The sequence below is a fragment of the Microbacterium sp. 71-23 genome, from assembly GCF_001897265.1.
Taxonomy (GTDB): Bacteria; Actinomycetota; Actinomycetes; order Actinomycetales; family Microbacteriaceae; genus Microbacterium; species Microbacterium ginsengisoli.
This window is the reverse complement of the sequence record NZ_MKSL01000017.1, coordinates 114560-171347: the sequence shown is the minus strand read 5'-3', so window position 1 is coordinate 171347 and position 56788 is coordinate 114560. Positions and strand designations below refer to the sequence as shown.

General features: G+C 69.1%; 56 protein-coding genes and 1 tRNA gene (2 of these 57 cut by a window edge). 12 read left to right on the top strand and 45 right to left on the bottom strand.

Annotated elements, in window-relative coordinates; translation table 11 throughout:
• From BGO15_RS07425 to BGO15_RS07375, 11 genes are all read right to left on the bottom strand, one after another.
• Positions 1–572 carry the 5' portion of a zinc-binding dehydrogenase gene (locus BGO15_RS07425; RefSeq protein WP_056206903.1) on the bottom strand. 487 nt of this gene lie to the left of the window's left edge, so 572 of the gene's 1059 nt are visible here — the first part of the coding sequence; its start codon is at positions 570–572; the stop codon falls past the left edge of the window.
• 62 nt (positions 573–634) lie between these two features.
• Positions 635–1303: a hypothetical protein gene (locus tag BGO15_RS07420; RefSeq protein WP_156454812.1), complete on the bottom strand. Its 669-nt coding sequence runs from the start codon at positions 1301–1303 to the stop codon at positions 635–637.
• Positions 1300–3351, bottom strand: coding sequence for a hydantoinase B/oxoprolinase family protein (locus BGO15_RS07415; protein ID WP_056519847.1), 2052 nt, complete (start codon positions 3349–3351; stop codon positions 1300–1302). The genes BGO15_RS07420 and BGO15_RS07415 overlap by 4 nt, the downstream gene beginning before the upstream one ends.
• Positions 3348–5519 (bottom strand): hydantoinase/oxoprolinase family protein, encoded by a 2172-nt coding sequence (locus BGO15_RS07410; protein WP_273188214.1) that lies wholly within the window; start codon positions 5517–5519, stop codon positions 3348–3350. Before BGO15_RS07410 ends, BGO15_RS07415 begins: the two co-directional genes overlap by 4 nt.
• Positions 5516–5890, bottom strand: a complete 375-nt coding sequence (locus tag BGO15_RS07405; RefSeq protein WP_056206908.1) for an acetone carboxylase subunit gamma — start codon at positions 5888–5890, stop codon at positions 5516–5518. Before BGO15_RS07405 ends, BGO15_RS07410 begins: the two co-directional genes overlap by 4 nt.
• A 1-nt stretch (position 5891) precedes the next feature.
• Positions 5892–7811, bottom strand: coding sequence for a hydantoinase/oxoprolinase family protein (locus BGO15_RS07400; protein ID WP_162237867.1), 1920 nt, complete (start codon positions 7809–7811; stop codon positions 5892–5894).
• Between the two features lie 138 nt (positions 7812–7949).
• Positions 7950–8897, bottom strand: a complete 948-nt coding sequence (locus tag BGO15_RS07395) for an AraC-like ligand-binding domain-containing protein (protein ID WP_156454813.1) — start codon at positions 8895–8897, stop codon at positions 7950–7952.
• A gap of 161 nt (positions 8898–9058) precedes the next feature.
• Positions 9059–10054, bottom strand: a complete 996-nt coding sequence (locus BGO15_RS07390) for a VOC family protein (RefSeq protein WP_056206914.1) — start codon at positions 10052–10054, stop codon at positions 9059–9061.
• A gap of 18 nt (positions 10055–10072) precedes the next feature.
• Entirely contained in the window at positions 10073–11704 is a 1632-nt protein-coding gene (locus BGO15_RS07385; protein WP_056519850.1) for an AMP-binding protein, read from the bottom strand.
• Between the two features lie 152 nt (positions 11705–11856).
• Positions 11857–13311, bottom strand: coding sequence for an aldehyde dehydrogenase (locus BGO15_RS07380; RefSeq protein ID WP_056206916.1), 1455 nt, complete (start codon positions 13309–13311; stop codon positions 11857–11859).
• 105 nt (positions 13312–13416) lie between these two features.
• Positions 13417–15018 carry a sigma-54-dependent Fis family transcriptional regulator gene (locus BGO15_RS07375; protein WP_502685867.1) on the bottom strand — a complete coding sequence of 534 codons (1602 nt, stop codon included), beginning with the start codon at positions 15016–15018 and terminating at the stop codon, positions 13417–13419.
• Between the two features lie 881 nt (positions 15019–15899).
• On the opposite strand from BGO15_RS07375, the gene BGO15_RS07370 reads away from it, so the two are divergent.
• A complete protein-coding gene (locus BGO15_RS07370; protein ID WP_056206920.1) occupies positions 15900–16694 on the top strand; it encodes a metallophosphoesterase in 795 nt (264 codons plus the stop codon).
• A gap of 232 nt (positions 16695–16926) precedes the next feature.
• Here BGO15_RS07370 and BGO15_RS07365 read toward each other — a convergent pair whose 3' ends face one another.
• The 7 genes from BGO15_RS07365 to BGO15_RS07335 form a co-directional block, all read right to left on the bottom strand.
• Entirely contained in the window at positions 16927–18000 is a 1074-nt protein-coding gene (locus BGO15_RS07365) for an ATP-binding protein (protein WP_056206921.1), read from the bottom strand.
• A complete protein-coding gene (locus tag BGO15_RS07360; RefSeq protein ID WP_056206923.1) occupies positions 17997–18359 on the bottom strand; it encodes a YraN family protein in 363 nt (120 codons plus the stop codon). Before BGO15_RS07360 ends, BGO15_RS07365 begins: the two co-directional genes overlap by 4 nt.
• Positions 18360–18458: 99 nt before the next feature.
• Complete coding sequence (locus BGO15_RS07355) at positions 18459–18782, bottom strand: DUF2469 family protein (protein ID WP_045248430.1); 324 nt, start codon at positions 18780–18782, stop codon at positions 18459–18461.
• 54 nt (positions 18783–18836) lie between these two features.
• Complete coding sequence (gene rnhB, locus BGO15_RS07350; RefSeq protein ID WP_056206924.1) at positions 18837–19496, bottom strand: ribonuclease HII; 660 nt, start codon at positions 19494–19496, stop codon at positions 18837–18839.
• A complete protein-coding gene (gene lepB, locus BGO15_RS07345) occupies positions 19493–20293 on the bottom strand; it encodes a signal peptidase I (protein WP_056206925.1) in 801 nt (266 codons plus the stop codon). The genes rnhB and lepB overlap by 4 nt, the downstream gene beginning before the upstream one ends.
• 138 nt (positions 20294–20431) lie before the next feature.
• Positions 20432–20779 carry a 50S ribosomal protein L19 gene (gene rplS / locus BGO15_RS07340; protein ID WP_045248433.1) on the bottom strand — a complete coding sequence of 116 codons (348 nt, stop codon included), beginning with the start codon at positions 20777–20779 and terminating at the stop codon, positions 20432–20434.
• Between the two features lie 190 nt (positions 20780–20969).
• Complete coding sequence (locus BGO15_RS07335) at positions 20970–21467, bottom strand: hypothetical protein (RefSeq protein ID WP_056206927.1); 498 nt, start codon at positions 21465–21467, stop codon at positions 20970–20972.
• A gap of 119 nt (positions 21468–21586) precedes the next feature.
• Here BGO15_RS07335 and map point away from each other — a divergent pair, with 119 nt between their 5' ends.
• The gene (gene map / locus BGO15_RS07330) at positions 21587–22369 is read left to right on the top strand and encodes a type I methionyl aminopeptidase (protein ID WP_056206929.1); all 783 of its coding nucleotides are present in this window, start codon (positions 21587–21589) and stop codon (positions 22367–22369) included.
• Here the strand turns inward: map and trmD are convergent.
• From trmD to rpsP, 4 genes are read right to left on the bottom strand one after another with little or no spacing between them, the layout of a single operon-like run.
• Positions 22349–23059 carry a tRNA (guanosine(37)-N1)-methyltransferase TrmD gene (gene trmD / locus BGO15_RS07325; protein ID WP_056206931.1) on the bottom strand — a complete coding sequence of 237 codons (711 nt, stop codon included), beginning with the start codon at positions 23057–23059 and terminating at the stop codon, positions 22349–22351. The genes map and trmD overlap by 21 nt on opposite strands.
• A 1-nt stretch (position 23060) precedes the next feature.
• Entirely contained in the window at positions 23061–23723 is a 663-nt protein-coding gene (rimM, locus tag BGO15_RS07320) for a ribosome maturation factor RimM (protein WP_045248437.1), read from the bottom strand.
• Positions 23723–23953: an RNA-binding protein gene (locus BGO15_RS07315; protein ID WP_045248438.1), complete on the bottom strand. Its 231-nt coding sequence runs from the start codon at positions 23951–23953 to the stop codon at positions 23723–23725. Before BGO15_RS07315 ends, rimM begins: the two co-directional genes overlap by 1 nt.
• A gap of 4 nt (positions 23954–23957) precedes the next feature.
• Positions 23958–24398: a 30S ribosomal protein S16 gene (gene rpsP, locus BGO15_RS07310; RefSeq protein WP_045248439.1), complete on the bottom strand. Its 441-nt coding sequence runs from the start codon at positions 24396–24398 to the stop codon at positions 23958–23960.
• A gap of 181 nt (positions 24399–24579) precedes the next feature.
• On the opposite strand from rpsP, the gene BGO15_RS07305 reads away from it, so the two are divergent.
• Positions 24580–25740: a glutamate--cysteine ligase gene (locus tag BGO15_RS07305; RefSeq protein ID WP_156454815.1), complete on the top strand. Its 1161-nt coding sequence runs from the start codon at positions 24580–24582 to the stop codon at positions 25738–25740.
• 14 nt (positions 25741–25754) lie between these two features.
• Here the strand turns inward: BGO15_RS07305 and ffh are convergent, their stop codons facing one another.
• Positions 25755–27302, bottom strand: coding sequence for a signal recognition particle protein (ffh, locus tag BGO15_RS07300; protein WP_056206934.1), 1548 nt, complete (start codon positions 27300–27302; stop codon positions 25755–25757).
• 12 nt (positions 27303–27314) lie between these two features.
• Positions 27315–27884: a TetR/AcrR family transcriptional regulator gene (locus BGO15_RS07295; RefSeq protein ID WP_056206935.1), complete on the bottom strand. Its 570-nt coding sequence runs from the start codon at positions 27882–27884 to the stop codon at positions 27315–27317.
• A gap of 77 nt (positions 27885–27961) precedes the next feature.
• Here BGO15_RS07295 and lipB point away from each other — a divergent pair, with 77 nt between their 5' ends.
• Together lipB and lipA are read left to right on the top strand one after the other, a co-directional pair.
• A complete protein-coding gene (gene lipB, locus BGO15_RS07290) occupies positions 27962–28600 on the top strand; it encodes a lipoyl(octanoyl) transferase LipB (protein ID WP_056206938.1) in 639 nt (212 codons plus the stop codon).
• Entirely contained in the window at positions 28597–29595 is a 999-nt protein-coding gene (gene lipA / locus BGO15_RS07285; RefSeq protein ID WP_045248443.1) for a lipoyl synthase, read from the top strand. The genes lipB and lipA overlap by 4 nt, the downstream gene beginning before the upstream one ends.
• A gap of 6 nt (positions 29596–29601) precedes the next feature.
• Here lipA and BGO15_RS07280 read toward each other — a convergent pair whose 3' ends face one another.
• The 3 genes from BGO15_RS07280 to smc are packed head-to-tail and all read right to left on the bottom strand — an operon-like array spanning position 29602 to position 34570.
• Positions 29602–30102 (bottom strand): DUF2004 domain-containing protein, encoded by a 501-nt coding sequence (locus BGO15_RS07280; protein ID WP_056206939.1) that lies wholly within the window; start codon positions 30100–30102, stop codon positions 29602–29604.
• 46 nt (positions 30103–30148) lie between these two features.
• Positions 30149–31021 (bottom strand): signal recognition particle-docking protein FtsY, encoded by an 873-nt coding sequence (gene ftsY, locus BGO15_RS07275; protein ID WP_045248445.1) that lies wholly within the window; start codon positions 31019–31021, stop codon positions 30149–30151.
• Positions 31022–31030: 9 nt separating this feature from the next.
• On the bottom strand, positions 31031–34570 hold the full coding sequence (gene smc, locus BGO15_RS07270; RefSeq protein WP_056206942.1) for a chromosome segregation protein SMC: 3540 nt from the start codon (positions 34568–34570) through the stop codon (positions 31031–31033).
• A 487-nt stretch (positions 34571–35057) separates the two neighbouring features.
• On the opposite strand from smc, the gene BGO15_RS07265 reads away from it, so the two are divergent.
• The gene (locus BGO15_RS07265) at positions 35058–35318 is read left to right on the top strand and encodes a hypothetical protein (protein ID WP_056519855.1); all 261 of its coding nucleotides are present in this window, start codon (positions 35058–35060) and stop codon (positions 35316–35318) included.
• A gap of 62 nt (positions 35319–35380) precedes the next feature.
• Positions 35381–36457, top strand: a complete 1077-nt coding sequence (locus tag BGO15_RS07260; RefSeq protein ID WP_056519859.1) for a GNAT family N-acetyltransferase — start codon at positions 35381–35383, stop codon at positions 36455–36457.
• A gap of 12 nt (positions 36458–36469) precedes the next feature.
• Here the strand turns inward: BGO15_RS07260 and mutM are convergent, their stop codons facing one another.
• The 6 genes from mutM to BGO15_RS07230 form a co-directional block, all read right to left on the bottom strand.
• Positions 36470–37378 (bottom strand): bifunctional DNA-formamidopyrimidine glycosylase/DNA-(apurinic or apyrimidinic site) lyase, encoded by a 909-nt coding sequence (gene mutM, locus BGO15_RS07255; RefSeq protein WP_056206944.1) that lies wholly within the window; start codon positions 37376–37378, stop codon positions 36470–36472.
• The gene (gene rnc, locus BGO15_RS07250) at positions 37371–38063 is read right to left on the bottom strand and encodes a ribonuclease III (RefSeq protein ID WP_045248450.1); all 693 of its coding nucleotides are present in this window, start codon (positions 38061–38063) and stop codon (positions 37371–37373) included. Before rnc ends, mutM begins: the two co-directional genes overlap by 8 nt.
• Before the next feature lie 10 nt (positions 38064–38073).
• On the bottom strand, positions 38074–38283 hold the full coding sequence (gene rpmF / locus BGO15_RS07245) for a 50S ribosomal protein L32 (protein WP_045248451.1): 210 nt from the start codon (positions 38281–38283) through the stop codon (positions 38074–38076).
• 17 nt (positions 38284–38300) lie between these two features.
• Positions 38301–38798 carry a YceD family protein gene (locus tag BGO15_RS07240; RefSeq protein WP_045248562.1) on the bottom strand — a complete coding sequence of 166 codons (498 nt, stop codon included), beginning with the start codon at positions 38796–38798 and terminating at the stop codon, positions 38301–38303.
• A 104-nt stretch (positions 38799–38902) separates the two neighbouring features.
• Positions 38903–39400, bottom strand: a complete 498-nt coding sequence (gene coaD / locus BGO15_RS07235; protein WP_045248452.1) for a pantetheine-phosphate adenylyltransferase — start codon at positions 39398–39400, stop codon at positions 38903–38905.
• A gap of 42 nt (positions 39401–39442) precedes the next feature.
• Complete coding sequence (locus tag BGO15_RS07230) at positions 39443–41593, bottom strand: ATP-dependent DNA helicase RecG (protein ID WP_056206946.1); 2151 nt, start codon at positions 41591–41593, stop codon at positions 39443–39445.
• Between the two features lie 50 nt (positions 41594–41643).
• Between BGO15_RS07230 and BGO15_RS07225 the strand changes: the two genes are divergently transcribed.
• Positions 41644–42225: an RsmD family RNA methyltransferase gene (locus BGO15_RS07225; protein ID WP_056206948.1), complete on the top strand. Its 582-nt coding sequence runs from the start codon at positions 41644–41646 to the stop codon at positions 42223–42225.
• Here the strand turns inward: BGO15_RS07225 and thiL are convergent.
• On the bottom strand, positions 42222–43214 hold the full coding sequence (gene thiL, locus BGO15_RS07220; RefSeq protein WP_056206949.1) for a thiamine-phosphate kinase: 993 nt from the start codon (positions 43212–43214) through the stop codon (positions 42222–42224). The genes BGO15_RS07225 and thiL overlap by 4 nt on opposite strands.
• 51 nt (positions 43215–43265) lie before the next feature.
• Here thiL and BGO15_RS07215 point away from each other — a divergent pair, with 51 nt between their 5' ends.
• The gene (locus BGO15_RS07215) at positions 43266–43760 is read left to right on the top strand and encodes a DUF3515 family protein (RefSeq protein ID WP_045248456.1); all 495 of its coding nucleotides are present in this window, start codon (positions 43266–43268) and stop codon (positions 43758–43760) included.
• Positions 43761–43763: 3 nt separating this feature from the next.
• Here BGO15_RS07215 and BGO15_RS07210 read toward each other — a convergent pair whose 3' ends face one another.
• From BGO15_RS07210 to leuC, 6 genes are read right to left on the bottom strand one after another with little or no spacing between them, the layout of a single operon-like run.
• On the bottom strand, positions 43764–44861 hold the full coding sequence (locus tag BGO15_RS07210; protein ID WP_056519862.1) for a D-alanine--D-alanine ligase family protein: 1098 nt from the start codon (positions 44859–44861) through the stop codon (positions 43764–43766).
• Positions 44767–45897: an NAD(P)H-dependent glycerol-3-phosphate dehydrogenase gene (locus BGO15_RS07205; RefSeq protein WP_056519872.1), complete on the bottom strand. Its 1131-nt coding sequence runs from the start codon at positions 45895–45897 to the stop codon at positions 44767–44769. Before BGO15_RS07205 ends, BGO15_RS07210 begins: the two co-directional genes overlap by 95 nt.
• Entirely contained in the window at positions 45887–46657 is a 771-nt protein-coding gene (locus BGO15_RS07200; RefSeq protein WP_056206952.1) for a lysophospholipid acyltransferase family protein, read from the bottom strand. Before BGO15_RS07200 ends, BGO15_RS07205 begins: the two co-directional genes overlap by 11 nt.
• Positions 46658–46660: 3 nt before the next feature.
• Complete coding sequence (murA, locus tag BGO15_RS07195; RefSeq protein WP_045248460.1) at positions 46661–48025, bottom strand: UDP-N-acetylglucosamine 1-carboxyvinyltransferase; 1365 nt, start codon at positions 48023–48025, stop codon at positions 46661–46663.
• Between the two features lie 11 nt (positions 48026–48036).
• A complete protein-coding gene (gene leuD, locus BGO15_RS07190; protein ID WP_056519875.1) occupies positions 48037–48648 on the bottom strand; it encodes a 3-isopropylmalate dehydratase small subunit in 612 nt (203 codons plus the stop codon).
• Positions 48649–48650: 2 nt separating this feature from the next.
• Positions 48651–50132, bottom strand: coding sequence for a 3-isopropylmalate dehydratase large subunit (gene leuC, locus BGO15_RS07185; protein WP_056206954.1), 1482 nt, complete (start codon positions 50130–50132; stop codon positions 48651–48653).
• A gap of 242 nt (positions 50133–50374) precedes the next feature.
• Between leuC and BGO15_RS07180 the strand changes: the two genes are divergently transcribed.
• Both BGO15_RS07180 and BGO15_RS07175 read left to right on the top strand, forming a co-directional pair.
• Entirely contained in the window at positions 50375–51736 is a 1362-nt protein-coding gene (locus tag BGO15_RS07180) for an O-acetylhomoserine aminocarboxypropyltransferase/cysteine synthase family protein (protein WP_056519878.1), read from the top strand.
• Positions 51733–53049 carry an LLM class flavin-dependent oxidoreductase gene (locus BGO15_RS07175; protein WP_056206957.1) on the top strand — a complete coding sequence of 439 codons (1317 nt, stop codon included), beginning with the start codon at positions 51733–51735 and terminating at the stop codon, positions 53047–53049. The genes BGO15_RS07180 and BGO15_RS07175 overlap by 4 nt, the downstream gene beginning before the upstream one ends.
• A gap of 6 nt (positions 53050–53055) precedes the next feature.
• Here the strand turns inward: BGO15_RS07175 and BGO15_RS07170 are convergent, their stop codons facing one another.
• From BGO15_RS07170 to BGO15_RS07160, 3 genes are all read right to left on the bottom strand, one after another.
• Positions 53056–54075, bottom strand: a complete 1020-nt coding sequence (locus BGO15_RS07170; protein ID WP_056206959.1) for a TerC family protein — start codon at positions 54073–54075, stop codon at positions 53056–53058.
• 226 nt (positions 54076–54301) lie between these two features.
• Positions 54302–54377: transfer RNA gene (locus tag BGO15_RS07165), tRNA-Glu, on the bottom strand.
• 130 nt (positions 54378–54507) lie between these two features.
• Positions 54508–55386, bottom strand: coding sequence for an EamA family transporter (locus tag BGO15_RS07160; protein ID WP_056519881.1), 879 nt, complete (start codon positions 55384–55386; stop codon positions 54508–54510).
• A 116-nt stretch (positions 55387–55502) separates the two neighbouring features.
• On the opposite strand from BGO15_RS07160, the gene BGO15_RS07155 reads away from it, so the two are divergent.
• The gene (locus BGO15_RS07155) at positions 55503–56141 is read left to right on the top strand and encodes an MBL fold metallo-hydrolase (protein ID WP_056519884.1); all 639 of its coding nucleotides are present in this window, start codon (positions 55503–55505) and stop codon (positions 56139–56141) included.
• An 87-nt stretch (positions 56142–56228) separates the two neighbouring features.
• On the opposite strand, the gene BGO15_RS07150 is transcribed toward BGO15_RS07155, so the two are convergent.
• Both BGO15_RS07150 and BGO15_RS07145 read right to left on the bottom strand, forming a co-directional pair.
• A complete protein-coding gene (locus BGO15_RS07150; protein WP_045248468.1) occupies positions 56229–56498 on the bottom strand; it encodes an HPr family phosphocarrier protein in 270 nt (89 codons plus the stop codon).
• Between the two features lie 26 nt (positions 56499–56524).
• On the bottom strand, positions 56525–56788 hold the final stretch of the coding sequence (locus BGO15_RS07145) for a PTS fructose transporter subunit IIABC (protein WP_056206962.1). 1761 nt of this gene lie beyond the right edge of the window; 264 of the gene's 2025 nt are visible here — the last part of the coding sequence; its start codon lies beyond the right edge, outside the window — the gene reads right to left on this strand; its stop codon occupies positions 56525–56527.

Sequence of the window (56788 nt, the reverse complement as noted above, 5' to 3'; positions counted from 1 at the left end):
ACGCCGAACAGCGGTGCCAGCAGGACGGCGCTCAGTCCGATCGCCCCCGCTCCGACGATGGCGATCGACTCGCCGGGCTTCACGCCCGCGCGCTGCAATCCCAGTTCGTAGGCGGTGACCACAGGGTCGTCCAGGAACAGCACCTGCTCGTCCCGCAGTCGCTCGGGCACCCGATACAGGCTCCTGTCGGCGAACGGGACGCGCAGGAGCTCCGCCTGTGTGCCGTGGATCGTATTTCCCATGATCCAGCCGCCACGTTCACACTGGCTGTACATGCGGATCCGGCAGTACCGGCAGCTGCCGCACCCGGTGATCCCCGAGATGAGCACCCGATCTCCCGGCGACACGCCCACGACCGCCGAACCGGCCTCGATCACGGTGCCGACGCCCTCGTGCCCGAGCACCCGACCCGCTGTGACCGTGGGGACGTGGCCGCCGAGGATGTGCAGGTCCGACCCGCAGATCGTCGTCAGATCGATGCGAACGATCGCGTCCGTGGGCGCTGCCAGGACGGGATCGTCCACCGTCTCCACCGTGACGGCGCCGTCGCCGTCGTAGACCATCGCCTTCATGATTTTCCTCTCGGAGTCGAGCTGGATGCTGTCGGTGAGACGGGCGGACGCGGGTCAGCCGATCATGACGTGACGTCGTAGACCCAGTCGGCCAGTTCGCTGATGTCGATACCGCGGCCGAGCTCACCCGGCGTCACGGTGAGCCCGCTGCCGGGGGTGCGATCGCCCAGCGGGACGATCGAGCTGCCGAGCACACCGCCCCACGCCTCGCCTATCACGACGACGTACGCCTGGTGGAACCGGGCGATGTTGTCGAGGGTCGCGAGACTCGCGCCGTCGATGGGTTCGGGTTCGTCGATCAGCACGACGTGCGCGCCGGCGTGCAGGGCTACCCGGCCCGCCTCGGTGACCTCCGTGACCGCTTGCTCCGGAGTGCGCTCTCCCGTCGCGACGAGCACCGATGGGCCGGGGATACAGACGCCCACCGCCGCGCGGTGCGTGAGGGACTCTGTGAGTCGGCCGACCGCTTCCAGCGCCGCCGCATAGTGCGGCGCCGCGGTGACTGGGCCGTCCGCCGCCTCCTCCGCGAGCACCATGGGCGACGTCACGATGATGACGTCCGGGGCGATCGCGTCCACGAGATCTCGGCATCCATTCGCCAGCTGCGTGGGGCTGCGCAGGAACTCCTCCCAGTCGCGCTCCTGGATTCGCGCTGCGGCGCGAAGGGCGAGCGGTGCGGCGACGCCGGAGCCGCCCGGTACCGCCAGGGCCGCCAGGGATGGGTGGGTCATGGACGCATCACCGGCGTCACTACCGCCCCGTCGGGCCAGGAACCGAACAGCTGCATGATCTCGTCCTTGGGCTTGCGGGACAGCCATGCGGTCTCGAACTCGTCGTAGGGAACGCCGCGCGTCAGTCGCTCGCGGACGATCTCGGCGCGGCGGGCGACCGTGCCGTCTCGGTCCACACGACCGTGCCGGTCTAGTGCGGCGCCGTAGACGTTCTCTGCGGCCTCGGGCGAGACGAGCCGCTTGACGAGGTCGCGATCGATCTCATCGACGTCGCGGTCGATGGGGTCGCCGTAGCCAGTGCCGCCCGTGGACAGCCCGATGATGATCGTGTCGCCGCCGTTTACAGGGTGGATCGCGCTGCCGTACGTGCCCGATCGCACCGTGCCGCCGAATTCTCCCGCCAGGAGCGCCTCGAGCGTCAGCGAACCCGACGCGGCCGTGGCGAGCGCTTCGACGACGTTGACCCCGTCGAGCACGACGCCCGGCACGGTGGGCTGGCTGTACCCACCGAACAGCGGCTGGGGCGTCTGGATGATCGAGTTGTCGGCGATCGCCATGGCGAACACGAACGGGGCATGGTGTGCCACCCACAGCTGTGCCGTCCCGACCCCGCCTCGATGCTTGCCCGCGCCGCCGGAGTCCTTCCAGTGCGAGGACATCGGGATGATCATGGGGAACTCGTTCTCCATGGACTCCACGTCGGGGGCTCGTCCGAACGCGCACCACGGGAAGCCGTATGCGTCCATTCCGTCGGAGGTCGCGTGCGCGCCCTGGCCTTCGGTGTTGATCGGATAGGCGATCATGTCGGCGAAGAACGCACCCCACTGCGAGACCCCGGCAAGCACGGAGGCGTTGCCGCCGTTGCCCTGGCTCGCAGTGACCTGGCGCCAGTCTGTGGATCCGAACCGGGCGCGGCTGATGCAGTTCGCGATCGCGCTCATCGCCCCCGTCGCCGCCATCACGGCGTTCGATGTGGCGGCTCGCACATCGGGTGACAGCATCGAGTTCTCGGGGAAGATGAAGTCGATCGGCGCGAAGGTCGCGGAGCTGATCGGCAGGTCGTGGAAGACGTACTCGTAGATGTAGTTCGCGAGGTGCCCGACGACGGCCTGCGGGTGGGCGTTGTAGCTGGACGGGTTCTCCGGGCTGGTGCCGGTGAAGTCGATCGTGAGCTGCTCGCCCTTCTTGACCATCTCCATCGAGCAGTTGCGCATCAGCCCCGAGCTCAAGCCCGCGGCGTCGCTGAACGTGACGCAACGGTAGGTGCCGTCCGCCCAGCTCGCGATGCGCGCCCGCGCACCGGCCTCTGCGTCGTCGAGCATCCGGCGGAAGAGCCCGGACATGAAGTCCTTGCCCTCCCGCTCGAACATCTCCAACAGCCGCACCCGCACGCGATCAGCCGTCGTTGCGCGCGCCCGCATGTCGACCGTGACGTTCGCCTCGGCCCTGATGCCGAACGCGGCGAACATCTCGAGCACGTCCTCGCTGATCCGGAAGCCCTGGCCTACCCGCATCGGCGGAAGGTTCATCCCCTCCTCGAACCGGCTCGTGGCCGAGAGCGGCATTCCCCCGGGCTCGATCGCACCGGTCTCGGTGGTGTGCGAGAGGGCGGCCGTCCAGGCCACCAGCTCTCCGTCGAAGAACACCGGCATGATGGCGACCTGGTCGGGATTGTGGATGCCGCCGTACAGCGCATCGTTCGTGTACCAGATGTCGCCGTCATTGACACCGGGGTTCTCGCCGTGGCGATCGAGGATGTACTTGATCACGATCGGCGGGATCACGGCGTGCAGGTAGGTGCCCGCGGAGGCGTTCACGAGGTCGCCTGCGGCCGTGAACATCGCGACGATCGAGTCTCCAGCCACACCCATCGACGAGCGGGACGAGCGCATGAAGACCTCGTACCCCTCGTCGAGAACGTCGGCGGTGCGCTGCACAGCGATCTCGTAGTCACCGGCGGGGAGTTTCGCGACGCACTGGCGCTCATACTCCGTCGCGGGCACCACCTTGAGGGCGCTCATCTTCTCTTCGAGCGTGGGGTACGTCATGCGCTGACCTCTTCCAGGATGTCGCGAGAGTCGGCGTCGACGCCCGCGGTGTCGGATTCGAGAATGCCCAGGCCGTGCTCGTCGATGCGCAGCCGCTGCACCGGCGGCACCACGATCGTGGAGAAGTCCATTTCCACGATCGCAGGACCGACGACGACGTTGCCGGCCGTGAGCGCATCAAACGAGTAGACCGGTGTGGCCGTCCGGCTGCCGAGCTCCGGCCAGTACGCCTCCCGCGTCGCGGTCTGCGCGGCGGCGGGCGACTCGTCGCCGACCGGAAGCACCGGCAGGGTCAGCTTCTCCGTGACGACTGTCGCCTTGACCACGATCCCGTCGAGATAGACCCCGCCGGGCTTGTTCACCACGTAGGGGCTGAACGCCTCGGAGAACTCCTTCTCGAAGGCATCGTAGATCGCCTGCGCATCGTCGTCGGTCTCGATCCGCAACAGCGGCGACGATACGCGCTTGACCTGCACCTGTCCGCCGTAGAGCATGTCGAGTTCGACCGAGAAGATCACCTCCCGCTCGGCGAGGCCCTCCGCCTCGAGATCGAGCAAGGCGCGGTCGATCATCTTCTGGACGGCGGAGTTGAACTGCTCCTTGTCGATGTTGATCTCACCGGTGAGCGGCTTCATGAACTGCATCCGGCCGCTCTGCTCGTACACGTGCATAATGTCCATCACGGAGCTGCCCAGCGCCGAGAACACCGGCGCCTGCGGGAAGATCACGACCGTGCCGACATCCGCCTTGTACCCGGCGACATGCGTAGGTCCGCCGCCACCGAACGCGAACAGCGCGAAGTCGCTGGGGTGGTAGCCGCGCAGATGCACTTCGCGCTTGATCGCGGATGCCATGTTCTGCTCGACGATGCGGCGCACGAGCGCGGCGGCCTCCGACACGCCGAGCGGCTCGGCCACCCTCGTGCGGATCGCCTCGACCGCCTTGTCGCGGTTCAACGGCATCTTCCCACCGAAGTATCCGTCGGGAGCGATGTAACCGAGCACGACGTCCGCGTCGGTCACCGTGGGTTCGATGCCGCCGAGGTCGTAGCAGGCGGGACCCGGATAGGACCCCGCGCTGCGCGGCCCGACCTCGAGGCGGTTGCCGAGCAGTTCGTTGACCCACGCGATCGATCCGCCGCCCGCACCCATCGTGGTGGTCTGCAGCATCGAGATGCCGACCATCCAGCGATCGATGATGGGACGAAACTCGTACGAGCGCACCGAGGCGTCCACCACCATGCCGACGTCGAAGCTCGTGCCCCCGACATCCGACGCGATCACATTGCGGTAGCCGAGCTCCTTGCCGATGTGGAAGCTGCCGATGAGGCCCGAGACCGGGCCGCCGTTGAACGTGCGGCTCGCCGTGGTCTTGAAGATCTCCGCGCTGCCGCCGGTGTTGTGGGTGAGCAAGAACGTGCCTCGATAGCCGTTCGAACGCAGCTGATCCCAGGTGGTCTCGAGCTCGAACTTGATGCTCGTCTGAAGGTAGGCATCCAGAATCGCGGTCATCGTGCGCTCGTACTCGCCAACCTTGCCGACGACCTCGTGCGACAGTACGACCGGAAGGTAGCCGACGTGGAAGCCCTTGTACTCCTCGCGGATGATCCGCCGCACGGCACGCTCGTGCTCCGGGTTCTGGAACGACCAGAGCAGCGAGACGGCGATCGCGCGGGCGCCGTTGTCGACCAGGTGACGCAGCTTGACACGCACGTCGTCCTCGTCGAGAGGTCGGATGACGGCACCCGTGGAGTCCACGCGCTCGCCGATGCCGACGATCATGTCGCGATTGATCAGCGGTTCGGGTTTGCTCTGCACGGCCAGGTTCCGGCGCTCGCCGATGCGGGTGCCGTCGGTCCACTGCGCGCCGCGGCCGATGAGGATGGCATCCTCGTGCCCTTCGGTCGTGATCAGGCCGAGCTTGGGTCCCTTCCGCTCGATGAGCCGGTTCATCGCCACGGTCGTCGAGTACCGCACGATCTCGATCTGCGGGAGGATCTCCTGGAGCGCCCCCTCATCGAGGAGCCGTGCGCCCTCGTTGAGCACGTTCAGGAACCCCACCGACAGGTCGTAGGGCGTCGTCGGCGACTTCGCCACGATACGCCGATCGTCCCATGTCAGCACGAGGTCGGTGAACGTCCCGCCGACATCGATGTCGATCGCCTTCACAGCGCCACCTCCAGCTTTCCTTCGTCGTTGATCCGTGCCTCGCCGGACGCGAGACGGGCTTTGATGGAGTCGATATCGATCTCCGTGTCATGAGTGAGAGGGTGGCCAGCCGGCAGGTACTCGGTCTCGATCTGCCGACCGCATCCGGGGCAGTAGAACTCGAGCAGCCGCACCCAGTCGCCGTTCGGCGAGAACGTGTATTCGCCCTCGATCACGGTGGGGTGGACTTCGTTCGGCTCGCGCTCGCCGACAAGCAGGCCCCGCTTGTAGTTGTCGCGTGCGGAGCCGAGGTCGCGACCGCAGTCGTGGCAGTGCCACCGCTCGGCGTTCACGTCGATGTCGAGGTACTCGGCGACATGGAGCTTCGTCACGTCAGGCCTCCTTTCTCGTCAGGGCGGCATCGCCCGTGGCATCGGTGGAGATGTCCCAGCCCGCCGTCACGAGCCAGGTGGTCGAGTCGCCGTCCACGAGGACGGGCCCGGAGATCGTCGCTCCGGGGATCGCAGCAGCGGCGTAGGTGGGAAGCTCGCCGTCGGCTCCGTAGGCGGACTGCCGGGCGCCCTCGGGGTCGGGGCGTCCCGCGGTCGGCGCGTCGGCGAGCGTGATCCGCGGCAGCGGGGAGTGGGCGCGGAGCCGCAGGAGCGACACCTGCCCCGGCGATCGTGCCGCGATGGCCGACGCGTCGCCCACCAGGTCGGCATCGGCTGTCAGCTCATCGCCGACGAGTGTGCCGTCCGCGATGCGCGCCTCCCAGCGATAGCGCGCGTGAGCCGGGTCAAGGCCCTCGCCGCGGAAGTCTCGCGCCGCCTCGTCGACGTGCTGCGCGGCGCGGAGGGCCACGTCGGCGTCGGACTGGATGGCCGCCTCGTAGACATGGACCACGTCGGAGATCGCCGAGCCGTACGCGGAGTAGACGTTGCCGTACCGGAAGAACCGGGCGGCGCGCGCTCCGAGTCGCTCGGCGACGGCGGTGACGAACAGCGGCCCGTTGCCTCCGTAGGCATAGACCGTGGTCTCGGCCGGATCCCAGCCCGCTTCCTCGGCCGTCTCTCGCGCGAGCGTGGCCACATCGTCCCACGCCTGCTCGACGATCGCGCGCGCGGCGCTTACGGTGTCGACGCCGAGTGGTGTGCCGATCTGCCGGTCGATCGCCGCCTTGGCGCGCTCGACGTCGAGGGTCCGCGCACCGTTGAGGAAAGCCGTGGGCGAGATGAAGCCGCTGACCACGAATGCATCGGTGATCGTCGCGTTCCGTCCGCCGAGACCGTATGCCGCCGGGCCGGGCGCTGCACCCATGCTGTCGGGGCCGAGCTTCACGGCGCCGTCGACGACGCGCGCCACGCTGCCGCCGCCGAGCGCGATCGATCGCAGCAGCGGGAACTCCAGTTCGAGGGGAATGTCGAAGAAGTCGCCGCTGTCCTTCGTGATAACCCGCCCGCCTCCGACGGCGCTGGCCTTCGCGGTGGTGCCGCCGACATCGATCGCGATGACCTTCTCGTCGCCGAACCGCTCCGATGTCGCGGCGCATGCGTAGGTGCCAAACAGCGGCCCGGACTCGATCGTGTCGAAGGCCTTCGTCTTCCCGATCCGGGCGACGCCGCCGTTGATGTGGCCGATGAGCACGTTGCCGGGCCAGCCGTGCTGCTCCCGGAGGATCTCTTCCGCCCGGTACAGCGTCGTGGCAAGTGAGGGATGCACGTAGGCGTTGATCAGCGACGCCACGGTACGGGTCGCGTCGTCGGGCCGGAGCGTCACATCGCTCCCGGCCAGCGCCGGGATCGACCCAAGGAAGTGGTCGGGGTAGTCCTCGGAGATCATCTCGACGATCCGCCGCTCGGCGGCTCCGTCGGGGAAGGCTCCCTCCAGGCTCACGTTGATGCGGCGGATCCCTTTGTCGAGGAGAGACTTGATGGCTCCGCGGACGACGGTCTCGTCGGCATCCGCCGGGATGCCGGCGATGTCGTCGGCATCCACGATCGACCCCACCACCGCGTGGGCCGTCCGCGGGTCATAGAGGTCGGCCTCGTGGCCGGCCGAGACCAGCAGGCCGATCTTCGGGCCCACTCGCTGAGCGAGCACGTTGGAGGTGATCGTGGAAGACCAGCGGATCACTTCGACCTCGGAGAGGAACGAACGAAGATCCGAGAAGTCGAGGGCCTTCTGGGCAGCGGTCAGCAGGTCGATGAACGAGATGGTCACGTCGTGTGGCGTGGTTTCCACTTTGAGCGAGATGATCGTTCCGTTCCCGCTGACGAGTCCGTCGGTCATGGTGCCGCCGGTGTCGATGTCCACGTTGTACATGCGAGCAGTTCCAATCGCCGGTGCGCCACGTCGTCGTGGCGTGCGATCAGTGTCGGCGAGCCGGCGTCCACTGCGACCGGATCAGCGCTGTGTGCAAAACGGCGTGCACGCAGTGTCGTATCGCGTGCGTCACGCCGTGGCGCGAAACTCGCTCGGCGTCACGCCGTAGGCGTTGCGGAACGCACGCGAGAAGCTCGCCAGTGACGGAAGACCGTGCGAGGCGGCGATCCGCCCGATCGTCTGATGGTCGAAGCGGGAGTCGCACAGGTCGCTGCGAATCGCGTCGAGTCGCGCTCGGCGCACCTCGTCCATGACGCTGCGCTCCGTGCCCTCGAAGGCGGCGTGCAGGCGGCGGAGTGAGACGTTGTGAGCGAGCGCGATCATCCCCGGACCGAGGCGGGGATCGCTGTGATGGATCTGGATGAAGGCGGACACTCTCTCGCGCAAGACCCCATCCGTATCCCGCACGTCCCACTCCTTGCCGAACGTGGAACGGATCAGGGTGCCGGCCAGGTCCGCCGCATGTTTGCCGAGCATGATCGCCTCGGGGTCGACCTCGAGTCGCGCACCGTCCCTCGCGACACCGCGCAAGAACCTCTGCACGACCCCGGCGAGGCCGGTGTCGCCGCGCATGCGGATCGCGGTGATGTCCCGGAGCTCGCGGGTGGGTCGACGCAACAGGGACTTCGGGAAGAGGAAGACCTGCCAGTGGAACCTCTCCTGCATCGCGAGCGTGAACGGGCGCGAGCTGTCGTAGAGCACCATGTCGCCGGCCGAGAGGACCGCCTCGCGGCCGTCCTGCACGAGGATCGAAGAGCCGCCGAGCGGAAGGCCAATCTGGAGCGTGTCCGGGTCGCCGGCCCGGAGCTCAGCGCTCGAGCGGCTGTAGACGTGGTCGCCTCCCACGACCGTGCGGATCGCCATGTCGCCGATAGCAAGACACGACATCGCCGCGGCCGGCGCCGCATCGTGCCGCGGATCGATTTGCACAGGCAGGATCTGCGAGCACACGGTGTTCAACCAGAACTCCATGCGCTCGTGTGTGGGTGCCTTGCGTGCGTCAAACAAAGTGGCCACGTCGCCTCCTCGGATACCATCGCCGTCGATCGCCACCGGGTCATCTCTCGCCGACGAGAGACGGCCATCTTCGTCCTATTCGCGTCGCTCCGGGGAGAACCGTTCCACGGTGCGAAACGCCTGGCCCAGACCGTATCAGGCGGGGACGGGGCCAGGAGGAGCTAGAGTCCGGCCGACGGAGTGGTCTCCAGGCTCCGGGCGTCGCCCTTGTAGACGAACGGGTCGCCGTACCACGTAAGGCCGTCGGGGAACTGCTCGCGCTCCCACTTGATCGGCTCCCAGTCCGGATCGAAGATCAGATAGCCGCCGGCATAGATCTCCACGCGATGCCCCGATCCCGGATCGAGGACATAGAGGTACATGGCCTGCCCGATGCCGTGCTTGCCGGGGCCGAGGTCGAACGTTACGTCGTAGTCGCGGAGCACGTCCGCCGCCGTCAGCACGTCCGACAGGTTCTCGAGATTGAACGCGACGTGGTGGAGCTGACCGGTCTTGCCGTACGAGTTCGCGACCATCGCCAGGTCGTGCACCTGCGGAGTGACCGACATCCACGACGCCAGGACGGTCGTGTCGTCGCGGTGAAGCGCGTACTCTCTGCGGTTGAACCCGAGGTTGTCGCGCACCCACTGCTCGGCCTGGTTGATTGTCTCGCGCGATGTCTGCACGTTGAAGTGGTCGATCCGGCGGACCCCGAGGCCACGGCGCTTGGAGCTGTTGCTCGGCAGCTTGGACCGCAACTCTTCGGGAGCCTGAGGTTTGTCGATGTCGTAGTAGAGCTCGAACGGGTGCCCGCTGCCCGGCACGAGGAAGCGCACCGCGGTGCCGCGTCCCTTCTCGGCGCCTGCGGCAACCTCGACGACCTCGATCTCCTGCTTGTCGAACTCGTTGGCGAACAGCTCGACGTCCTGAGGACGCTTCACACGGAAGCTGTAGGAGTTCACGATGCTCTCCTCTTGCTGAGTCAGCACGAGTGAGTGATGCGTGAGTTCCTGGAAGCCTCTCAGATACGCGGTGTCGCCGTCGCGCTGCACGATCTCCATGCCCAGGAGATCGCCGAAGAAGTGCAGCGACTTCTCCAGGTCCTTCGTGCCGAGGTTGATGGCGCCGCACTGAGCGACCTGCGGGCCCGGATCGTAGTTGTCAGAGAGCTTGCCCATGAGCGTGGAGGGTTCCTTTCAGCGCTTCTTCGACGGCACCCGCACCGCTTCAGTGAAGGGTGCAGTGTCGACGGTGGATGATGTCGCGCCGTCGAGCTCGCTCACGAGCAGACGGATCGCGGGTTTGTCGAGCTTTCCTGCGCCGTTGCGGGGAACCACGTCGAGCTCCACGAGCCGTCGCGGAAGCTTGTACCGAGCAACCGACTTCGTCAGGAAGTCGCGAATGTCGTCGAGCGAGAGAGCTTCGTCACGAAAGCTCACGACGGCGCACACCGTCTCGCCCCACTGCGGATCGGGAACGCCGATGACGGCCACGTCCTCGACCTCCGGGTGGGCGGCGAGCACGTTCTCGATCTCGGCGGGGTAGACGTTCTCGCCGCCCGTTATGATCATGTCCTTGAGGCGATCCACGATGAACAGATAGCCGTCCTCGTCTGCGTAGCCTATGTCGCCCGTGCGGAACCAGCCATCGGGCGTGAAGACCGCCGCGGTCGCTTCCGGGTTGTTCCAGTAGCCACGCGAGACGTTCGGCCCGCGAACCCAGAACTCGCCCGTCCGCCCGGCCACCGCGACGTCGCCCATCGTCGTGGGATCGACGACCTTGACCTCGGTGTACGGCATCGCCACACCGCACGACCCCAGCTTCTCCGACGTCATCGACGACTCGAGATAGGTCGCGAACGGCGCAGTCTCGGTGAGCCCCCAGGCCTGCTGCAGGAGGACCCCCTTCTCCGCATACGTCGCGATCAGCGCCGGTGGCACGGGTGCACCCGCAGCGATCGTCGAGCGGAGATTGCTCAGGTCGGCGTCGTCGAACCCGGGCTCACGCTGGATGCCGGCAAGCATCGCGGGCACGAGGAACATGCTGTTCACACGGAAGTTCACGAGGTCTTGCAGAGCCTGGGCCGGGACGAACGACCGCCGCACCACGAGCGTCCCGCCCCGGGTGATTGTCCGCAGTGCCAGGGCGTTGAAGCCGCCGATGTGGAACAGCGGCGCGACGGCGAGGCTCACGTCGCCGAAGCGCGTGTCGACAACCGAGTCAACGTTCACCCAGTTCCACCACAGGTTTCCGTGCGTGAGCATGACACCCTTAGCCTTGCCGGTCGAACCGGAGGTGTACAGCAGCGCTGCAAGGTCGTCGTCCGACTGACGCACGTGCGGCGGGATCTCTTCGTGCGCCGTCCGGAACGCCAGGAAGGACTGCCAGCGAGCCGACAGATCCGCGGCGGGCTCGAGAGCGGGGTCGTCGTCGACGACGAGGGCATGCCGGATCGTCAGCTCGGTCACGAAGTCGTCGATCGCAGTGGCCTGAACGGGCTCTGCGACGAGTACGTCCGGTCGCGCGTCCTCAAGCACGGCACGCACTTCGCGGGGCGCGAGCCGGAAGTTCAGCGGGACGAAAGCCGCTCCGACCCAGGTGGCGGCGAAGTAGGTGACGAGAAACGTCAGGCTGTTCAGCCCCGCGTAGGCGACCCTGTCGCCCGGCCCCACGCCGTCTGCGCGCAGCGCAGCGGCGAGGCGTCCCACGATCTGATGGAACTCGACGTACGTCACCTCTCGGCTCTCATAGTTGATCGCGACCATCTCGCTGTGGATGGCGCGGTGCCGCGCGATCAGGGGCACGGCACTGATATCGACTTCGCTCACGAAGAATCTCCCCTCGCTGGACGACAACGTCCGCTGTCAAGGATGCCGCTGCCGCTGCCTGCCCGTCAGTGTGCCGTGCCACGTCACGGCACACTGACGGACAAGGGTGACCGGGCTCCGCCGGGGCCAGGCATCCGACCCCGTTCCTCACGTCAGAGGTAGATGGACTGCGCGGTCTGATACGACGCGAGGCCCTCGGGACCGAGTTCACGTCCTATCCCGCTCGCCTTCACACCGCCGAACGGCGCCGTGGGATCGGGAAGGTATCCGTTCACCCCGATCGTGCCGGTGTGGATACGGCGAGCCACGTCGACCCCGCGGCCGTGGTCAGCCGTCCACACGCTGCCGCCGAGCCCGTAGGGGGAGTCGTTCGCGATGCGTACGGCGTGCTCGATGTCGTCGTAGGGGATCACGACGAGCACGGGCCCGAAAATCTCGTCCTGAGACACCGTCGCCGAGTTGTCGAGTCCGGTCAGCAGAGTGGGCTCGACGAACCAGCCACGGCCGAGCTCCTGCGGTCGTCCTCCACCGACGGCGACTCGGCCGCCTTCGGATCTGCCTCGGGCGATGAAGCTCTCGACGCGATCGCGCTGAGCGGAGGTCGCCATCGGCCCGACGAGTGTGGCCTCGTCGAGCGAGTCGCCGATCGGCAGAGACTGCAGCAGTCCCGCAAAGGCCTCGACGACCTCGTCGTAGCGGGATCGCGGCGCCAAGATGCGTGTGCCCGCGAAGCACGTCTGCCCGTTGTTCAGCAGTGTCGCACCATACAGGCCCTGCATGGATGCGGCGAGGTCGACATCGTCGAGGAGCACTGCGGCGGACTTGCCGCCCAGCTCGAGGGTGACCGGCCGCAGCAGCCTCCCGCAGGTCGCCGCGATCTCACGCCCCGCGGCGGTCGACCCGGTGAAGGCGATCTTGTCGATCCCCGGGTGCTCGACCAGCGCTCGGCCGGCTTCGCGTCCTCCCGGGACAATGTTGATCACGCCGGGAGGCAACTGCGCGGCCTCAACCGCTTGCGCGAACACATAGTCATCGAGCACGGTCTCGGGCGACGGCTTGACCACGATGGTGCAGCCCGACGCGAGGGCGGGGGCTATCTTGAACGACGCGAGCGTCTGCGGGTAGTTCCACGGAACGATCGCGCCGACGACACCGATGGGTATGCGCCGGACGAGCGTCGTACCCCCCAACAGACCCGGTCTCTCCTCCTCGACGGGCTGATCGCGCACGAGACCTGCATAGTACCGGTAGACCGCGGAGGGGAACACCGCCTCCAGACCGAGGGACGTGCTGATGGGCATGCCGTTCTGGCTGCTCACCAGGCGGGCGATCTCGTCCTTGCGCGCGTCAATCTCGTCGGCGAGCCGCTCGATGGCATCGGCACGCTGCCGCGGGGTCCACTGGGACCAGCCCTGCGGGTCGTCGAAGGCCCGCCGCGCCGCAGCGACAGCGGTGTCGATGTCGGCCGTGCCCGCCTCAGGGACGTCCCCGATGATCTCGCCGGTGTTCGGCGAGACCACTTCGATCCGGCTGGCCCCCGCGGGGACGACCCATCCGCCATCGATGAAGAATTGATCGTGTCGCACGATCGTGCCCTTAGTGCTCATGGCGTGCTCCTCTCTGAGTCCGTTGAGGCGAGTCTGCGCGCGAGTCAGCGACGGCGGGTGTACAAGTTCTTTACGACCTCCGTACGCCGAGGCTCGCGAGGACCCCTAGCGCGCGATGCCCAATGCGCGGATACGGCTGTACAGGGTCGGCCGGCTGATCGCGAGCAGGCGTGCGGCCTGGGCAATGTTGCCATCGACCTCGGCGAGCGTTGTAACGATCGTCTCGCGCTCGGCCTTCTCCAGCCGGCTCAGGCGCCGCGCACGATCGGTTCTGCGGTAGGCCGGAGGTAAGTCCTGAACGCTCAGCTGCCGAGTACGCCCTTCGCTCCCTGCCACATCGACGAATTTGCGGAGCTCGTGAAGATTGCCCGGCCAGTCGTGCGCACGAAGCGCCTCCAAGGCGCTGGGGGCGAGTACGAGCGGGGACCCCTCCGCCGTGAGCCCGCGGATGAGTTCAGGCAGCTCGTCCAGGCGGTCCCGCAGCGGTGGCAGGATCGTGCGATCTGTTGCGTTGGCCAGAAGAGCCGCGTGCGCGGGACTCGACGGGAGTCGGGTTCCGCAGATCAGCACGACGGCGTCGGCGGCGTCGGCAAGCAGGCGTCCCAGCGCGCTTGCGAGTGCAGGTGAGAGGGCATCCACGTCGTCGAAGACGCACGGACCGGCTTGGAGGCCGAGCGCGGCGCCCCGGAGCCATGTCGCTTCTCCGTCCAGCGACGCGGACTCCGCAGTATGGTGAGACGCCTTAGGGCCGGCAAGACGAAGCGCCTCCGTCGTCCGACCGACACCCGGTTCTCCGACGACCAACGTCAGCTCCGGGGTACGCGAGTGCTGAGGGGCACCCTCCGTGCGGGCGTGGGATGCGGCGACGCCAGACCCTGGCCGGACGTGAGGATCGATCTCCAGCAGGACGCAGTCTCCGCGCGCTCCGACGCTCTCGACCCGCACACGCGCATCCGCGCCGCTGACGAGGCGAACGAACTGCACCGGTCGGGCTTCGGCATCCGTGCTGCTGAGCGAGCGCAGCAGCGGATAGTCAGCGGGATCGACGGCATCCGTTGCGGCGGTGTTCGCCAGCACGAAGCTCGGACCCAGAGCCAGCACCGGCCTGCTCCGATGCGCCGTGCGCTCCTGATAGCGACGGAACAGCTCCAGCTCGGAGGCTTGAGACAGGTCGAGAAGACGTGCCTCGATGTCCTTCGCCGCGCGACCAAGCAGCGGTCCGAGGATCGGGGCCGCACCCTTCGCGAACCCGCTCACGTCGATAAGGCCGACGAACCTCTTCGTGATTGGATGCAGGATCGGCGTTCCATAGCAACTGAAGTCCTTCAGCGACTCCAGGTAGTGCTCCTCGCCATGAACGGCAAGGGGCCTGCGCAGCTCTCGCACAGTCCCGATGGAGTTCGTTCCCGTCAGCTCCTCGTCGAAAACCCGCCCCGGCACGCCTCCGCTTCGTTCGATCTGCCGCGCGATCGTTCGCTCGCCGAACCGTGCGCCGATGATGCACGCACGCTCGTCGGCGAGCATGACTGCGAAGGGGTAATCGACCATCGACTCGGCGATCTCCTCGATCACCGGCGCCGCAGCCCTCGTGAGCCGGCTCGCCCGCTTGACCTCAGCGAGCCGCACACGCGGGCTGCTCGGATCGAGTCCGCTGTGTTCCGATCGGCGCCACGAGTAGGCGATCTCAGGTCGCTGCGCCCGCCTCACCGGTCTCACGATCGCGCCCTCCGATCCACGCTTCACCTCGTCGTGCACAGTCGCGGTGCCCCCGACCCTAGACCTCGGTCGCCGATCTCGCGAGGTTGTTCCGCTCTCCGGCACGCATCGAGGTCGACGAGGCTGACGGACGCCGTCGCGGGTGAGTCTCCTAGCCACCTCGACAAGGAATCCCCGACCAGAGCAGCCTCGGATCAACCCGACGAGCCAAGAACCTCACCCCTTCTTAGAACCTCACCCCTTCTTGGGGCGCCAACAGTACCCTCCAATGTGATGCGTCGGCCGGGGCCGTCGCGGGTTCTCGAGAACCATCCGTCCTCCTGTCCCGCAGCGATGCGGCCGGTGGCGCATTGACGCACCGGGTATCCATCTGTGGGCGCGACCTGTTCACCGGGCACTATCGTGTGCTGGGCAGGGCTGACCGGGGTCGACGAGATTGGGAGCGTGACCAGGTTTTCCGGACACCTGAGTTGAGGCGATGATCTTCTCGGAAGGAGTCTGTGAGATGCCTGCTGCTCACCCACCGGAGTTCCGGCGTCGAGCCCCGGATCTGGTCGCCCAGGGAAACCCTGTCGGCCAGACCGCCTGTGATCTGGCAATCAGCGAGTCCTGTCTTCGCAACTGGATGAACCGTGACGCAGTCGACAGTGGCCGCAAGCCCGGTCTGACGACCGATGAGCACAAGGAGCGCTTACGCCGGTGGCCGGTGGCGCAGTAGCTCGGATCGCGGCAGGCGAGCCTTCAGCGCCTTCCTGCCAGGCAGACCGCCACTTCGATGAGCTCTAGCGGAAGCTTCCCAGAGCTATCAGACAATAGACCGCGGTAGATTCCGCTAGACATTCCCAACCCCACGATGATCGGCGGAGGCGACCGTGAGCGAGTATCCGTGGTTCGACTTCGACCAGGTCGACTTCGTGACCGCGGACACCCATTTCAGTCATGCCCGCATCAGCGAACTCGCCGGCCGCCCGTTCACCACCGTCGAGGAGATGAACGAAGAACTGATCCGCCGATGGAACCACACGGTGGCCGCGGAGGACATCGTCCTTCACCTCGGGGACGTCGGGCTCGGCCCGATCGAGGAGTCCCTCGCGCTGACAGCACAGCTAAATGGGCGCCGGTTCCTCGTCCCCGGTAACCACGACCGGGTCTCGTCTGCGACGCAGAGCAAGCGGGCGATCGAACGATTCCGGCCACAGTACGAACAGGCCGGGTGGACCATCCTCCCGGACGTCATCGAGGGCACGCGGCACGGATACCGACTGCTCGCATCCCACTACCCCTACCGTGGCGACACGCAAGACATGGACTGGCAAACAACACATCGGCCGCGGTGGGACGATGGGATCCCCCTGCTACACGGGCACACCCACGCCCGCGACCACGGACCGGACGGGCATCAGTTCCACGTCGGTGTTGACGCGCACGGCTACGCCCCGATCCCATTCACCATCATCGATGCCTGGATCCAAGGGCTGCCGGGCGTCGAGACCTGGCTCGAAACTGCCATCCGCGAGGCGCATCAGCTCGTCACCGACTTCGACAACGCGGAAAGACCGGGCATGGACGCGATGTTCTATGTGCACGGCTACAACGAACTACGCGTCGCGATCGAAGAACTCCTGGGCGCCTTGGGCACACCCAACGATCCAGAGGGAAACGGCTAGGACTCAAGCCGCGGCACCAACGATGTGGCCATCTTGTCGTCGCGACGCGGAGTCGCCTCCCTTCACCAATCTCCGTGACGGATCCACTCCGGAAGGGAACCGGCCCACGCACACCGGGACAGCCGCACGATGAGGTCCCAATGCGCGCGCAGCCAAGTCCGAGGGTCGGCCACGAATGCACTGCAGCAGCGCGGTGGCGCTACGAGCGACCTCCTGAGTCACTGTGGTGTCTCTAGGCACTGTCCAGTCGTACACAAAAGACGACGAGCTGGAATCTCGCCGGGAACGCGGCGACGACCCCCATGCGATGGATCTCGATGGCACCGCGCTCGAGCGGCTGACGGAGAGCGTCCAGCACCGACGACGGGAACTCGCCCGCCTCGTCGAGGAAGAGCACGCCGCCGCTCGCCCGTGAGATCGCCCCGGGTCGCACCGTGCGGGAACCCCCTCCGACGAGCGCCGCCACGCTCGCGGAATGGTGGGGTGCCTCCAGCGGGGGTGTGCGCTGAAGCCGAGACACCCGCCGTCCCGACAGGGATGCCACGGCGGCCGCGGTCAGCGCCGCGTCGTCGTCGAGGGCGGGGAGACGTCGGGCGAGCATGGTCTTGCCCGCACCGGGTGGCCCGCTCATGAGCACGTGGTGTGCACCGGCGGCCGCGACGACCAGCGCCTCGACAGCGGCGTCCTGCCCGACGACATCGGCGAGCTCGGCCGAGTCGGCGACCGGTGGGTCGTCGTCGGCTGCGTCCGAAACCGCGGTGGGTACCGTGTCCCCCGGGTCATCCGCCTCGAGCTCGGCGCCGTGCAACACGGCCGTCGCCCTCAGATCGGCGACACCGACGACATCGATGCCGGGCACGAGTTGCGCCTCGGTGAGGTTCGCGCGGGGCACGACGACGCGGCCACAGCCGCGGCGCGCGGCCGCCATCACGGCCGGAAGCACTCCCGGCACCGCTCGGACTCGCCCGTCGAGGCCGAGCTCGCCGATGTGGACGCTGCGCGCGACGGATGCCGCATCCAGGACGCCCGCGCTCGCGAGCGCTGCGACGGCGATGGCGAGGTCGAACGCCGCGCCGTGCTTCGGGACATCCGCGGGGATGAGGTTGACGGTGATGCGTCGGCGGGGCAGCGGGAGTCCGCTGTTCATGCACGCGTTCGTCACGCGCTGCGCCGCCTCGGAGAGCGCCCTGTCACCGAGGCCGATGATGCGCAGATCGGGCTGCTGGTCGGTGAGGTCGGCCTCGACGTCGACGACCGTGCCGTCGAGGCCGACAAGGGCGATGGCCGCGGTACGGGCGACGGTCATCGGAGATCTCGCAGGTGCTCGATCGCGCCGGTGGCGGGGTCGGCTCCGATCACCGCGATCGCATCGACGCGCAACGCAGCGCCTCGCAGTTCACCGGCATGCACCCGACGCCACGCGTAGGCAAGCCGCCATAACCGCGCGAGCTTGACCGCCGACACCGCCTCGAGCGGATGCCCGTAGGCCACGCTCGTGCGCGTCTTCACCTCGACCACGACGACCTCGTCGCCCTCGCGGGCCACGATGTCGATCTCCCCGCCGGGCGCGCGCCAATTGCGGTCGAGCACGGTGAATCCCACCGCGATCAGATGAGCGGCGGCTCGGTCTTCACCGGCCCGCCCGAGGACGTCCTTCGCTGCCATGACCCCAGCGTCGCCGGGCATCGCGTGTCATCCGCGCCACCTGGTCGATCCGGGGAGAGCGTGCGCCTCACGGCGCGGCGCGACCGCCTGTGGAGGAGCTCAGCTGTCGAGCGAGAGCTCTTCGGGCAGCTGGAAGTCGCGACGCGACAGCTCCTCGACGTTCACGTCCTTGAACGTCAGGACCCGCACCGACTTCACGAACCGGTCGGCCCGGTAGATGTCCCAGACCCACACATCGGTCATCGTGATCTCGAAGTAGAAGTCGTGCTCGGTGTCGCGGCGCACGACATTCACGTCGTTGGCGAGGTAGAACCGTCGCTCGGTCTCGATCACGTACTGGAACTGCAGGACGACATCGCGGTACTCCCGGTACAGAGCCAGCTCGAGTTCGCGGTCGTAATCCTCGAAGACATCGTCATCCATGGTGTCTCCATCCTAGAGCGACGGATGCCGCTCCCGACCGTCCGCACACGACGCTCACCACAGGGTGGGCGCGTCGGCGATCGCCCAGCTCGCGCGGTGGTGGGGGCTCAGCCCGTGCGCGCGGATCGCCGCGCGGTGGACCTCACTGGCGTAGCCCTTGTTGCGATGCCACTCGTACGCCGGATGAGTCGGATGCAGCTCCGTCATCACCTCGTCGCGCGCGACCTTCGCGATGATCGACGCCGCCGACGCGCTCGCGCAATCGCGGTCCGCCTTGACCCGCACGATCACGGGCGCCCCGGGGTCGGCGGTCGGAGTGATGTAGTCGTGGTTGCCGTCGAGCAGCACGATCGCGTCGTCCACCTCGACACCCTGGCCGCGGAGGTCGGCGAGAGCACGCAGCGCCGCGTTGCCCATGGCGCGCATGATGCCGATCTCGTCGATCTCGGCAGCGCTCGACCAGCCGATCGCGGACGCGGACACCCATCCCCGAGCACGATCGCGCACGTCGGCCCGCCGTCGCTCGGCGACGAGCTTCGAATCGCGCAACCCATTCGGAACACCCGCCTCGATCTCGACTTCGCCGAGTACCGCCGCGCCGATCGCCACCGGCCCCGCGAGAGCGCCGCGCCCGACCTCGTCGCACGCGATGACGAGCGGATGCCGCGCCAGCAGTTCGCGTTCGAACACGAGAGTGGGCTCGATGACCGTCACGGAGCGCCCGTGGTCGTCGGGGTCGGCGAGGGGACGGGAGAGCCGGAGGGCCCCGGGACGCCGGCGAAGACGTCGTGGTGGAAATCGAGCGCGCCGAAGCGCGAGAACGGCCAGGTGATGAGGAACGCGCGACCCACGACATCCGAGACGGGCACGAACCCCTTCCCCGGCTGATCCTGGTTGTATCGCGAGTCCTTCGAGCGGTACCGATTGTCGCCGAGAACCCAGAGCGAACCCTGCGGCACGGTGACGTCGAAGGCGATGCCCGACGCGGCGGCACCGGGTGACGGCACGGTGATGTACGACTGCTCGTCGATCGGCTGCCCGTTCACCGTGATCTGCCCCGCGGCGTTGCAGCAGACGACGTGGTCTCCCGGCAGGCCGATGATGCGCTTGATCAGATGGTCGTCGCTGTCGCTCGTGGAGAGCCCGACGAGGGAGAGCACCCAGTCGATTCCAGCGAAGATCGGATTCTGGGGCCCGGAGGCGGTCGTGCTCGGATCCAGCCAGCCGCCCGGGTCCTTGAAGACCACGATGTCGCCGCGCTGGTATCCGCCGAAATTCGGCGTGATCTCGTCGACGAGGATGCGGTCCTGCTCCATCAAGGTCGTCTCCATCGACGCCGAAGGGATGTAGAACGAGCGCACGACGAACGTCTTCACGAGGAACGACACGAGCACTGCGATGACGACGACGACCACGACGTCCCGCGCGAATCGCCAGGGTCCCCCGCGGCGACGGGTACGGATCGGCGCCGACGGCGTCTCGTCGGGGAGGGAGTGTTCTTCGGTGGTCATGCAGGTCCTCACGCGGCGTAACGAAAGCCGGCCATCAGCGTCTCACACAGCGCACCGCGACACACCCGACGCGACGGAGAGTCGTGGCCGGAAACGACGAACGCCCCGCTCGATGAGCGGGGCGTTCTGAAGGGGACCTCAGCGGTCGCGCTTCTCCTTGATCTTGGCCTTCTTGCCACGGAGGTTGCGCAGGTAGTAGAGCTTCGCGCGGCGCACGTCACCACGGGTGACGATCTCGATCTTGTCGAGAACCGGCGAGTGCACCGGGAAGGTGCGCTCGACGCCGACCTGGAAGCTGATCTTGCGCACCGTGAACGTCTCACGGACGCCGTCGCCCGAGCGGCCGATGACGACACCCTGGAAGACCTGCACGCGCGAGCGGCTGCCTTCGACGATGTTCACGTGGACCTTGACGGTGTCACCGGGGGCGAAGGCGGGGATGTCGGAACGGAGCGACGCGGCGTCGAGCTCGTCGAGGATCTGCATGATCTCTGCTTCCTGCAACCGCCACAGGTCGGCTGCATCGTTAGATGTACGGGGAATGTGCTCGTCCGCCGGAAGAATCTCCGGCACGCTCCCCTGAGGCAGAGCCCATCAGAGCACAAACAGCCATTCTGCCACGGATGACGAACGTCTCAAAACCGAGAGAGCGGATGCCGCGGCATCCGTCCTCGCGTCACTGTGCCCCGCGACTCGTCTCGGTGATGACGATGACCTCGTGCTCGCCCTGCGGGGCCGCCGGGCGCGGGCGCATCGGCGGGATGTAGCCCGTGCCGTCGGCGGCACGGAAGATCGCGCGGCCGGGCTTGGCTTCCCGCCACAGCTGCCGCAGCGTCAGCCACAGCAGCGCGACCCCGACGAAGATCGTGAGCACCATGACCGGTGCCCACCAAGACTCGCGGAAGAAGCCGAGCGAGATCGTGAGGAGGTGCCAGACGGCGAAGCCCGCGACATCCAGCCATGACACGGCGCGGCTCTCCCGCACGGTCGGGCGCGCGCGGACCAGAAGGGCGAGCAGCAGCTGGCCGACGAGCACCGAGGGGATCGCGATGAACAGCACCCAGAGGAACGCCCAGGCCCCGGCGTTGAACACGCCCCACCCGACGAACAGCCACGCCGGCAGCACGAAGGCGGCCGGGATGAGCCATCGGAAGAACGCGCGCCTGAGCCACATGACCCCGATGCTACGCCCGATGACGCCGCGCTCGGCGGCACCTTCGGCGATGCGGAGCCTCCTCTCAGCGGCGACAGCCGGGATCCGAGAGAATGGATCAGATACAGGAGGCACCACCCATGATCGAGCTGCGCACACCGACCGAGATCGAGCAGATGCGACCCGTCGGCCGGTTCGTCGCCGAGACGCTCGCGACGCTGCGCGACGAGACATCGGTGGGCACGAACCTGCTCGCGATCGACCGCCGCGCTCACGACCTCATCCGCCGCGCGGGGGCGGAGTCCTGCTACATCGACTACCACCCCTCGTTCGGGGCGAGCCCGTTCGGCAAGGTGATCTGCACGTCCGTCAACGATGCCGTGCTGCACGGACTCCCCCACGACTACGCCCTGCGCGACGGCGACCTCGTGACTCTCGACTTCGCGGTCTCCATCGACGGCTGGGTGGCAGACTCGGCGGTCTCCTTCGTCGTCGGCACCGCCCGCGACGAAGACCTGCGTCTGATCGAGACCACGGAGCGCGCACTCGACGCGGCGATCGCCGCAGCGACCGTCGGCCACAAGGTCGGCGACATCTCCCACGCGATCGCCGCGGTGGCGCGCGGCGAGGGCTACAGCATCAACACCGATTTCGGCGGACACGGCGTCGGACACATCATGCACGGCGACCCGCACATCCCGAACGACGGGAAGGCGAACCGCGGCTACCCGCTGCGCGACGGTCTCGTGATCGCGATCGAGCCGTGGTTCCTCGCGACGACCGACGAACTGGTCACCGACCCCGACGGCTGGACCCTGCGCAGCGCCGACGGTTCCCGGGGAGCGCACTCCGAGCACACGATCGCCGTCACCTCCGACGGCCCCATCGTGCTGACCGACCGGTCATTCCTCGGCGTCGACTGACTCCGCCGGCAGCAAGTCGGGGCGGCGCGCCCGCGTGCGCTCGACCTGCTGGTCGTGCCTCCACGCGGCGATGCGCCCGTGGTCGCCGCTGAGGAGGACGGGCGGCACGTCTCTGCCGCGCCAGCTCGACGGCTTCGTGTACGACGGGTACTCGAGGAGCCCGTCCTGGTGCGATTCCTCGACGAGGCTCTCGGGATTTCCGACCACTCCGGGGATGAGTCGTCCGATCGCCTCGATCATGGCCATCGCGGCGACCTCGCCGCCGTTGAGCACATAGTCGCCGAGACTCACGAGCCGAACCTCGCCGAGCCGCGCCGCCTCCTCGAAGACGCGCTCGTCGATGCCCTCGTAGCGTCCGCAACCGAATACGAGGTGCTCACGGGTGGACAGTTCCCGCGCGAGCGACTGGGTGAACCGCTCCCCCGCGGGCGACGGGAAGATGAGAGTCGGGGATGCCGCGGCATCCGCCACGATCGCATCGAGGGCCTCGCCCCAGGGTTCGGGCTTCATGACCATCCCGGCCCCGCCCCCGTACGGACTGTCATCGACGGTGCGATGACGATCGTGGGTGTGATCGCGCAGATCGTGCACGCGCACGTCGAGGATGCCGCGCCCCCGCGCCTTCCCGAGAAGGGAGACCTCGAGGACGTCGAAGAACGAGGGGAAGATCGAGACGACGTCGATGCGCATGTCAGCGCTCGTCGGTCTCGTCGTCGGTCTCGTCGTCCTCGGTTCCGGGAGCGGTCGGAGCCGGCTCGGGATCGTCGTCGACGAGATCCTCGAACAGACCGTTCGGCGGCGTCACGACCACACGACCGCCGTGCACGTCGACCTCCGGGACGATGGCCGACACGAACGGCACGAGCACCTCGCGCTCCCCCGCCTTGACGATGAGGAGATCCTGCGCGGGAAGGTGGTCGACGCGGACGACGCGCCCCACGCTCTGTCCCTCACGTACGACGTCGAGTCCGACGAGCTGATGGTCGAACCAGGCGTCGTCCTCGGCGGGGGCGGCGTCATCCTGGTCGATCCAGAGGATGGCGCGCACGAGGGAGTCCGCGCCGGTGCGGTCCTCCACGCCGTCGAAGAACACGACCGGGTGGGAGTTCATCCACCGGAACTCACGCACGGTGACGGTCTTGCCGAACCACTCCGAGGAGTCCGGCACCTGCAGGATGAACGCGGCACCGGGGACGAAGCGACCGTCGGGGTCATCGGTGTAGAGCTCGAGCTTGAGGGCGCCCTTCAGGCCATGGGCCTTCACGAGCCGGCCGACACGGAGCTGGGTCTTGCCGGGTCGGGGTGCGCGCACGCCGGAGCGCGCCCGCGCGTCGGGGCTGGGGGTCGCGGACATCAGTCGTCGGAGATGTCGACGCGCACCCGCCGGCCGGCGGCCAGGGCGGCCACGACCGTTCGCAGGGACTTGGCTGTGCGGCCGCCGCGCCCGATCACGCGACCACGGTCGTCGGGGTGGACGTGCACATCGAGCACATCCCCCCGCGGCGATGAGGTGGCCTCGATGCGTACGTCATCGGGACGATCGACGATCGCCTTCACGACGTGCTCGAGCGCGGCAGCCAGCACGGGCTCAGTCCTCGGTGGTCGAGGCGTCGGCCTCGGCCTCGTCCGCGGCGGGGGCCTCGTCGGCGGTCTCCGCGACGGGCTCCTCGGCCTTCTTCTCGACCTTGGGCTTGACGACCGACTTCTTGGCGGTGTCGGCCACGAACTCGGCCTTGCCCTCGGCGACCTTCACGGTCGAGACGGCGTTCTTGTCACCCTTGAACTGGCCCCAGTCGCCGGTGAGCTTGAGGAGCACGAGCACCTGCTCGGTCGGCTGGGCGCCGACGCTGAGCCAGTACTGCGCACGCTCCGAGTCGACCTGGATGAGCGAGGGCTCCTCGGTCGGGTGGTACTTGCCGATCTCCTCGATGACGCGACCGTCGCGCTTGGTGCGCGAGTCGGCGACGACGATGCGGTAGTAGGGCGCACGGATCTTGCCCAGGCGCTTGAGACGGATCTTGACAGCCACGATTCTCCTGAATGGTGTGTACGTGAATGAACGTCGCCTGGAGCGTGGGGTGCACACCCGGCGGAAGCTCGAAGGGGTGGATGTCGCCGGATAGAGGGTCGGGCGATGGTCCAGCGGTCTATTTTGCCAGAAGATGACGGATGCCGCGAACCGCCATGACTCGCTCTGCCAGACTGTGCGCGTGCCGCAGCCCTTCGCCGAGTCAGCGCGTTCCACCGTGGGTCTGGAATGGGAGCTGATGCTCGCCGACGCGGACTCCGGTGACCTCGTAGGCGCAGGCCCCGAGATCGTCGAGGCGCTGGCCGACGCGACGGCCTCGGAGCGATTCACGGTGACCGGCGAGCTGCTCACCAACACCGTCGAAGTGACGAGCGGCATCGGTTACACGGTCGCCGAGGCGGTCGGCGATGTCACGGACGCTATCAGCGCGGTGCGCTCCGAGACCGACCGGGCCGGCATCGAGCTGCTCTCGGCCGGAAGCCACCCCTTCGCGCAGTGGTACGAGCAGTCGGTGACCGACAAGACGCGCTACCACTCGCTCGTCGAGCGCACGCAGTGGTGGGGTCGCAACATGATGATCTGGGGAGTGCACGTGCACGTGGGCGTCGACGACGTCAGCAAGGTCATGCCGATCGTCGGCGCCCTGTCCACCTACCTCCCGCACCTGCTCGCGCTGTCGTCCTCGAGCCCGTTCTGGGCCGGGGAGCGCACGGGCTACGCGTCGAACCGCTCTCTCGTCTTCCAGCAGCTGCCGACCGCCGGGGTGCCGTGGGCCATCGACGACTGGGGCGACTTCGAGGCCTACCTCGACGACATGACCCGCACCGGCGTGATGGCCGACGCCACCGAGGTGAGATGGGACATCCGCCCGGCGCCGCGATGGGGAACCATCGAGGTGCGCGCGTGCGACGGGATGTCGACCGTCGCCGAGCTCTCCGCCGTCGCCGCCCTCACGCAGGCGTTGGTTGAGGACTTCTCCCGCCGCCTCGACGCCGGTGAGACGCTCCCCCGGCTTCAGCCGTGGTTCACGCGCGAGAACAAGTGGCGCGCCGCCCGCTACGGACTCGGTGCGCGAGTCATCGCCGACACGCACGGCCGTCAGGTCAGCGTTCGCGACGATCTCCTCGAGACGATCGGGCGCCTCGAGCCGGTCGCCGCCGATCTCGGTGCCGCTGACGAGTTGCGCGGGGTCGGCGACATCCTCAGCAAAGGCTCGAGCGCATCACGTCAGCTCGCGGTCGCCGATGGCGCGGACGGAGATCTGCGCGCCGTCGTGCGTCACCTGATCGCGGAGTTCCACGCGGGCGCGCCGGCGCGCCCCTGGCCGCCGTCGCGCGGCTGAGGCCCCTCGGCTGATCAGGAGCGCCCGAGCATCTTCTGCAGGTCGGCGAGGTCGGCCTCGCTCGGCGCAGCGTTGCCGCCGCCGAGCCCGAACCCGCTGCCGGTCGGCGCGGCCGGTTCGGAGGTGATGCCTGCGTTCTCGGCCGCACGCTTGGCCGGGTTTCCCGACCGCGAACCGCGGGCCTTCTGCTGCTTGCCCCGCTTGCCGCCGCCGTGGGCACCCGGAACCGGACCCATGCCCGGGATGGCGGGCACGCCGCCGCGCGCAACGGTCTTCATCATCTTCGCCGCCTGCTCGAATCGGTTGACGAGCTGGTTGACGTCGGTGACGGTCATGCCCGATCCGCGCGCGATGCGCAGGCGACGCGAGCCGTTGAGGACCTTGGGGTTGCGACGCTCCCCCGGGGTCATCGAGCGGATGATCGCCTCGGTGCGGTCGATCTCGCGCTCGTCGAAGTTCTCGAGCTGCTGCTTCATCTGGCCCATGCCCGGGAGCATCCCGAGCATCTTCTTCATCGAGCCCATCTTCTTGAGCTGCTGCATCTGCTCGAGGAAGTCCTCGAGGGTGAACTGCTCCTTCGCGAGCTTCTCGGCGACCTTCAGCGCCTCGGCCTCGTCGAAGGCCTGCTGCGCCTGCTCGATGAGGGTGAGGATGTCACCGAGGTCGAGGATGCGGCTCGCCATGCGGTCGGGGTGGAAGACCTCGAGGTCCTCGAGTCCCTCGCCGTTGGACGCGTAGATGATCGGTCGGCCGGTGATCGACGCGACCGACAGCGCCGCGCCGCCGCGGGCGTCTCCGTCGAGCTTCGAGAGCACGACACCGGTGAAGTCCACGCCCTCCTGGAAGGCGCGGGCGGTGGTGACGGCATCCTGACCGATCATCGCGTCGATCACGAACAGCACCTCGTCGGGGCTGATGGCGGCCCGGATGTCGGCAGCCTGCGTCATGAGCTCCGCGTCGACACCGAGGCGGCCGGCGGTGTCCACGATGACGACGTCGTGCTGCTGCCGCTTGGCGAACTCCACACCGTCGCGGGCCACCGTGACGGGGTCGCCGACGCCGTTGCCGGGCTCGGGTGCGAAGATCGTGGCACCGGCACGCTCGGCGACGACGGTGAGCTGCGTGACGGCGTTGGGGCGCTGCAGGTCGGCGGCCACGAGCAGAGGGGTGTGACCTTCCTTCTCGAGGAGCTTCGCGAGCTTGCCGGCGAACGTCGTCTTTCCGGAGCCCTGGAGTCCGGCGAGCATGATGACCGTGGGAGGGTTCTTCGCGAACTGCAGTCGGCGCTGCTCGCCGCCGAGGATCGCGACGAGCTCCTCATTGACGATCTGCACGACCTGCTGCGCCGGGTTGAGCGCCCGGTTGACCTCGTCCCCGAGCGCGCGCTCGCGCACCTTCGCGGTGAACTCCTTCACCACCACCAGCGCCACGTCGGCCTCGAGGAGGGCCCGACGGATCTCGCGGACGGTGCCGTCGACGTCAGCCGGGGTCAGCTTGCCCTTGGTGCGAAGACCGCGGAAGGTCTCGGTCAGCCGGTCGGAGAGTGTGCCGAAAGTCGCCATGATGCGCCAAGTTTACGCGAGCAGCGTGCCGTTGACGGCGGTGAGGGCAGCGTCCAACGGCGTGGACAGCGCGGATGTCCCGGGGCCGGCGTGCGCCCATGCGCGCAGCGCCGCGAACAGGGCGCCCGCGTACGCTGCGGCGCGCACGTCCGCGACCAGTCGCGCCTGGCCACCCCCCGCGAGTCGCCGCGCGATCGCCCGTCCGAGCCGGGCCTGTCGTGTGGCCGCGTCGCGATCCAGCTCGCCGGCGACCCCCATCGCCTCGGCGTGCACGAGCGCGAGCGCCAGCGCGTCGGGGGCGAATCCGGCCGCGAGCTCCCTGAGCACTCGGCGCACCGCGGCATCCGGGTCGCCCTCCCCCGTGGCGAGATCCTCGACGGCGGCCGCGAGCCGTCCGTCGAGGCCGCTCCAGAGCACCTCCGCCTTCGAGTCGAAGTAGTTGAAGAAGCTCGAGCGGCTGACGCCGGCCCGCACGGTGATGTCGGCGACCGAGGTCGCGTCGTACCCCTGTTCGAGGAACAGCTCGCACGCGGCATCCGAGATCGTCTCGCGCGAGGTCGCGCGCGGTCGTCCGGATGCCATGCCCTCAGCGTACGGTCCCTCTCGCCCGACGCGGGCGTATTGTTGGACGCAGTCCAGCAATCAATGATCGGAGCATCGTGCTCGACATCCAGACCGTGGGCCTCGCGCCCGATTACGTGCCCTACCTCGACGGCTGGGCACTGCAGCGCCGCATCCACGCCGACGTCGTCGCCGGCACCCGTAACGACACCCTGCTGCTGCTCGAGCACGAGGCCGTCTACACGGCCGGCAAGCGCACCGAGCCGCAGGAGCGCCCGCAGGACGGCACGCCCGTCATCGACGTCGACCGCGGCGGCAAGATCACCTGGCACGGACCCGGCCAGCTCGTCGGCTACCCGATCGTGCGCCTGGGCGAGCCCGTCGACGTCGTCGCCCACGTGCGCCGCATCGAACGCCTCCTCATCGCCGCACTCGCCCGGCACGGCGTCGACGGCTACCAGGTCGAGGGACGCAGCGGCGTCTGGGTGCGCCGTCCGCTGTCGGAGGACAAGGTCGCCGCCATCGGCGTGCGCGTCGAGAAGGGCGTCACCATGCACGGATTCGCGGTCAACTGCGACAACACCCTCAGCGGCTTCGGCGGCATCATCCCCTGCGGTATCACCGACGCGGGAGTCACCACGGTCAGCGAGGTCGTCGGGCAGGATGTCGCGCCCCGCGACATCCTCGCGTCGGTCGCCGAGGTCTTCGCCGGCGAGTACGCGGGGGCCGTCGCGTGAGCGCCGGGCCGGAGGGCCGCAAGCTGCTGCGCCTCGAGGTGCGCAACGCGGAGACCCCCATCGAACGCAAGCCCGAGTGGATCAAGACCAAGGCGAAGCTCGGCCCCGAGTACCGGGAGCTTCACGCTCTCGTGAAGAACGAAGACCTGCACACCGTGTGCCAGGAGGCGGGATGCCCCAACATCTTCGAGTGCTGGGAGGACCGCGAGGCCACCTTCCTCATCGGCGGCTCGCAGTGCACCCGCCGCTGCGACTTCTGCCAGATCGACACCGGCAAGCCCGCCGATTACGACACCGACGAGCCGCGCCGGGTGGCGGAGAGCGTCACTCGGATGCAGCTGCGCTACGCCACCGTCACCGGCGTCGCCCGCGACGACCTCCCCGATGAGGGCGCATGGCTGCACGCCGAGACCGTGCGTCAGATCCACGCGCAGAACCCCGGCACCGGAGTCGAGATCCTCGCGACGGACTTCTCCGGAAACCCCGACCTGCTCGGCGAGGTGTTCGCGGCGCGCCCCGAGGTGTTCGCCCACAACGTCGAGACCGTGCCGCGCATCTTCAAGCGCATCCGTCCCGCCTTCCGCTACGAGCGATCACTGGGCGTGCTGACCCAGGCCCGCGCGGCAGGCCTCATCACGAAGTCGAACCTGATCCTCGGCATGGGCGAGGAGCCCGCAGAAGTCGTACAGGCGCTGCAGGACCTCCACGATGCCGGCACCGACATCATCACGATCACCCAGTACCTGCGGCCGACCCCGCGCCACCTCCCTGTGGCGCGCTGGGTGAAGCCCGAGGAGTTCGTCGAGTTCAAGCAGGAGGCCGAGCGCATCGGGTTCCTGGGCGTGCTCGCGGGGCCGCTCGTGCGCTCGTCGTACCGGGCCGGGCGCCTCTGGGCGCAGTCGATGCTCGCCAAGGGCCGCGACATCCCTGAGGACCTGCAGCACCTCGCCCGCGACATCCAAGCCGGCGACACCACCTTCGCGCAGGCGGTGTGACAGGTCTCAGTCGGCCGAACTGACCGACGAGACCTGACCGTCGGAGTCGAGGTTCACGAGCAGCGCGTCGTCGGCGCCTTCGGGATCGAGCGCGTACTCGAGAACTGCGAACGGCTCGGTGCCGTCGTGCTCGTCCGCGAGGATCGTGAGACTCGTGAGTGTGAGAGCGCGGATAATGTCGATGTGGTCGTCGCCCGAGACATCCACGAGGAAGTCCTCCAGCTCGTCGCCGAGGCGTTCCTGCTGCTGCAGCACGTACTCGGTGACCTCGCTCGTGCGGTCGTCGAGCTCGCCGACCATGGCATTGCGGGCCATGAGGTCGACCCGCTCGAGGGCAGAGATGATGGCCGCCGCCGTGTCGAGCGCCGCGGTGGTGACATCCTCCTGATCGGGCGCCGTGAGATCGACCGTCACCGACTGGTCGCCGAACTCGACCGTCTCCGACCAGAAGATCGATCCGTCGGGGCCGGACTCGAGGAGTCCGAAGAAGTCGTGCTCGATCGCCATGTCCCCATGAAACCAGCAGGACTGCCCGGGCGGTAGCCCGACGCGCTCAGCCGACGAGAGCCTCGACGAACACGTGCGGGGTGAAGCCGGTGAGATCGCCGATCCCCTCGCCCTGACCGAGGAGCTTCACCGGGATGCCGGTGCGCTCCTGCACGGCGAGCACGAAGCCGCCCTTCGCCGAGCCGTCGAGCTTCGTGATGACGAGCCCGGTGACGCCCGCGTGCTCGAGGAACGCCTGCGCCTGCAGGACGCCGTTCTGCCCGGTCGTGGCGTCGAGCACCAGGAGCACTTCGCTGATCGGTGCGAGCTTCTCGATCACGCGCGTGATCTTGCCGAGCTCGTCCATCAGGCCGCCCTTGGTGTGCAGACGCCCCGCGGTGTCGACCAGCACGATCTGCGTGTCGTGGTCCTTCGCATATTGGATGGTCTGGAACGCGACCGATGCCGGATCCTGGCCCTCCTGCTGCGGCCGCACGATCTCCGCGCCGCCGCGCTCCGCCCACGTCGCGAGCTGCTCGACGGCCGCGGCGCGGAACGTGTCGGCCGCTCCGACCACCACCGAGCGGTCGAACCGCTGCAGATAGTGCGCGAACTTGCCGATCGTCGTGGTCTTCCCCACGCCGTTCACACCGACGACCAGCACGATCGCCGGGCGCTCGGTGAGGCGCAGCGTCGTGTCGAACTTCGCGAAGTGCTCCTCGAGGGTCTCCCGCAGCATCCGCTGGAGGTCCTTCGGATCCGTCGTGCGGAACCGGTCGACCTTCTCGCGCAGCTCGTCTACGATGCGCTCGGAGATGTCGGGCCCGAAGTCGGCCGTGATGAGCGCCGTCTCGAGGTCGTCCCAGGTCGTCTCGTCGATGACCGGTTTGACGAACATGCCCCTCAGAGCACGCCCCAGCGACCAGGATCTTTCCGCCATGACTCCAGCCTACGGCGCCGCCGTGGCCGCCTCCCGCACGCGCTGCCCGACGACCGCCGACACGCCGTCCTGCCGCATCGAGACGCCGTACAGGGCGTCCGCGATCTCCATCGTCCGCTTCTGGTGCGTGATGACGATGAGCTGACTCGAGGCGCGCAGGCGCTCGAACACCGAGAGCAGGCGACCGAGGTTCGCGTCGTCGAGGGCCGCCTCGACCTCGTCGAGGATGTAGAAGGGGCTGGGCCGTGCGGTGAAGATCGCGACGAGCAGCGCGACCGCCGCGAGGGAGCGCTCTCCCCCCGAGAGCAGCGAGAGCCGCTCCACCTTCTTGCCGACCGGCCGCACCGAGACCTCGATTCCCGTGATGAGGGGCTCCTCGGGGTGGGTGAGCGAGATGCTGCCCGTGCCGCCGGGGAACAGCATCGGGAACACCTCGGTGAAGGCTTCGCGGGTGTCCTCGAACGCGGCGAGGAAGATCGTCTGCATGCGCTCGTCGAGCTCGCCGATGATCGTGACCAGGTCGGCGCGGGTCTGGGTCAGGTCGGCGAGCTGCTCGGTGAGGAAGACGTGTCGCTGCTCGAGTGCGGCGAACTCCTCGAGCGCGAGCGGATTCACACGGCCGAGCTGGGCGAGCTTGCGCTCGGCCTCCGCGAGCCGCTTGCGCTGCGTGGCGCGGTCGAAGGGCACCGGAGCCGGATCCTCGTCGGACACGGACTCGTCTGCCGACTCGGAGTCGACCAGCACGGGGTCCGGCGGGATCGCGACCTCCGGCCCGTATTCCGCGACGAGAATGTCCTCCTCGAGGGCGAGCTCACTCGCGACGCGTTCGAGCAGGCTCGTGACGTGCAGACGCTTCTCGTGCATCTGCAGCTCGATGCTGTGCACGCTCTCGGTCGTGGCAGCCAGCCGTTCCCGGGCCGTCCCCTCCTGCCGTCGCAGCTCGGCGAGCTCGGCGGTCACCTGTGTACGCGCCGCCTCGGCGGCAGCGAGGGCGACACGCGCCTCACTGACCGAACGATCGACCGAGTCGAGCACGGCGGGAAGGCGACCGGCGACGTCCGCGGCGATCTGACGCTGCGCCCGCCGGAGCACCGTGCGCCGGGCGGATTCCTCCGCTGCGGCGCGTTCGCGCTCCCGCTGTCGTTCGAGGGCGTCGACCCGCGCCTCCTGCGCGCGCACACGCTCCTTGAGCGTCTCGACCTCCAGACGCGTCTGCATCTCCGACTCTCGCGCACCGTCGAGCGTCGCGAGCAGTCCGTCGCGCGCGGACGCGTCGAGGATGGGCCGCGGCGCCTCGAGCGCCGTGTCGAGGCGGTCACGGGACACCCTGGCCGCATCGACCGCTTCGTCGACGGCGCTCTGCGCCTGCCCGAGGGTGGTCGTCAGTCGGTCGCACTCCGCACTGGCCGACTCGTGTCGCACGGTCGCCCGGTTGACCTGCTCGGCGTGTGCGGCGACGGCGGCGTCATTCGCGCGCAGGTCGTCGAGCGCTCGCCGTGCCGCGTGGCGCATCTCGGCGAGCTCGGCAGTGCGCTCGGCCAGAGCCTCGCGCAGCGAGTCGGCGACGACGGTGATCTCTGACACTCGGGATGCCGCGGCATCCCGCTGCGCGGCGAGCTCGAGGCGCGAACGGCCGGCCCCGGAGCCCGCGCGGATCGTCTGGGACGTCACGTGCTCCCCGGCCCGTGTGACGCAGACGATCGACGGGTGCGATCGCGCGACACGGTGCGCGCTCTCCAGGTCGTCGACCACGACGACTTGCGCGAGCAGGCGCTGTATGCCATCCGGGGCATTCACGACGGAGACGGCCGCGACGGCATCCGGGATAACCGGCGCATCGACATCGGTGTACGGCGCGGCGAAGACGATGTCGACAACGCCGTCGTCGGCGCGGCGCACGGCGTCCGCCGCAACCAAGCCGGCCTCCGCGGAGTCGACGAGCACGCCCTCTGCCACCGCGCCCAGAGCGGCCGCGATCGCCGCCTCGTATCCGGCCGTGACCTTCACGGCGTCGGAGACGAGCCCCCGCACCCCGGCCCCACCCTCGGCGACGAGCGCGGCGGCCCCGTTTCGCACGTCGAGCGCGCGGGCGAGCGCGGCGGCCTCGGCCGTCAGCGCCTCTGCCTCGCGCTCGGCGGCGTGCAGGCGTTCGCGGATGCCCGCGACATCCGACTCGAGCTCGTTCGCACGGCGCTGCGACTGCTCGTACGCCGTCGCGAACTCGCCCGCGGATCGCTCCGGCGCAAGATCGGGATCGAGGCCGGCGAGAACGGCGGCGGCCTCCTCCCGGCGCTGCACGGCCGCGTCGAGTGCGCGCTGCTGACGGTCGACCGCGGCTTGCACGGCCGCGAGCGCAGACTCGGCGGCCTCCGCCGACCCGCGCAGCGCGGTGAGGCGCATGTCGTGCTCGGACACGAGTGCGCTCTGCGCCGCGATGTCCGCGTCGAGGGCGTCGAGCTCGGCGCGGGCCCGGATCACGGTGCGCGCCGCGGCGGCCGCAGCATCCTCGGCGTCACCCCGACCGCCCGCGATGCGGTCGACCTCCTCGCGGGCCTCGTCGATCATTCCCTGCGTGACGGTGGCGACCGCGGCGCCCGCCTCATCGTCCTCGCTCAGCAGGGCGAGACGCTGGCCCGCGAGGGCGTAGAGCGCGCGAAGGCGCTCCTGCACCTGTTCGAGCCCGAACGCGGTGCGTCGGGCGTCGTCGACCAGCTCGGAGCGCTGCTGCGCCTCGAGCGCCTGCACCCGCAGCCGCAGGGTCTCGACCTGGTCCTGCAGAGCGATCCGTTCGGCGTGTCGGGTCTGTTCGTTCTGCGTCGCGAGGGTGAGCTCGGCCCGCAGCCGAACGAGCTCGTCAGCGTAGAGCCGTGCCTTCGCGTCGCGCACCACGGCGGCGATCGTGGCGGCTTCACGCGCGATCTCGGCCTGCCGGCCGAGCGGCTTGAGCTGGCGACGCACCTCGCCGGCGAGGTCGGACAGGCGAAGCAGGTTCGCTTCCATCGCCTCGAGCTTGCGCAGCGTCTTCTCCTTGCGGCGGCGGTGCTTCAGAATGCCCGCGGCCTCCTCGATGAACCCGCGGCGATCCTCCGGCGTGGCCTGCAGCACCGTGTCCAGACGCCCCTGTCCGACGATCACGTGCATCTCCCGGCCGAGCCCGGAGTCGCTGAGCAGCTCCTGCACGTCGAGGAGGCGGCATCCTTCGCCGTTGATCGCGTACTCGCTGGTGCCGTTGCGGAACAGCGTGCGACTGATCGTCACCTCGGCGTATTCGATCGGCAGTGCGCCGTCGGAGTTGTCGATGGTCAGTGTGACCTCTGCGCGGCCGAGGGGTCCACGCGTCGACGTGCCCGCGAAGATGACGTCTTCCATCTTCGCGCCGCGCAGGGTCTTCGCACCCTGCTCCCCCATCACCCAGGCGAGCGCGTCGACGACGTTCGACTTGCCCGAGCCGTTCGGACCGACGATGGCCGTCACTCCCGGTTCGAACGCAAAGGTCGTCGGCTGGGCGAACGACTTGAACCCTTTGAGCGTCAGGCTCTTCAGGTGCATCCGTTCATCCTCCGGGCTCGTTCGGGTAAACCCCCACGGTACCGGAGCGGCGCCGCCGATCAGGCACCCCACGCGAGCGGATGCCCCAGCTCACCGCGGGGGCGCGACGCGCCGCGACACGCCCGGGCGCTTGACTCGTCTGTACGTCAGCCGATAGCGTGCTCAACCGCACCACGACATCGAGAGGAGGTTGCCATGATCACCATCCACACCACCGGATTCCCGCGCACTCGCGCCGTGTCGGCAACCGTCCCCGCTGTCATGGGACTCGCCGGCACCGGACTGCGCACCGCGTAGGTCAGGTCGACGCTCCGCGCCGTCCGCCGCCCTCCCGCCGTCACCGACGGCCGCGCCCACCGGGCGCCTCTCGACCTCCGGGTCCGCCTCGCCGCCTACGACGGTTTCGTCCGCGGCATCCCCTCGTCCGCGCTGCGGCGCGCACGCCGTCGACCGTCCGGTCGACGAGTCTCCCCTCGAAGGAACCCCCATGAACACCCTGCTCACCCCCGCGCCGCAGCGCCCCGCTGCCGCGCACCACGCCGAGATCGAGCGGTCCCACCCGCCCCATACCGGCCTGCTCGATCGCTGGGCGATGCATCTCGGCCTCCGGCTGATCCTCTGGGGTCAGCGGATGTCGCGTCTCACCGCCGATCGCGAATCGCACCGCCTCCGCGACGATGTCGAGTCCGCTCGCCGCCGCCGCGAGGCGGAGTGGGAGCGCGCCGCGCTCCTTGACATCCGTCGCTGACGGCACCGGTCGGGGGTCCTCTCCGGACCCCCGACCTCTCACCCCTGCAGAAGGAATCCCCCATGGACACCCCTCCCGTGAGCTTCGTCCCGCTCACGATCCCCGCGCGCATCGACGACGCGGACGCCACCGACTTCATCGACATGGTCGAGGTGCGCAACCGCATCTACCTCGAGATCTCCGGCAATGCCGACGAGGACCAGACGCCTGCCGAGCTTCTCCCCCACTACCAGGACGACCCCGATCGCACCCGCCTCGTCTGGCTCGTGCGCGACGAGGGCGCTCCCATCGGTCGAGTGACGGTCGACGCCTTCCACACCCCCGGTGCCCGATCCGCCTACTTGCTGGTCGAGCTTCTGCGGGAGGTCTGGGGGCGCGGCATCGGAACGGCGGGGTTCGACCTCGCCGAACGCACCGCGCGCGAACTGGGCCGCACGGTGATGCAGACGTTCGCCGAGCACCCCGCGGCATCCGGCGAACACCTCGCGTCACCCACCGGGTTCGGCCGCATCCCCCGTGATCACACCGCTCGTTTCCTCGAGGGTCGCGGCTATGTGCTCGGCCAGGTCGAACGCAAGAGCGTGTTCGACCTGCATGCCGACGCCTCCGTGGTGGTCGCCGCGGCCGCGGCGGCGGCCGAGTTCGCTGTCGGCTACGAGGTCGTGCAGTGGGAGTATCCGACGCCCGAGGAGTTCACGCTCGACTACGCCTGGATGAAGTCGCGCATGTCGACGGACACGCCCGTCGGTGACATGGAGGTCGACGAGGAGGTGTGGGACGCGGACCGCGTGCGCCGTATGGAGCAGCGCTACCTCGACAGCGGGGAGCGCGTGCTCGTGACGGCCGCCCGCCATGTCGCATCCGGACGACTCTGCGCCTTCAACGAGCTCGCCAGCCGCACCGATCCGACGCTCGCCTCCTCCCAGATGGACACGCTCGTGCTCTCGGAGCACCGGGGACATCGGCTCGGCATGCTCGTGAAGTGCGCAGGACTGCGACGCTGGCGGGAGCTCGTGCCCGACTCGCCCCGGCTCCTCACCTTCAACGCGGAGGAGAACCGGCCGATGCTCTCGATCAACGAGACCCTCGGATTCACGCCGGCCGCCTACATCGGCGCGTGGCGGCGAGACCTGGAGTGACCCGACGCGGTGTCAGCGTGCGCTGCGGCGCCGCTGGCACCGCGGGCAGAAGTGGCTCGACCGGTTGGTGAAGCTCACCCGCAGAATCGGCGTGCCGCAGCGCGGGCACGGCTGGCCGGTGCGGCCATAGGCCCGCAGCGAGTGGGCGAAGTAGCCGGCCTGCCCGTTGACGTTCACGTACTGCGCGTCGAAGCTCGTGCCGCCCTCGGCGAGAGCACGCTCGAGCACCACACGCACCTCGTCGAGAAGGCGGGTGACGGTGCGCGTAGCGAGCGCCCGGGCCGGAGTCTCCGGGTGCACGCGCGCCGCCCACAGCGACTCGTCGGCGTAGATGTTGCCGATCCCGCTGACGGTCGTCTGATCGAGCAGTACGCGCTTCACGGCCGACACGGATGCCCCCACCCGACGCCGGAACAACGCCTCGTCGAACGCGGGGTCGAGCGGATCGCGCGCGATGTGCGCGGCCTGCACCGGTACCAGCGGCACGTCCGAGCCGAATCCTCCCGCGGCACCGTCGATCGTCGGCACGAGCTCGTCGATCGCGAGCGACCCGAATGTGCGCTGGTCGGCGAACACCACCGCGAGCTCTCCGTGCCGCGGGTGGGCGAGCTCGATGCGCACGCGTTCGTGACGCTCCGCCGGCGCGCCGGGCGCGCGCAGCAGCAGCTGGCCGCTCATACCAAGATGACCGACGACCGCCCGGGCTGCGGCATCCGTCTCGATCGGCAGCCAGAGGAACTTGCCTCGGCGCACCACACCGGTGAGCACACGACCGGTGAGGGCGCTCTCGAAATCGGATGCCGCGCCCCGGTGGCGCGTCAGGGCACGGTCGTCGAGCACCGTGACGCTGACAACGCGGGCACCGGTGACGGCGGGCGCGAGACCCGCGCGCACGACCTCGACCTCGGGAAGCTCAGGCACGCCCGGACAGCGTGTTCCACGCGGCGAGGGCGGCGGCCATCTCCGCGTGCTTCTTGCTCGTGCCCGACCCGCTGCCGGCGACGTCACCGACGGCGACACGCGCGGTGAACACCCGCGCATGGTCGGGTCCGTCGGAGGCCACCGAGTAGGTCGGTGCCGGGCGACCGAGCCGTGCGGCGAGCTCTTGCAGGCTCGTCTTCGGGTCGATCGCCGCGCCGTAGCGGTCGGGGTCGGCCAGGAGCGGCTCGATGAGCCGCAGCACGAGGCCGGTCGCCGCGTCGGCTCCCGCCGAGAGATAGGTGGCGCCGATGAGCGCCTCCGTCGTGTCCGCGAGGATGGAGTCCTTGTCCCGCCCGCCGGTGAGCTCTTCGCCTCGGCCAAGGCGCACATATTCGCCGATGCCGACCCGCCTCGCGGTCTCGGCCAGGGCAACCGTGGAGACGACGCTCGCGCGTCGCTTGGCGAGCGCCCCTTCGTCGAGATCGGGATTCTCGCGATAGAGCTTCACTGTCACGGCCTGCCCCAGCACCGAGTCGCCGAGGAACTCGAGGCGCTCGTTGTGCGGGATCTGCCCGTGCTCGTACGCGTACGACCGATGCGTCAGGGCCAATGCCGCAAGCTCGGGGTCGATGTCGACCCCGAGCTTGCGGAGGAGTGCGGAGGTGTCCGCGGAGACGTCGCTCACCGAGCGGGTCTCAGATGTCTGCGACCTTGCGGCCCTTGTACTCGAGGAACAGCTCGGTGCCCTGCGAGTCGGTGACGACCTTCGCCTGGTGGGGGCGGCTGTAGACAACCTTGCCGTTCTCGATGGTCTTGACCAGCGCGGGCGCTTCGGCCTTCCACTGCGCGCGGCGCGAGCGGGTGTTCGAGCGCGAGACCTTGCGCTTCGGAGGGTTACCTGCCATGGGTCTTCCTTTTCGTTCTAGGAGTTCTGGGGTGTCCGCCCGGACTCGCCGGACTCATCGTTCTGTTCCGCTGCGAACTTCTCCAGTGCCGCCCAGCGTGGATCGAGGGCCTCACCGGATGTCGCGCCGCTCTGCTCGTCCAGAAGCTCGCCGGTCTCGGGGTCGAGACCGGGGCACTCTGGCCGGCACACCGGCTGGAACGGAAGCGAGAGGACGATGGCATCCCTGACCACAGTTTCAAGATCCACGTGGTCGTCTTGAACCTCGAAGTCGTTCGCTTCCTCTCCAGGATACGCGAAAAGCTCCTGGAACTCGACATCGACGGGCGCGGCGATCTCGGTGAGGCATCTGCCGCAGATGCCTTCGTAGTCGGCGTGCACGTCGCCGGTGGCGAGAATCCCCTCGTGCACCGACTCCAGCCGCACATCGAGCTCGACGGCCGAACCCGACGGGACGGCCACGAGACCCTCGCCCCACTTCTCGGCGAGCGGCACGTCGATCGAGTGCTCGCGCATCTCGCCGGGACGGCGCACGATATCGCGGACGTTCAGGCTGAAGGGGCCGGGCCGGGAGTTCCTCACCCCGGAATCCTAGCCCGGCAGGGAACGCGCGGGGCCGGTCAGATGCCGCGCGCGCCGGTGTCGAGGAACCGCGCCACCGGGGCCGGAACGTACGGCGAGACATCGCCGCCGAGCCCCGCGACCTGACGCACCAGAGAACTCGACACGAGCGCATGGGAGGGGTCGGGGAGGAGGAAGACGGTTTCGATACCGGCGAGGTGACGGTTCACGATCGCCATGGGCGTCTCGTAGGCGACATCCACCTGGGAACGGATGCCCTTGACGAGCACTCCCGCGCCCACGTCGGTGGCGTAGTCGACGAGGAGCCCGACACTCCACGACGCGACGGTGATCTTGCCCGGCACCTCGGCCTCGGCGATCGACTGCTCGAGGAGGCTCAGACGCTGAGCGATGGGCAGCATTGCCTCTTTGCCGGGGTTGTGGACCACCAGCACGTGGATCTCGTCGTACAGCGCGGCGGCCCGACGGATGACGTCGAGGTGACCGAGGGTGGGCGGATCGAACGATCCGGGAACGACGGCGATCCGATTGCTCACGCGGCCAGCCTAGTCGGGCGCGTCACGCGAGCCGGCCCCGAGTCAGTTCTTGCCGAGGGCCGCGCGCGTGTCGTCGTCGAGCCGCCGCTCGATCGCATCCCGCAGACCAGGGTGCGCCGTCAGCTGCGGATCGTCCGCCAGCAGTACGGATGCCTCGTCCCGCGCCTCCGCGATCAGATCGGCGTCGGCGACGACCCGCAGCAGGCGCAGCGAGCTGCGCGCGCCGGACTGCGCTGCGCCGAGCACATCTCCCTCGCCCCGCAGCTCGAGGTCGACCTCGGCGAGGACGAAGCCGTCGAGGGTGGCGGCCACCGCCTCCACCCGCTCGCGCGCCGGGCTGCCGACAGCCGCCTCCGTCACGAGGAGGCACAGCCCCGGCACCGAACCGCGACCTACCCGGCCTCGCAGCTGGTGCAGCTGCGAGACGCCGAAACGGTCGGCATCGAGCACGATCATCGTCGACGCGTTCGGCACGTCGACCCCGACCTCGATCACCGTCGTCGCGATGAGCAGGTCGACCTCGCCCGCGGCGACGCGGCGCATGACGGCATCCTTCTCGTCGCTCGGCATGCGCCCGTGCAAGATCTCGATGCGCACCTGAGCGAATCGCGGGAGCTGCGACAGGAGGGTCGCCACCTGGGCGACTCCCCAGGTCGGTCGGGAGGCTGCGGCATCCGTCGCCGACGGCGCGTCGCCCGGTTCGTCGACGTCCACGTCGATCGCGGCACACACGACGAACACCTGGCGGCCGGCCGCGACCTCCTCGGCAGCGCGATCCCACACCCGGCCGAACCAGCTCGGCTTCTCGGCGAGCGGCGCGACGAAGCTCTCGATGCCGGCGCGGCCGGGAGGCAGGGTGCGGATCGTTGAGACGTCGAGGTCTCCGAAGACCGTCATCGCGACGGTGCGCGGGATCGGGGTGGCGGTGAGCACGAGCACATGCGGGGCGGTGCCCTTCGCGCGCAGGGCGTCGCGCTGCTCGACCCCGAACCGGTGCTGCTCGTCGACGACGACGAGGGCGAGGTCGGCGAACGTCGTCGTGGCGCTCAACAGGGCGTGCGTGCCCACGACGATGAGCGACTGACCGGATGCCACCCGCAGCGCCGCCCGGCGACGGTCGGCCGCCGGCATCTGACCAGTCAGCAGCGTCGGGATGAGCTTTGCGGACAGGTCGGGTCCGAGCATCGCGGCGATCGATCGCAGATGCTGGGCGGCGAGCACCTCGGTCGGTGCGATGAGCGCCGCCTGCCCGCCGGACTCGGCGACCTGCAGCATCGCGCGCAGCGCGATGAGGGTCTTCCCGGACCCGACCTCGCCCTGCACGAGCCGGTTCATCGGCCGCTCGGCGACGAGGTCTGCGGCGATCTGCTCTCCGACCGAGGCCTGATCGTCGGTGAGCGCAAAGGTGAGCCGGGCGTCGAAGGATTCCCGCAGCTCGCCGGCAGGGCGTGGTCGTGCGTGCAACGCCGCCACCGCCGCTCGTTGCTGAAGGAGCCCCGCTTGGAGCACGAGGGCCTCTTGCATCCGCAGCGTCTGCTGCGCGGGGGCGACATCGTCGATCACCGACGGCCGATGGATGTGCTCGAGCGCCGTGCGAGCGGGAAGCAGGGCGTGACGGCGCCGCAGGTCGTCGGGGAGCGGGTCGTCGACCTCACCGAGACCGTCGAGCGCCCCTTCGACGGCCTTGGCGATCGTCCAGGTCGCCACGGCGGCCGTCGCCGGGTACACCGGAATCGGACGGCTCGCCAGCGCCTGCGCGGTCTGGGCCGCGGTCTCCAGATCGTCGAAGAGCTGGTAGTCGGGGTGCGCGAACTGCTTGCCGCCGCGGAACTCCCCCACCTTGCCCGAGAACATTCCCCGCCGACCACGTCGCAGCTCACCCATCCGCCAGGACTGATTGAAGAACGTGAGGGAGAGCTGTCCCTCGCCATCGGAGATCACGACCTCGAGCAGCGAGCCGCGGCGGTTGTGCATCCGCCTCTCGGCGACCGACACGATCTCCGCGACGATCGACACCTGCTCACCGACCGTCAACGAGGCGATGGGCGTCAGTTCGCCCCGCAGCGCGTAGCGCCGCGGGTAATGCGCCAGCAGATCACCGACGCGGGCCATGCCGAAGGCCTTCGTCAGCGCCTTCGCGACCTTGTCGTCGAGCACATCGCCGAGCGGCGAATCGAGACGCAGCGGCGGCATGCTGCGAGTCTAGGGCGGGCCGCCGACAGGCCCGTCGCTATCGTGGGACGGTGACCCGGATCATCGCGGGAGCGGCCGGCTCCCTCACCCTCGAGGTGCCCGACGCCGGCACGCGGCCGACGAGCGACCGTGTGCGCGAATCGCTGTTCGGCGCGCTGGAGTCGGCCGATGCCCTGCGCGGCGCGCGCGTGCTCGACCTCTACGCAGGCTCCGGTGCGCTCGGCCTCGAAGCGATCAGTCGCGGTGCCCACCGCGCCGATCTCGTCGAGAAGGCGCCGCGGGCCGCTGTGGTCGCCGAGCGCAACGCCGCGCGGGTACGCCGAGCCGTGCCCGCCGCGACCGTGCGCGTGCACCGCGCCGCCGTCGAGGCGTTCCTGCGCGGGTTCTCGGACGACATCGACCTCGCCCTGATCGACCCGCCCTACGCGGTCGACGAGCAGGAGATCACCCGGGTGCTGACGCTGCTGATCCCGCACCTTGCGACGCACGCCGTCGTCGTCGTCGAGCGGGACGCCCGCTCCCCCGAGCCCCTCCTGCCGCCGGGCCTGCGCGTGTTCCGCGATCGGCGCTACGGCGACACGACCCTGTGGTGGATCGAACCCGACGACGGCGACGAACCGGGCACCGCCTAGCCCCGCGCGGAATCCCAGTCGCGGTACGGATCCCAGCCGGGAGGCCGGGTGACGGGCTCGCCGTCGAGCCGCAGGGCGATATCACCGGCCGGTCGCACGACTCCGATGGGACGGAACGGAGCCGGCACCGCAGCGCCCGCGGGATACGTCGCCAGCAGCGCGTGGTCCTCGCCGCCGCCGAGCGCACGCTCTCTGTCCGGGCCGAGGGCCGCGGCATCCAGATCGATAGTGACGCCGGAGGCGCGGGCCAGTCGCGATGCATCGAGGGCGAGCCCGTCGGAGACGTCCATCATCGCCGTGGCTCCGGCGCGCGCGGCGATCACCCCCGCCCCGATGGGCGGCGAGGGGCGCAGCTGCGCGACGACGAGCTCGTGATCCACGGGCGAGAGGCGCGCGTCCACCACCGGAACCGGCTGCCCGGCGTCGTCACGGAACCGAGTGAACAGGATGTCGAGCCCCGCCGCCGCACGGCCGAGCTCCCCGGCGATCGCCACGACGTCGCCGACCCTCGCCCCGGCGCGGGTCACCGGCGTCGTCACCGGTATGCCGAGAGCGGTCACCGCCACGGTCAGCGTGTCGGAGACGGTCAGATCCCCGCCCTCCACCGAGCAGCCGGGCGCCAGCGCATCACACGCCGCACGCAACCCCCGGGCCACGTCGGTCACGAACGACAGGCGAGTGTGGTCGGGCATCGCGAGCGCCACGAGCAGGGCCGTCGGGGTCGCTCCCATCGCCGCGACATCCGCGAGATTGACGGCCGCCGCCTTCCAGCCCAGGTCGAACCCGCTCGTCCATGCGAGCCGGAAGTCGGGTCCGTGCACCAGCGTGTCGACAGTGGCGACCATCCGACCCGAGGGAGCCGCGATCACGGCGGCATCGTCGCCGGGGCCGACCTCCGCGCGCGACGCGCCCACCTCCGCGAGGATCGCTGCGAGCACCTCGCCCTCCGACAGGGCGGCGACCGTCGGATCGGCGTCGTGCTGCGGCATCCCCCCACGCTACTCGGCGGCGGGACAGGTGCGAGTCGCTAGCCTGGACGGATGAGTCGGATGTCGCGCGCCCTCCTCGCCGCGACGGCGGCCGGATGCCTCGTGCTCACCGGCTGCGCCAGCACCGTCGCGCTGCAGCCCGCTCCGAACTCCGGCGCGTCAGCCTGCGCCGACATCTCGGTGCGTCTGCCATCCGACCTCGTCGGCAAGGAGCGCCGGTGGACCACCGCGCAGGCCACCGCAGCATGGGGGGACCCCGCTGCTGTGCTCTTCACGTGCGGTGTGACCCCGCCCGGCGCGACAACGATGCCGTGCCGCACGGTCGACGGCGTCGACTGGCTCGTCGATGACACCGACGCACCGCGCACACTCGTCACGACCTTCGGGCGGGTGCCCGCGGTGCAGCTCTACATCGACACCGACCCCACGGGCGGAGTGTCGAGCATCGACGCCCTCACTGCGCTCGGCCCGCTCATCTCGGCGTACACGACGGTGACATCCGAGTGCACCGCTCACGGCGGAGCGACTGCGGCGCCGACCCCCTGAGACTCAGGCGCGGACGACCCGCTCCAGAGCGGTGTCGACGAGCTCCGAGATCAGGTCCGCGTAGCTCAGGCCCGACGCGATCCAGCACTTCGGGAACATCGAGATCGGCGTGAATCCGGGCATCGTGTTGAGCTCGTTGACCACCGGGCCATCGTCGGTCAAGAAGAAGTCGACCCGGGCGAGACCACGCCCGTCGACCGCGGCGAACGCGCGCAGCGCCATCTCCTGCAGCGAGGACACCTCCCCGGCCGTGAGATCAGCCGGGCACACCACGTCGACGCCGTCGCCGCCGAGATACTTCCCCTCGAAGTCGTAGAACTCGCGGTCGCGCAGCACGATCTCCCCGACGAGCGACGCGCGAGGGGCGACATCCGCTCGCCCTTCGAGCACCCCCACCTCGACCTCGCGCCCGACGATGCCCTGCTCGACGAGCACCTTGTCGTCTTCGGCGAACGCGACCCGCAGAGCGGCGTCGAGCTCGTCGAGCCCGTGCACCTTGGACACACCGACGCTCGAGCCGGCTCGAGCGGGCTTCACGAACCACGGAAAGGATGCCTCGGTCAGCCGTGTGGCGACCACGCCCGGGTCGGCGCGCCACTCCGACTCGCGCACGGTGATTCCCGGGGATACCGGCACCCCGGCTGCCGCGAGCGCCACCTTCATGAAGTGCTTGTCCATGCAGACCGCGGAGTCGAGCACGCCGCCGCCCGCGTAGGGGATCTCGAGCGTGTCGAAGAAGCCCTGGATCGTGCCGTCCTCACCGTGCGCGCCGTGAAGGATCGGCAGGATCACATCCACCTCGCCGAGGTCCGCGATCTCGCCGTCCGCGCGACGCACCCGCAGCGACCGGCGTCCCGCGGGCTCGGGCCACAGAATGCGGGTGCCGTTGTCGACCACCTCGGGCAGGTGCGCGGGATCGAGCGCGAATTTGCCGGGATCGTCGTCCTCGAGCACGAACGCACCCGTGCGGGTGATGCCGACAGGGATCACCGCGAACCGGTCGCGATCAATCGCTCCCAGCACTCCCCCCGCTGTTGCGGAGCTGATCGAGTGCTCGCTGGATCTTCCCCCAAACAGAACCACTACGACCGGCTTGTCCATTCTGCGTCCTCTCCCCTTGGGGGGTGTCGTCGTCGGTGGTCAGGTGCGGAGCGATCTGACGGGGATCGAGGTCGCCGTCGAGCACCATCTTGACCTGCTCCACGATCGGCATCTGCACGTCGTGCTCGCGTGCGAGGGTGAGCACGGGCGTCACCGAGGCGAGGCCCTCCGCGGTCTGCTGCATCTGCTTGACGACATCCTGGAAGCTGTAGCCCTGCCCCAGCAGGCGCCCCGCCGTGTTGTTGCGACTCAGGGGCGACTGGCATGTGGCTATCAGATCGCCGAGTCCGGCGAGCCCCTGCAGTGTCTCGGCGCGCGCGCCCATGGCGACGGCGAAGTCGGTCATCTCGACGAGACCTCGCGTGATGATCGACGCCTTGGTGTTCTCGCCGTAGCCGACGCCGTCGACGATGCCGATCGCGACGGCGATGAGGTTCTTGAGCACACCACCGAACTCGGTGCCGATCACATCGGTGTTCACGAATGTGCGGAAGTAGTGATTGCGCGCGCGGCGGGCCACGAGCTCCGCCGTCTCCTGACTCGTCGAGGAGATGACCGCCGCGGTCGGCTGCTCACGGGCGATCTCGAGCGCGAGATTGGGGCCCGATGCGACGGCGATTCGGTCGGGATCGCAGCGCAGCTCCTGCTCGATGACCTCGCTCATGCGCAGATTCGTGCGCTTCTCGACACCCTTCATCAGCGAGATCACCGGCTGGTCGGTGCGGGAGAGGATGGGTCGCAGACCCTTGAGGTTGTGGCGGAGGGCCTGGCTGGGAACCGAGAGGAACACGAGCTCGGCACCGTCGAGAACCGCATGGAGGTCATCGGAGGCCCACATCGTACGCGGCAGATTGATGCCGGGCAGGTACTGACTGTTGCGCTTGGCCCTCGTGATCTCATCGGCGAGCTCGCGCCGACGAGCCCACATGCCGACCTGGGCCCCGCCGTCGGCCAGAATCTTGCCGAACGTGGTCCCCCAGCTGCCGGCGCCGATGACGGCGACGCGAGGGAGCTCGGGCTCGCCTCTACGAGTCAAGGCGACCCGTCTCCTTCTGGCCGTGCGCGGAGGGGTTCCAGCGCTCGGCCGGAGCCTTCTCACTGCGCAGCGTCTCCTCCAGCGACGTGATTCCCTGCATCACCTCGGCCGTCACCGCCACAAGCGTGCTCTGCTCCTTGCCGTGACCGACATGAGCGGAGAGGTCCAGTGCCGGTCCGAACACGATGCGCACGCGCTTTCTCGGCGGCCAGAGCGAGAGCTTCCCGTATCGAGGGAGGATGCGCTGCGAGCCCCAGTGCGCGACCGGGATCAGGGGGATGTCCCCCGCGAGCGCGAGGCGCGCGGCCCCGGTCTTGCCCCGCATCGGCCACAAGTCGGGGTCGCGGGTGAGGGTTCCCTCGGGGTACACGATCACGCCGTGACCTGAAGCAACGAGGCGTCGTGCGGAGGCCACCGTCGAACTCGCCGCGGCGGCCGTCGACTCACGTGCGACGGGCACCATGCCGGTGACACGCAACGCCCAGCCGAGAACCGGCACGCGGAACAGACTCTCCTTGGCGAGGAAGCGCGGGGCGCGTCCGATGCGCCACACGGCGACTGCGACGATCAAGGGATCGATCTCGCTCATGTGGTTCGGCGCGACGACGTAGGAGCCCTCCTCCGGAAGGTTCTCCTCGCCCTCGATCTCGATGCGCGCGATGAGGCCGACGATGGGCACGATGATCGCGGCGAGCAGCCACCAGACGCTGGGCCGCGACTTCTCGGGCGATGCGCGTCTCTTGCGCGACGTGGTCGACACGGCTCAGCCGATGACGTCGAAGTCGGCGCCGAGTGCGCGCAGCTTGGCGAAGAAGTCGGGGTATCCACGCCGGATGATCCCGACGTTGCGCACGATCGACTCCCCTTCGGCGGTCAGCGCCGCGATCACGTGGCTGTACCCGCCGCGCAGATCAGGGACGGTGATGTCGGCACCCCGCAATGCGGTCGGACCGGTGATGACGGCGGCCTGCTCGAGCGCGCGGCGCGCCACGCGACGCACGCCCTCCTGCAGTCCGTGGGGGTGCACGACGATGTCCGCGCCCATCTTCACGAGCGCCTGAGTGAAGCCGAAGCGGTTCTCGTACACCGTCTCGTGCACGACCGAGCGGCCCGACGCCTGGGTGAGTGCGACGATCAGGGGCTGCTGCCAGTCGGTCATGAAGCCGGGGTGCACATCGGTCTCGACGACAACGGGCCGGAGCTCGCCGTCTCGCCGGAAGAGGATCCCGTCCTCCTGCACGTCGAAATCGGCGCCGACCTTCCGCAGCACGTTGAGGAAGGTCAGCATCTCCTGCTGGCGTGCACCGGCGACGAAGATCTCGCCGTCGGTCGCGATCGCCGCGCTGGCCCAGCTCGCGGCCTCGTTGCGATCGAAGATCGCGCGGTGGTCGTAGCCCTTGAGCCGATCGACGCCCTCGATGAAGATGACCCGGTTGGGCTCGTAGGAGATGATCGCGCCCATCTTCTGCAGCACGGCGATCAGGTCCATGATCTCGGGCTCGATCGCAGCGTTGCGCAGCTCCGTGACGCCCTTCGCGCGCACTGCCGTCAGCAGTACCTGCTCCGTCGCGCCGACGCTCGGGTAGGGCAGGTGGATGCTGGCACCGCGCAGGCCCTGCGGCGCCGAGAGTCGGATGCCGCTCGGCAGCTTCTCGACCACCGCGCCGAACTTGCGCAGCGCGTCGAGGTGGAAGTCGATCGGCCGGTCGCCGATGCGGCATCCGCCGAGATCGGGGATGAACGCCTGCCCCAGGCGGTGCAGCAGGGGGCCGCAGAACAGGATCGGGATACGCGACGCGCCGGCGTGGGCGTCGATCTCCTCGAAGTGCGCAGACTCGACGTCACGGGGATCGAGCACGAGCGAGCCCGGCTCGACACCGTCTTCGACGCGCACGCCATGCACCTCGAGAAGAGAGCGCACGACGGCGACGTCGCTGATCTCGGGCACGTCGCGCAGGATGCTCGGGCTCTCACCGAGAAGAGACGCCACCATCGCCTTGGTGACGAGGTTCTTGGCGCCCTTCACCTCAACGCGACCGGAGAGCGGACGGCCGCCCCGGATCGAGATGATCTCGCCCTCCTCCTCTTTGCGTCCGCCTGCGATGGATGCGTCGCCTAGGAGAGTCATACGGTGCGGCCTCACTTCGTGGGAGCGTCCGGAACGGGGAGCGTCCGGGGCTTCCAGGACTCGCGTCGCGCCTCGTAGGCGGCGATGCGATCTTCGTTTCGAAGGGTGAGTCCGATGTCGTCGAGACCCTCCAGAAGCCGCCACCTAGTGTAATCGTCGATGTCGAAACCGACACGAAGGTCGCCGATGACGGCGGTTCGGGTCTCGAGGTCGACGGTGAGCTGCGCACCGGGGTCGGCATCGAGAACCGCCCAGATCGACTCGAGGTCGGCCTCGGAGATGACCCCGGCCACCAGGCCCTGCTTCCCGGCGTTGCCGCGGAAGATGTCGGCGAACCGGGGGCTCAGCACCACACGGAATCCGTAGTCGCGCAGCGCCCAGACAGCGTGTTCACGACTCGAGCCGGTGCCGAAGTCGGGACCGGCGACGAGCACCGACGCGCCCGCGTAGGCGGGCTGGTTGAGGATGAACTCCGGATCCTGGCGCCAGTTGGCGAACAGCGCGTCCTCGAATCCCGTCTTGGTCACCCGCTTGAGGTAGACGGCCGGGATGATCTGGTCGGTGTCGACGGCCGATCGATGCAGCGGGACGGCGACGCCGGTGTGGGCGGTGAACTTCTCCACGGTCAGGCCTCCTGTCGGGCGCCGGTCGCCACGGCGACGAGCGGTTCGAGATCCGCGGGGCTCGAGAGGGTGCCTCGCACAGCGGTGGCGGCGGCCACGAGAGGCGACACCAGATGCGTCCGCCCGCCCTTGCCCTGACGTCCCTCGAAATTGCGGTTCGACGTCGACGCGCAGCGCTCCCCCGGCGCGAGCTGGTCGGGGTTCATTCCCAGGCACATCGAGCATCCCGCGAACCGCCATTCGGCGCCGAAGTCGGTGAACACCTTGTCGAGTCCCTCGGCCTCAGCCTCCAGGCGCACCCGGGCGGAACCGGGAACCACCATGACGCGCACGCCCGGCGCCTTCGTGCGACCGCGCACGACATCCGCGAACGCGCGCAGGTCCTCGATACGGCTGTTGGTGCACGAGCCCATGAACACGGCGTCGACCGCGACATCCTTCAGCGGGGTGCCGGCCGCGAGGTCCATGTACTCGAGCGCACGCTCGGCGGCGGCCCGCTCGTTCGGGTCCGAGAAATCGGACGGCGTCGGCACGACGTCGCCGAGCGACACACCCTGGCCCGGGTTCGTGCCCCACGTGACGAACGGCTCGAGGGCCGCGGCATCCAGGTAGACCTCCGCGTCGTAGACCGCACCCTCGTCGCTCGGCAGCGTGCGCCAGTAGGCGACGGCGTCGTCCCAGTCCGCGCCTCGCGGCGCGTGCGCACGGCCCTCGAGGTAGGCGAAGGTCGTGTCGTCGGGGGCGACCATACCGGCGCGCGCCCCCGCTTCGATCGACATGTTGCACATCGTCATGCGGCCCTCCATCGAGAGGGACCGGATCGCCGAGCCGCGGAACTCCAGCACGTAGCCCTGGCCGCCGTTCGTGCCGATCTTTGCGATGACAGCCAGGATGATGTCCTTCGCGGTCACCCCGGGCTTCAGCTCGCCCTCGACGGTGATCGCCATCGTCTTGAAGGGCTTGAGCGGCAGCGTCTGCGTGGCCAGCACATGCTCGACCTCGCTCGTGCCGATGCCGAAGGCCATGGCCCCGAACGCGCCGTGGGTGGAGGTGTGGCTGTCGCCGCACACGACGGTGATGCCCGGCATCGTGAGCCCCAACTGCGGGCCGACGACGTGCACGATCCCCTGCTCGCGGTCGCCGAGCGAGTGCAGGCGAACCCCGAACTCGGCCGCGTTGCGACGCAGCGTCTCGATCTGGGTGCGGCTCGTGAGGTCGGCGATCGGCTTGTCGATGTCGAGTGTCGGAGTGTTGTGGTCCTCGGTGGCGATCGTGAGGTCGAGACGGCGCACCGGGCGCCCCTCGGCGCGGAGGCCGTCGAAGGCCTGCGGGCTCGTCACCTCGTGCACCAGGTGCAGGTCGATGTAGATGAGGTCGGGTTCGCCGTTCTCACCCTTGACGACGAGGTGGTTGTCCCAGACCTTCTCCGCGAGCGTGCGCGGACGGTCGGGAATGGTGGGCGAATCGGACGTGATGTCGGTCATGGCTCTGACGTACTCCTCGAGTGGGTGTGGAGGCCCGCGACGAACTCCGCGACGAGGACGGCCTAGAACAAGGTCTCGTCGCGGCCGCTAAGGAGGAGGCGAGCGATCCGCACCTCGTCACAGTACCACCGGCGCCTCGGCGCAGGGCTCGACGGCGTGACGTCGTATTGCACCCGATGATGGCGGCGGCGGCGCGCCGTGCGACGATTCCCCTTTGACCCCCGCCCTACCCGAGGAGAGTCGTGACCGAGCACGCAGCGCACACCGAGGCATCCTTCGACACCCGTGCCGCGCACGCCGGCGCCGAGTGGTCGGATGCCGCGTCCCGCACCGTGCCGCTCTACCTCACCGCCGGGTTCCGCTTCGACGCCTTCGACACCGCCGCCGAGCACTTCGCCACGGGCGCCGGCTTCGGCTACACCCGCACCGGAAACCCGACCGTCTCGGCCCTGGAGCAGAAGCTCGCCGCCCTCGAGTCCGGCGCGGAGGCCGTGTTCCTCGCGAGCGGCCAGGCGGCCGTCACGACCGCCCTGCTCACGCTGCTCTCCGCCGGCGACCACATCGTTCTCTCCGCCCACATCTACGAGGGCACCCGCGGCCTCGTCTTCGACAACCTGTCGCGGCTCGGCATCACGGCCACGCTGGTCGACGAGATCTCCGACCCCGATGCGTGGCGGCGCGCCACCCGCCGCGAGACGCGCGCCTACTTCGCCGAGTCGATCGCGAACGCGCGCAACGACATCCTCGACGTCGCTCTCGTCGCCGGCGTCGCCGACGAGTTCGGCATCCCGCTGGTCGTGGACAACACGTTCGCGACGCCGGCGCTGCTGCGACCGATCGAACACGGCGCGGCGATCGTCGTGCACTCGGCGAGCAAGTTCCTCGGCGGTCACGGGGCCGCGCTGGGCGGCGTGATCGTCGACGACGGCCGGTTCGACGGCGTCACGGCGGGCCGCCTGTTCCCGCACCTCGTCGAACGCAACGCGAGCGGTGCGCCGAGCCCGTGGGAGCGCCACGGCGGACGCGCGCGCATCGCCTACGCACGAGAGACGGTCGCCCCCCGCTTCGGCGCGACGCCGTCGCCCTTCAATGCCTTCTTGGTCGGCCAGGGGGCGGAGACCCTTGGTTTGCGCGTGCGGCACCAGTCCGCGGGCGCCCTCGCTCTTGCGACCTGGCTCGAGGAGCAGCCCGAGGTCGCCTCCGTCGACTACGCCGGTCTTCCCACGCACCCCGATCACGACCTCGCGGTGCGTCAGCTGCATGGCGGCTTCGGCTCGGTGTTCGCGTTCACGCTGAACGGCGGCGAGCCCGCCGCCCGCGCGTTCGTCGAAGCGGTTCAGCTCGTCACGCATATGACGCATCTCGGCGACGTGCGCACGCTCGTTCTGCACCCCGCCTCGACGAGCCACTCCGGCCACGCGGAGTCAGAGCGGGTACGGCGCGGAGTTCTCCCCGGCACCCTGCGTCTGTCCATCGGCATCGAAGACGTCGACGACCTGCGTCGCGACCTCGCCCGGGCGCTCGCCGCCGCGGGCGCCGCCAGCGGATCCCCCGCCGCCGTCGCCGGGTCCGGCGACCGTTCCACGGAGGAGATCCTCGCATGACCCGCCTGCAGCACTTCGGCTGGTTCCTCGCCCGCGGCTTCGGCCCGCACGGCTGGGGATACCCCTCCCTCGACTGGGACTACGACTGGACGAAGCCCGGCCTCTACCAGCAGTCGGCGCGCACCCTCGAGCAGGCCGGGTTCGACCTCGTCATCATCGAGGACGCACCGTCCCTCGGCAGCCCGGAGACGATAGATCTGCGGATCCGGCATGCCTTTGGCGGCCCGAAGCACGATCCGCTCCTCCTCGCGCCGTACCTCTTCGACGCGACCGAGCATCTCGGCGTGATCCCGACGGTCAACCCCGCGGCGTACGTGCCCTACACGGCGGCACGTCAGTTCGCGACCCTCCAGCACCTGAGTGGCGACCGTCTCGGCCTGAACGTCGTCACCGACACCGGCAGTGCCCGCCACTTCGGCACCGCCGCGCCGCTCGGCCACGACGCCGCCTACGACCGCGCCGAGGAGTGGCTGGAGAGCCTGCGGCTGCTGTGGCGCAGTTGGTCGCCCGAGGCCCTCGTCGTCGACCCCGTCTCGGGCGTCTACGCGGACGGCACCCGGCTCGACCACGCCGCGCATCGGGGCGAGTACTTCGCCTTCGACGGCCCGCTCAACGCGGTGCCTTTCCGCGAGGGCGAGCCGGTGATCGCGTCGCCGGGCGGCAGCGGACGCGGACTCGGCTTCGCGGGCGCGAACAGCGACATACAGCTCGCGCTCGCCCCGCTCGATCGCGACAGCATCACCGCCTATCGAGCGAAGATCCACGCGGCGGCGGTCGAGCGTGGTCGGCGCCCGGAGGAGATCACGATCCTCTTCGCGATCCAGCCCGTGCTCGTCTCATCAGCGGCCGAGGCGGACCGACTCGTCGCCGCGTCGGCGAACCCCGATGAGGCCGCCCTCGTGCAGATCGCGCGCAAGCAGTCGAGCGATCTCGAGACCGACCTCACGGCGCTCGACCTCGACGCGCCGATCCCGGCGGGCACGTTCGCGAACCACGTCTCGGAAGGCAGCATCCGTCGCCTCATCGGGAGGAACGACGCCGCCACCACGCCGCTGCGGCAGATCCTCGCGTCGCATGCGCGGCTCGGACGCCTCACCGACGGGTCCGGCTTCGTCGGCACCGCCGACGAGTTCGCCGACCGCATCGAGGAGCTCGCCGAGTGGGGCAACGACGGCGTACTGCTCTGGGGCGACCTGCACCCCGTCACGGTGCACCGCGTGCTCGATGAGCTCGTGCCGATCCTGCGCCGCCGCGGCATCCTCCGCCGCGAGTACGCGCCGGGCGGTCTGCGCGCGAACCTCGCCGCGTTCTGACCCCGATCAGACGGATGCCGCGGGGCCCGCGGCATCCGTCCCGTCGCGGTCGCGACGCGAGGCCATGAGACTCGCCACCGTGGCGACCGCCATCGAGGCCACGATGACGCCGAGCGAGGCGAGCGTGGAGATCTCGGGCGCCCATTCCACCCCATGACCTCCGTTGATGAACGGCAGCTCGTTCTCGTGCAGCGCGTGGAAGACGAGCTTCACGCCGATGAACGCGAGGATGAACGCGATGCCGTAGTGCAGATAGCGGAGCGAGTCGAGCAGTCCGCCGAGCAGGAAGTAGAGCTGGCGAAGTCCCATCAGCGCGAACAGGTTCGCCGTGAACACGAGGAACGGATCGGCGGTGATGCCGAAGATCGCCGGGATCGAGTCGATCGCGAACACCAGATCGGTGAAGCCGATCGCGACGAACACGAGCAGCATCGGGGTGAAGAGGCGTCGGCCGTCGACGGTCGTGCGCAGCTTCGCGCCGTCGAAGGACTCGCTGATCGGGAAGATGCGTCGCAGCGTGCGCACGATCACTCCCTCGCGCTTCTGATCGTCGTCGTGGTCGTCGCCGCCAAACGCCTGCCGATAGGCGGTGTAGACGAGGAAGATGCCGAACAGGTAGAACACGGCGCTGAAGTGCTCGATGATCGCCGCCCCCAGCAGGATGAAGATTCCGCGCAGCACGAGCGCGATGATGATGCCGACCATCAGCACCTCCTGCTGGTAGCGACGCGGCACGGCGAATTGCGCCATCAGCAGCACGAACACGAACAGGTTGTCGACCGACAGGCTGTACTCGGTCAGCCAGCCCGCGAGGAACTGGCTGGGCACGTCGAACCCGCCGCTGACGGCCCACAGCACGCCGGCGAAGACGAGTGCGAGCGAGACGTAGAACCCGACCCAGAGCCCGGCTTCCTTCATCGACGGCACGTGCGGCCGGCGCACGATGAGCAGGAGGTCGGCGACGAGGATCAGCACGAGAACCACGAGTGCGGTGATCTCGAACCAGGCGGGCAGAGCGGATGCCACGGGCGATGCCTTTCGGGAGGGTGCGACGAACGTCGACGGTCTCTCCCCCGCACAGTGCGGCGCGCACCCGGGGCGGCGACGTTGCGCCCGTGATGACGGATGCGCGAGATCGGGATACTCCCCCTCGCATCCGGAACTCTACTCCGGGCGGAACCGCGCGTCGCGCGGTGCGGGGCAGATGCGGAAACGTCGAAAGCCCGGTGCGAACACCGGGCTTTCGACGTGTTGGTGACCCCAGCGGGATTCGAACCCGCGTTACCGCCGTGAGAGGGCGGCGTACTAGGCCGCTATACGATGGGGCCGTTAGGCAACCGTTCGATTATGCCATGCCTTCGTGGTGCCCGACAAATCGGCGCCCACACTCCACTGATCCCTTCCGCCGCGAGGACGGAGGCGGCCACGGATCGGGTCGCGACGATCCGCCGGTCCGGATCACGCGACACCGAACAGCACGGATGCGATCACCGCGAGGGCGACGCCGGCGAGCTGCGGCGCCGCGAGTCGCTGCCTGTCGAGCAGCCAGGCGGCGACGACCGTGAACACCGGGTACAGGTTCACCAGCACCCCTACGACAGCCAACGGGCCGCGGTGCAGCGCGAGCACGAGGAAGACGTTCGCGACGCCGAGCAGAACGCCGGCGACGAGTGCCTGGATGATCGCGACCCGCCTCGCCGTCCCGTCCGCGATCACGGGTTCACGCGCCGCCCGTACCCGCACTCGCCGCGCACGCGCCAGCAGGAACATCCCGAGCATCGCGACGCCGAACGTGAGCTCGAGGAAGACGGGAATCTGCTCGGCGGCGACGGGAGCCGCATCGACGGCCAGGATCGAGGCACCGAGGAGGAGCCCCGACACGACGGTCAGCACGCCCGAACGCTGCGTGAGTCGCGGATGCCCCTCCGCCCGGCGAGACGATGCGAGCACCGCCGCGCAGATGGCGAGCAGCACAGCGACCCAGCCGAAACCGCCGAACCGCTCCCCGCGACCGACAGCGACGGCGACCGGCACCGCGGACTGCAGCACGCCCACGAGTGGGGCCACGAGACTGACCGAGCCGGACACCGCCGCCGCGTAGAACGCGATCGACCCCGCCGTCGCCGTCACCGCCGCGACCACGCCCCATCCGACGGCCGGCCCGCTCCACTGTCCCCCGACGACGATCACGATCACGCCGAGTACGGCCGCGCCGGACGCGTAGGCGAGGATCGTGGTGCCGACGGCACCGAGCCGTCGAGCGGCCATCGCGCCGAAATGTCCGTCGATGCCATACGCCGCCGCGGTGAGCAGCGCGAGCACGACGGTGACCACCACCCGTCGATTATTCGGGACGCGGCGAGGTCAGCCCGGACGCAACCGTAATACGCGTCACACTCCGCCTGACGCGGCGCGGAGTTGCCGCGGCATCCGCATCGTTGTTGACTCGCTTCATGCGAGTGACCAAGCATCTGCACGCCGCGCTGACCGTCGAGAACGAGGGGAAGACCCTCGTGGTCGACCCCGGCTCGTTCACCACCCCGCTCGAGGGGCTGCGCCATGTCGTGGCGATCGTGGTCACGCACGAGCATCCCGACCACTGGACCCCCGAGCACCTCACCCGGCTGCGCCGCGACCACGGCGACGTGCCGATCTACGCACCCACGGGCGTCGCCGCCGCGGCCGCCGGCTTCGACATCACCGTCGTCGAGGCGGGCGACACGGTCGACGCCGGCGGGTTCACGCTGCGGTTCTTCGGCGGCCGCCACAACGAGATCCACTCGAGCATCCCGATCGTCGACAACCTCGGGGTGCTCGTCGACGACAGGCTCTACTACCCCGGCGACTCGTACGCGGTGCCGAAGGGAGTCGACGTGGAGCTGCTCGCGGCGCCGGTCGGCGCTCCCTGGCTGAAGATCGGCGACGCGATGGACTTCGTGCTCGCGGTCGCGCCGCGCCACGCCTTCGCGACCCACGACATGACACTCTCCGTGGCCGGCCGTGACATGGGGCGCGCGCGGCTGCGCTGGGCGACCGAGCAGCACGGCGGTGCGTTCCATGATCTCGACCCGGAGCAGTCGGTCGAGATCTGACCGGGCCGCGTCAACGACGAAGCGGGATGCCGCACCGAGGTGCGACATCCCGCTTCTGCGTGCCGATCAGACGCGCAATGGCCCGGATTACTCCGCGTCGAGATCGGTCTCGAGCAGGGCGACGAGTTCGTCGAGCGCCTGCTCGGCTCCGTCACCATCGGCCTTCAGCGTGACGACGGTGCCGTGCGCGGCGCCGAGCCCCATCAGGGAGAGGATGCTGCCCGCGTTCAGATCGGGGCCGCCGGCCACCGCGATCGTCACGGGGATCTTCTTCTCCTGAACCGCCTGCACGAACAGCTTCGCGGGGCGGGCGTGGAGTCCGGAGGCGCTGGCGATGGTCGCCTGGCGTTCGGCCATGGTGTATCTCCTTCGTAACGGTGTGTTCAGTGTGCGGCGACGGCCTGCGGCACCGCGGCCAGCTCAGGCTCGTCGGCGACGATCTCGAGAGGGCGGCGACGCGCGAAGCGCTTGAGCAGGATCACGACCACCGCCGTAACGACCGTACCCACCGCGATCGAGAGAATCCACAGCGGGAAGCTGTCGATGGCGAAGAAGACGAAGATGCCGCCGTGGGGTGCCTTCGAGGTGACGCCGAAGGCCATCGACAGGGCACCGGTCACGGCACCTCCGACCATCGCCGCGGGGAT

Excerpts from the sequence above, each read along its gene's own strand:
- BGO15_RS07420 (WP_156454812.1), bottom strand. The coding sequence starts at position 1,303 with ATGACCCACCCATCCCTGGCGGCCCTGGCGGTACCGGGCGGCTCCGGC.
- BGO15_RS07380 (WP_056206916.1), bottom strand. The coding sequence starts at position 13,311 with ATGAGCACTAAGGGCACGATCGTGCGACACGATCAATTCTTCATCGAT.
- map (WP_056206929.1), top strand. The coding sequence starts at position 21,587 with ATGATCGAGCTGCGCACACCGACCGAGATCGAGCAGATGCGACCCGTC.
- BGO15_RS07360 (WP_056206923.1), bottom strand. The coding sequence starts at position 18,359 with ATGGCAGCGAAGGACGTCCTCGGGCGGGCCGGTGAAGACCGAGCCGCC.
- BGO15_RS07210 (WP_056519862.1), bottom strand. The coding sequence starts at position 44,861 with ATGGACAAGCCGGTCGTAGTGGTTCTGTTTGGGGGAAGATCCAGCGAG.
- BGO15_RS07230 (WP_056206946.1), bottom strand. The coding sequence starts at position 41,593 with ATGCCGCCGCTGCGTCTCGATTCGCCGCTCGGCGATGTGCTCGACGAC.
- lepB (WP_056206925.1), bottom strand. The coding sequence starts at position 20,293 with ATGACCACCGAAGAACACTCCCTCCCCGACGAGACGCCGTCGGCGCCG.
- BGO15_RS07265 (WP_056519855.1), top strand. The coding sequence starts at position 35,058 with ATGAACACCCTGCTCACCCCCGCGCCGCAGCGCCCCGCTGCCGCGCAC.
- BGO15_RS07260 (WP_056519859.1), top strand. The coding sequence starts at position 35,381 with ATGGACACCCCTCCCGTGAGCTTCGTCCCGCTCACGATCCCCGCGCGC.
- leuC (WP_056206954.1), bottom strand. The coding sequence starts at position 50,132 with ATGACCGACATCACGTCCGATTCGCCCACCATTCCCGACCGTCCGCGC.
- BGO15_RS07175 (WP_056206957.1), top strand. The coding sequence starts at position 51,733 with ATGACCCGCCTGCAGCACTTCGGCTGGTTCCTCGCCCGCGGCTTCGGC.
- BGO15_RS07150 (WP_045248468.1), bottom strand. The coding sequence starts at position 56,498 with ATGGCCGAACGCCAGGCGACCATCGCCAGCGCCTCCGGACTCCACGCC.
- BGO15_RS07215 (WP_045248456.1), top strand. The coding sequence starts at position 43,266 with ATGAGTCGGATGTCGCGCGCCCTCCTCGCCGCGACGGCGGCCGGATGC.
- ftsY (WP_045248445.1), bottom strand. The coding sequence starts at position 31,021 with ATGGCGGAAAGATCCTGGTCGCTGGGGCGTGCTCTGAGGGGCATGTTC.
- rimM (WP_045248437.1), bottom strand. The coding sequence starts at position 23,723 with ATGTCCGCGACCCCCAGCCCCGACGCGCGGGCGCGCTCCGGCGTGCGC.
- rpmF (WP_045248451.1), bottom strand. The coding sequence starts at position 38,283 with ATGGCAGGTAACCCTCCGAAGCGCAAGGTCTCGCGCTCGAACACCCGC.
- rplS (WP_045248433.1), bottom strand. The coding sequence starts at position 20,779 with ATGCAGATCCTCGACGAGCTCGACGCCGCGTCGCTCCGTTCCGACATC.
- BGO15_RS07390 (WP_056206914.1), bottom strand. The coding sequence starts at position 10,054 with ATGGGCAAGCTCTCTGACAACTACGATCCGGGCCCGCAGGTCGCTCAG.
- smc (WP_056206942.1), bottom strand. The coding sequence starts at position 34,570 with ATGCACCTGAAGAGCCTGACGCTCAAAGGGTTCAAGTCGTTCGCCCAG.
- BGO15_RS07335 (WP_056206927.1), bottom strand. The coding sequence starts at position 21,467 with ATGTGGCTCAGGCGCGCGTTCTTCCGATGGCTCATCCCGGCCGCCTTC.
- BGO15_RS07365 (WP_056206921.1), bottom strand. The coding sequence starts at position 18,000 with ATGACCGTCGCCCGTACCGCGGCCATCGCCCTTGTCGGCCTCGACGGC.
- BGO15_RS07280 (WP_056206939.1), bottom strand. The coding sequence starts at position 30,102 with ATGGCGATCGAGCACGACTTCTTCGGACTCCTCGAGTCCGGCCCCGAC.
- thiL (WP_056206949.1), bottom strand. The coding sequence starts at position 43,214 with ATGCCGCAGCACGACGCCGATCCGACGGTCGCCGCCCTGTCGGAGGGC.
- BGO15_RS07155 (WP_056519884.1), top strand. The coding sequence starts at position 55,503 with ATGCGAGTGACCAAGCATCTGCACGCCGCGCTGACCGTCGAGAACGAG.
- BGO15_RS07415 (WP_056519847.1), bottom strand. The coding sequence starts at position 3,351 with ATGACGTACCCCACGCTCGAAGAGAAGATGAGCGCCCTCAAGGTGGTG.
- BGO15_RS07355 (WP_045248430.1), bottom strand. The coding sequence starts at position 18,782 with ATGGATGACGATGTCTTCGAGGATTACGACCGCGAACTCGAGCTGGCT.
- ffh (WP_056206934.1), bottom strand. The coding sequence starts at position 27,302 with ATGGCGACTTTCGGCACACTCTCCGACCGGCTGACCGAGACCTTCCGC.
- BGO15_RS07295 (WP_056206935.1), bottom strand. The coding sequence starts at position 27,884 with ATGGCATCCGGACGACCGCGCGCGACCTCGCGCGAGACGATCTCGGAT.
- murA (WP_045248460.1), bottom strand. The coding sequence starts at position 48,025 with ATGACTCTCCTAGGCGACGCATCCATCGCAGGCGGACGCAAAGAGGAG.
- BGO15_RS07240 (WP_045248562.1), bottom strand. The coding sequence starts at position 38,798 with ATGCGCGAGCACTCGATCGACGTGCCGCTCGCCGAGAAGTGGGGCGAG.
- trmD (WP_056206931.1), bottom strand. The coding sequence starts at position 23,059 with ATGCGCATCGACGTCGTCTCGATCTTCCCCTCGTTCTTCGACGTCCTC.